Raw genomic sequence first — 49,246 nt, 5'->3', positions numbered from 1 at the left:
GGGTGCGTTGCGGGAGCGGTTCCCGCAGGCGCCGACGGTGGGCCCTGAGCAGCTCGCGGAGCTGCGCACGCTTGACCAGATCACCGAGTTCGTCACCGCCGCGGCACCACCAGCGGTAGGAGCCACCACCACCACCGGCCAGGCCGGCGCGGAGGCAGGTGGTGTCGACCCAAAAGCCGGTAAGCCGGGCCCGGCGCCTCGCCGCGTCGTCCGGCTGGTAACCCTGCCCGCCGTCGACCGGCTGGAAAGCCCCTACGCCGAGGCACCGGTCGCCGTCCTCACCCACTGGGCCGGCCCGGACGCCGCGCCGCTGGCCGCCGACCTGCGCACCCGCGGCTGGACGGTGCGCGAGCTCGACCTCGACCTCGACACCACCGTCCACGGCGACACCAGCCCGGACGACGCGACTGAGCGGGCGCGGGCGGTGGAGCGGGCGCTGACCGGGGCGTTCGAGGGACGGGTCGACCTCAGCCTGACCGTGCTCACCCCGGGCGACGGCTGGGAGCCGACCGTCGCCCGACTCGCCGACACCATCCAGATCGCGCGGCACGCCCACGCTCCGCTGACGGCCACCGCCGCCGACGGCACCCGTGCCGCGTTCGTCACCCTGACCCGACTCGACGGCGGACTCGGCCACCATGGCACCGCCGGGCCCGTCTCCTCGCTGCTCGGTGGCGTCGGCGGCGTGGTCAAGACACTCGACGCCGAAGCGCCGACGGTGTTCTGCCGGGCACTCGACGCGTCCCCGCGGCTGAGCGTCGACACCCTCGCCGCGCTCCTGGACACCGAACTGCACGACGCCGCCCGGGACACCCCCGAGGTCGGCCTGACCGGCGACCCGGTCACCCGGTGGACGATCGTGCCCGGCCTGTTCGACCCCCGCGCCAACATCCGACCCGAGCCGTCCGGCAGCACCGAGCCGTCCGGCGTGATGGGTGCGGGGGCGGGGCTGACGGTGGGGGCGGACGACGTGATCGTCGTCTCCGGCGGTGCGCGGGGGGTGACCGCGCTGTGTGTGCGGGCACTCGCCGCGCGGGTGCCCGCCCGGTTCGTCCTGCTGGGACGGTCACCGCTGGCCGACGAGCCGGGGTGGGCGGCCGGCGTCACCGACGCCGCGCTGAAGCCCGCCGTCATCGCCCAGCTGCGGGCCGAGGGCACCCGACCGACGCCCCGCGACGTGGAACGGATCTACCAGGGGCTGCTCGCGGGCCGGGAGATCCGGGCGACGCTCGCCGCGGTCACCGCCAGCGGGGCGCGGGCCGAGTACGTCGCCGTGGACGTCACCGACCCGGCCGCCGTACGCACCGCCCTGGCCGAGGTGCGCGGGCAGGTCACCGGCATCGTGCACGGCGCCGGGGTGCTCGCCGACGCCCGCCTGGTCGACAAGACCCCGGCCGACGTCGCCCGGGTGTTCGCGCCGAAACTCACCGGGCTGCGGGCGCTGCTCGCCGGACTCGAGGACGCGCCGCTGCGCCACCTGGTGCTGTTCACCTCGGTCGCGGGCCTGTTCGGCAACCCGGGGCAGGCCGACTACGCCGCGGCGAACGAGGCGCTGTGCCGGATCGCCGCCGCGCACCGCCACGCCCATCCCGACACGCACGTCGTCGCGATCGACTGGGGCGCCTGGGACGGCGGCATGGTGACTCCGGGCCTGCGTGACCTGTTCGCCGCGCGCGGGGTGGAACTGCTCGCCCCGGACGCCGGCGCCAGCGCCTTCGTCGAGACCTTCCGCGCCGACCGGGCGGGCGAGGTGTGCGTGCTCGTCGGCCCGGACCGGGCGCTGGCCGAGACCGCCGCCGAGGGCGGCACCACCCTGCGGGCCCGGCGCACCCTCGCCGGGATCGACACCCATCCGGTCATCGCGGCGCACCGGGTCGGCGCGCACCTGGTCCTGCCGGCCACGTTCGGCCTCGGCTGGATGATCAATGTGGCCGAGCGGGCGCACCCCGGACGCCGGGTCGTCGAGGTGCACGGGTTCACCGTGCACAAGGGCATCGTCTTCGACGGTTCGGCCCCGGACACCGCCCAGGTGATCCTCGAACCCGCCGGCTCCGACCCGGGTGGCCGCCTGCTCCTGCGCGCTGCCGTCCGCGGCGACCGCCCCGGCCACCTGCCCGTCCCGCACTACGCCGCCACCCTCCTGCTCGCCGGCCCGAACGACAGCACCACCAGCCCGGACGGCGGCGATGCCGGCGGCGGTGGCTGGCCGGGGTACGCGCTCGGTACCGGTCCACTGGACGGGCTCGCCATCTACACCGAGGGCACCCAGTTCCACGGCCCACGGTTGCAGGGGATGCGCCGGGTGCTCGCCCGCGGCGCGGACCGGCTCGTCCTCGAGTGCACGCTCGCCGACGACCGTGACCTGCGTGCCGCCTACGGCGGTGCGCTGCACAGCCCGGTGCTGGTCGACGTCCTGCTGCAGGGCCCGCCGGTGCTGGGGCACGCGCTGCTGGGCCAGGCCTGCCTGCCGCTGGCCATCGGCCGCGCCGAATACCTGCGGCCGCTGCCGGACGCGGAGCCGTTCGTCCTGGTCCTGGACCAGGCGCGGGTCGATGACGGTGGCGGCACGGCCACCGTCACCGCGACCGCGCACGCCCCCGACGGCACAGTGCTCGTCCGGCTGCGCGACGTCACCGTCGCCGCGACGCCCGGGATGGCCGCGAAGTTCAGCGAGGCCGTCCGTTCCTGGCACGACACTTCGACCGAGAACGAGGACGATCGCCGATGACCGTCATGGACCACCAGCCCGTGGCCGAGGCGGAGGACGACCTCGGCTTCGACGGCGAGCCCTTCGACCCCACCTCCCTCGCCGGTACCGTCACCCCGGCCCTTCCCGACCCGTCGTCCGTCGCCGTCCCTACGCCGACGGTCCCTGCTTCGACCGTCCCTACCGCCGTCCCCGCCGTCCTCGCTGTTGGCTCGGCGGAGGTGGCCGTCCCCGCGGCCACGGATGCTCTGCCGAGGGTCGGCACCTCGGCCGGTGCCGGTGCTGTGACGGTCGCGGACATGATCCGGCTGCTGCGGACGACCACGATGGCGGCGCATGCCAGCGCGCTGCGGGCCCAGAGCGGCCTGCAGCGCCGGGCGCTCGCCCAGCTCGGACTCGTCCCGTCGGCTACACCGGCGGGAACGACTCCGGCGGGAACGGTGGTGACCGGGCTGGCGCCTGCGAGGCCGGCCGCGGCCGCGGTGGTGCTGCCGGCGGGACCGGTGCGGACCAGGGCGACCAGCGAGGGATCGTTCAAGCCGCTGGCCCGCACCGACGTCGCCGCTCTGGACAGCGCGGACCTGGGCCGGCTCACCCGCGCCGAGATCGCCGCCGTGTTCGGCCCGGCCTACGACCAGGAGGGCCTCGACGCCGCGGTCCTGCTCACCGCCGGCGGCCCCCTGCTGCTGGCCGCGGTCGACCGCATCGAAGCGCGTGGTGGGCGGTCCGGGCGCGGGCTGCTGCTGGCCCGTCCGGCGCTGCCCGCCGGGGGCGCCGCGACCGGCGCGGACCTCACCGACGCCGACCTGGTGGCCGCCGCGGCCCAGGCCGTCCGCCTGTTCGCCCTGTACACGGGGCTGCACCTGTGCCTGCCGCACGCGCACTTCGTCGACAACACCACGGCGTCCGGCCGCGGCGCCGACGACGGCGGACCGCGGCTGGTCCGCGGCGGTGGGACGGCCGAGGCCGTGGTGCTCGTCGTCGAGATCGCCGAGATCGACCTGGTGCCGCGGCCGTGGCTGCGCGCCGACGTCGAGCTGCGCCGGCTGGGTGCCGACAGCGGCACCGGGACGGACGGCGAGCTGCTCGCGCGGGTCGACGACCTAGTCATCGGACTGCGTGAAGGCGATGGGCTGGCGGTTGGGCCGGCCCGCGGTGGCCGTCCAACCGCGTGGTTGGGGCGGCGCAACGGGTACGGCGACCGGGCGTTGCTCTCGGAGTTCCACATGGCGCACTTCTGCCGCGGGGACCAGGCGATCGCGCTCGGCCCCGAGTTCGCCGGCTACACCGGACGCAAGGCGACGCGGCTGCCCTCCGGTGGGCTGCTGCTGGTCGACCGGGTCCTGGAACTGCACGGCACCCGCGGGGAGCAGGCGTCGCTGGCCGGCGGCTCCTGGCACATCACCGAGTACGACGCGCACGCCGACAGCTGGTACTTCACCGACACGGCGAACGCGTCCATGCCGAACTGCGTGTACATGGAGACATCGCTGCAGGCCGCGCTCATGGTCGGCTACTACCTGGGCGCCACCCTCGGCGATCCGGACGCCGTCGTCAGCCTGCGCAACCTCGGCGGCTCCGCGACGGTGCTGCGCGAGATCGACCTTCGGGACGTGACGATCCGCCAACACTCGCAGTTGCTCTCGACCACCGACATGCCCGGGTCGTCGCTGCAGAACTTCGCCTACACCCTGTTCGCCGACGGCGAGCCGTTCTACGAGGGCGAGACGCTGTTCGGCTACTTCAGCGACGCGGCGCTGGCGAACCAGACCGGCCTGGACGCCGGAAAGTTCGTCCCGACCTGGCTGGACACGGTCACGCCACGTCCGGCGACCCGCACCCTGGACGTCGCCGCCCGCCGCGCCGACCCGGCCGCCCGTCTGGTCGCCCGCGACCATCTGGCGTTGCTCGACATCGTCGACGTCGTCGACGGCGGTGGCCGTTACGGCGAGGGCTATCTGCACGCGGTGCGCCCCATCGACCCGAATGACTGGTTCTTCGCCCGCCATTTCAACCTCGACCCGGTCATTCCCGGCTCGCTCGGCGTCGAATCGGTCGTCCAGGCGATGCAGGAATGGCTGCTCGATTCGCCGCACGCCGCCGACATCGGCGACACGGCGGCGTTCATCCTGCCGGTCGGCGCGGCCTTCTCCTGGAAGTATCGCGGCCAGTTCCTGCCGACTGACGGCGAGACCCGCCTGGAGGTGCACATCAAGGCCGTGCGCCGTGGTCCGGGACGGGTGCGGGTGACCGCTGACGCCAGTGTGTGGAAGCCAGGTCTGCGCATTTACGAGATGACCGACATCGCCGTCGAGCTGCGTGAGGATGGAGCCGCGCCATGGTGACCATGACGTCCCCCCAACCCGTCCCCGCCCAGACCGTTTCCGCCCTACCGCAAACCGCGCCCGCTGTACCGCAAAGCCCGTCCGCGCTACCGCGGTACGCGTCGAGTCCACCGCGGACCGGTGTGACCGGGCAGGCCTACCGGGATCTGCTCGCCCTCGACGCACCCTGCTACGTGCTGCGCGAGGGCACCCGGGTGCGCACCAGCGGCGACCAGGCCGACGTCGCCCGGGTGGTCGCCGCCGGCGGGCAGGTACTCGCCGCCGCCGGTCCGCGGCCGGCGACGGCGCTCGGGGACGGTGCCTTCCGCGCCGCGCACGGCGTGCGGTACGCGTACATGGCCGGTGCGATGGCCAACGGCATCGCGTCGGCACCGATGGTCGCCGCCCTCGCCCGCGCCGGGTTCCTCGCCTCGTTCGGCGCCGCCGGGGTGCTGCCGGCGCGGATCGACGAGGCGCTCGCGGCCATCGTCCGCGACGCCGCCGGCGCGCCGTTCGCCTGCAACCTCATCCACAGCCCGAGCGAGGCGGCGTTGGAGGCGGCGACCATCGACGCCTGCCTGCGCCACGGGGTCACCACCCTGGAGGCGTCCGCGTTCGTCGAACCGACGGCGCAGCTCGTGCGCTACCGGCTCGCCGGGCTGCGCCGCGGCCGGGACGGGCGGGTCGAGGCCACCCACCGGGTGGTCGGCAAGGTGTCGCGGGCGGAGGTCGCCGAACGGTTCCTGCGTCCGGCCCCCGAGGCGCTGGTGCGCGACCTGCTCGCGGCCGGCGTGGTCACCGCCGACCAGGCCGCGCTCGCCCGCGAGGTGCCCCTGGCCGACGATCTGAGCGCCGAGGCCGACAGCGGCGGGCACACCGACCGCCGGCCGCTGACCGTGCTGCTGCCGGAGCTGCTGGCCCTGGCCGAACGGCTGCGCCGCGAGCAGGGCGCACGCCACGCCGTGCGGGTCGGCGCGGCCGGGGGCCTGGGCACCCCGGCGGCGGTGGCGGCCGCGTTCGCGCTCGGCGCCGCCTATGTCGTCACCGGATCGGTCAACCAGGCCACCGTGGAAGCCGACCAGTCCGCGATCACCAAGCGGCTGCTGGGCGCCACCGGCGTCGCCGACACGGCGATGGCACCGTCCGCGGACATGTTCGAGCTCGGCGTGGAGGTGCAGGTGCTGCGCCGCGGCACGCTGTTCCCCGGCCGCGCCCGCACGCTCTACGAGCTCTACCGCGCCCACGACGGGGTGGACGCGTTGCCCGCCGACGTCCGGGCGAACCTCGAGGCGAAGGTGTTCCGCCGCTCCCTCGACGACGTGTGGGCCGACTGCGTCGAGTTCTTCACCCGGCGTGACCCCGACCAGATCATCCGGGCCCAGGGTGACCCACGGCGGCGGATGGCGTTGATCTTCCGCTGGTACCTGGGTCGTTCGTCCGGCTGGAGCATCGCCGGCGAACCCGACCGCGCCGCCGACTACCAGGTGTGGTGCGGCCCGGCGATGGGCGCGTTCAACAGCTGGGTGGCCGGGACCTACCTCGCCGAGGTGGGCAACCGCCAGGTCGCCGACGTCGCCGCCCACCTGATGACAGGTGCGGCGTTCCACGAACGCGCCGCCGCCCTGCGCGCGGCCGGGGCCCGCCTGCCCGCGTCCGCCACCACCTACATCCCGACCGCGCCGCTACTGGGCCAGGGCTAAGAGGAAAGGCAGTCCGTCATGACGATCGAGGCCACCCTGGGAGCGAGCAGCAGCCGCGATCCTGGTACCGCCAGCACGAAGGGGTCCGCGGGATCGTCCTGGCTGCTGTGCGGCGGCTGCAACACGATGATCTACGGCCGGCGGTTCGACCGGGCCGCGCGGGTCTGCGCCGACTGCGGCTGGCACGCGCCGCTGACCGCCGACGGCCGGCTCGAACAGCTGCTCGACCCCGGTTCGCGCCGCGACATCGACGTCCTGGCGATCGACGGTGACCCGCTCGGCTTCGTCGACTCCCGGCCCTACCCGGACCGGTTGCGCGCCGCCCGGGCCGCCACCGGCCTGCATGACGCCGCCCTCGCCGTCCACGGCACGATCGAGGGCAACCCGGTCGTGGTCGTCGTCATGGACTTCCGTTTCCTCGGCGGCAGCCTCGGTGCCGCCGTCGGCGAGGTGTTCACCCGCGGCGCCGAGGTGGCGCTGCGGGAACGCACGCCGCTGATCACCGTCACCGCCTCCGGTGGCGCCCGGATGCAGGAGGGCGCCATCGCCCTGATGCAGATGGCCAAGACCAGCCAGGCACTCGGCCAACTGGACGAGGCCGGCATCCTCACCGTCTCGATCATCACCGATCCGACGTTCGGCGGGGTCGCCGCGTCCTTCGCCACCCTGGCGGACGTCATCATCGCCGAGCCCGGTGCCCGCCTCGGGTTCGCCGGCCGCCGCGTCATCGAACAGACCATCCGCCAGGTGCTGCCCGCCGACTTCCAGACCGCCGAGTTCCTGCGGACCCACGGTGTCGTCGACATCATCAGCCCGCGCCGCGACCTGCGCCCCACCCTCGGCCGGCTGCTGTCGGTGTCCAGTCGCCGCGACGACGGCATTCCCCGCCAGCCGCTGCGCGCCGGCGGGGCCATCCTCACCAAGATCGCGGACCTGCCCGAGCGTGACTCCTGGGAGTCGGTGCGCACCGCCCGCCGCCTCGGTCGCCCCTCCACCCTCGACTACATCGACATGATCCTCGAGGACTTCACCGAACTGCGCGGCGACCGGATGTCCGCCGACTGCCCCGCCCTGGTCGCGGGCCTTGGCCGCCTCGACGGCGTCCCCGTCGCCGTCATCGGCACCCAGAAGGGTCACACCGCCGACGAGCTGCGCCACCGCAACTTCGGGATGCCCACCCCGTCGGGTTACCGCAAGTCCGCCCGGGTGATGCGACTGGCCGCCAAGCTCGGCCTCCCGGTCATCACCCTGATCGACACCGCCGGCGCCTACCCCGGGATGGAAGCCGAGGAGCAGGCGCAGGCCGTCGCGATCGCGGAGAACCTGCGGCTCATGGCCAGCCTCGCCGTTCCGGTCGTCGCCGTCGTCACCGGTGAGGGCGGCAGCGGCGGTGCGCTGGCACTCGCCTTCGCCGACCGGGTGCTCATGTGCGAGAACGCCGTCTACTCGGTGATCAGCGCCGAGGGCTGCGCGTCCATCCTGTGGAAGGACCCGGCCGCCGCTCCCCGCGCCGCCGCCGCCCTGCGGGTGAACTCCCGTGAACTGCTGCGCCTGGGCATCGTCGACGGTGTCATCCCCGAACCCGACGGCGGCGCCGACGCCGACCCCGCCGCCGCGGCCAGCGCCCTGCGCGCCGCCCTGCGCATCTGCCTCGCCGAACTCACCCCCCTCGACCAGATGACCCTGGTCACCCGCCGCCGCACCCGTTTCCGCCAGTTCGGCGTCCCCACCGCCGGCGCCAACGCCACTGACAGCGACAGCGACACGTCCACCCCGTCGGACGCGGCCGGCAAGCACGCCGCCGCCACCGACGACCAGCCCGGGCACGAGCAGTCCCCGCACGAGCAGACCGTGGAGGCACACCGATGACCATCGACCAGGCGACCCAGCCCGTGCGGGGCGGCGACGCGGACGACGAGAACCGCGTGTCCCACCTGGGCGGCGGCGCACTGCCGGCGGTGGACGCGGTGGTCGGCCTGCTCGGCGCCCACCTGCTCGACCTCGCCGCCCGCGCGCCCTACGCGCCAAGCCTCGTGCGCGCCTGCGCCGGCGACGTGAGCGTCGAGATCGGTTGGGCCCCCACCGCCGCCGGACCCGCTCCCGCCAACCCCGCCGCGGCGCGTACCCGCTGGTCGGCGGCCCCGTCCGCGCTGACCAGCGGTCCCGCGGCCCTCACCTCGACCTTGTCGGGGGCCGCGGACGTCCCGGGCGGTGCCGGCGCGCTCCCCAACGGCAACGGCGCGACCGGCGCGGTCAACGGCACGGCCAGCGCGCAGGGCGTTGCGGTGAACGGTGCCGGTGGCACGCTGAACGGCACGGGTGGCACGGCCGCCGCGACGGTGACGGACGAGCCGGGAACGTTCACCATCGGGTCACCCTCGGTCGGAATGTTCTACCGGTCGCCCGAACCGGGCAAGCCACCGTTCGTCGCCGAGGGTGACATCGTGCGGGCCGGCCAGCAGGTCGGGATCGTCGAGGCGATGAAGCTGATGATCCCGATCGAGGCCGACCGCGGTGGCCGCGTCGTGCGCGTCCTCGTCGAGGACGCCAGCGCCATCGAGCACGACCAGCCCCTGCTCGTCCTCGCCCCCGTAGCCGGTGCCGGCGCCACCGACGGGAACGGCTGATGTTCGACACCGTGCTGATCGCCAACCGTGGCGAGATCGCCCTGCGGGTCGTGCGCACCTGCCAGGAGCTGGGTATCCGCACGGTCGTGGCGCATTCGGCCGCCGACCGGGATTCGGCCGCCGTCCGCGCCGCCGACGAGTCGGTGCAGGTCGGGCCGGGACCGTCCAAGGCGAGCTACCTCAACATCCCCGCCATCATCGAGGCCGCCCGCACCCGCGGCGCGCAGGCCATCCACCCCGGTTACGGCTTCCTCTCCGAGAACGCCGAGTTCGCCGAGGTCTGCGAGGACGAGGGCATCGTCCTGATCGGCCCGCCCGCGTCCGTGATGGCCGACCTCGGCGACAAGGCGATCGCCCGCCGCATCATGCGCGAGGCCGGCCTGCCCCTGCTGCCCGGCAGCCGCGAGCCGCTGGCCGACGCCGACGCCGCACTCGCCCTGGCCGACGAGATCGGCTACCCGATCATCCTCAAAGCTGTGGCCGGCGGCGGTGGGCGTGGCATGAGCGTGGTGCACTCCCGCGAGGACGTCGCCGCCGCCTACACCCAGACCCGCGCCACCGCCCTCGCCGTCTTCGGCGACGGACGCCTCTACCTCGAGCGTTACCTCGCCTCCGCCCGGCACGTCGAGATCCAGGTGCTCTGCGACACCCACGGAGCCGGCATCCATTTGGGTGCACGGGACTGTTCGCTGCAGCGCCGCCACCAGAAGCTCGTCGAGGAGTCCCCGGTACCGAACGTCGACCAGGCCGGCGTCGAGGAACTCGGCCGCTCCGCCGTGCGCGCCGTGCTCGCCGCCGGCTACGTCGGCGCCGGCACCGTCGAGTTCCTCTACGATCCGCTGCGCCGCGGCTACTACTTCATGGAGGTGAACTGCCGCCTACAGGTCGAACATCCCGTCACCGAGATGGTCACCGGCATCGACCTGGTCGCCGAACAGCTGCGTGTCGCCGCCGGCGAGCCGCTTGGCTACACCCAGGCCGACGTGGAGTTCCGCGGCACCGCCATCGAATGCCGCGTCAACGCCGAGGACCCTGCCCGCGACTTCCGCCCCACCCCCGGTCTGGTCACCCGGCTCGGCCTGCCCGGCGGCCCGTTCGTCCGCGTCGACACCCACCTCGAGACCGGCTACCGCATCCCGCCGCTGTACGACTCGCTGCTGGCCAAGGTCATCGTCTGGGCCCCCGACCGTGCCGGCGCCCTCGCCCGGATGCGCCGCGCCCTCGGCGAAACGGTGGTCGACGGCCCCGGCCTCGCCACCACCGCCCCCTTCCTGTCCGACCTGCTGGCCCATCCGTTGGTGCAGGCCGCCGCGCACGACACCTCCCTCATCGGCACCTACCTCGCGGCGGCTCCCGCTCCCTCGGCTGTCCCCGCGAACTCCGCAGCTGTCCTTCCCACCGCGCCCACCGTTCCGATCGGCGCCTGAACTCAGGGTCACGTACGGGCGTCTCCCAACGCAGGCCTCTGGCCGCGTGACATCGCAGGCCGGTCGCCTCGAGTCATCTCGCTGTCACCGCGTCGACCCTTCCCGCCTGGAGCGCGGTCCTCGACGCCCGAATGTCACCGCGCGGCTGGCCCCGCCGGGCTGCCGGCCGATTCGCTTACTGAAAGTAGCATGGCTATCTGGCGCCTATGTCCAGTTCTGGTAGTTTCCGCCGTTACAGGGCAGCATGTAGGCCTGGTAGCCCTTTCCCTCCGGGCTTGACTGATTGCTGTCCAGGCATTTTCCGGTACCCGCGTTACGCAGGGTCTGTCCGAAACGGGTGCCCGACGAGGCCACCCACTGCTGGGAGCTCGTCCCGTCGCAGGCAATCACGTACAGGCCGTCCGGATACGGGGCGCCTTCCGCGTTGTATCCGCCGGCTTTGCTGGTCAGACAGTTGCCGAAATGGACGTTGCGGAGCCGGAGCCCGTCACGGATCCACTGCTGGTAGTCGCCACCGTTGCAACCGAGGGTGTAGACCCTGCTGCCATCGCTGTCGAGGCAGGCGCCGGTCGCGGTGTCGACCCAGGTCTTGCTCGCCGGCGCTGCCGCCGCTGGTGCTGGTACCGCCGCGGGATTACCTGCGTTCGCGGCTGCCGGCTGCGGCCTGGGAGCGACCGATCCGGCCGCGGAGGCCACCCGCCCCGCCGGGGCATCACCGGCGGCGGGCCCGGCCGCCGGATTCGCCGCGGAGGCCACGCGCCCTGCCGGGGCATCACCGGCGGCGGGCCCGGCCGCCGGATCCGGCGTCGGGTAGGTCCCGGTGCCGGTCCCCGTCCCCGTCCCGGTAGGCGGCACGGCTGGCGCCGTGTGGCCGGGTTCGGCGATGGTCGGAGAGGCGGCGGTGGTTGACGGACGGGCCTCGGGTCTCGGGTCGCTGGCCGCCAGCTTTTGCTGGGCGTCCGGGTCCGACCCTCGGCTCGACGGGGCCGTCAAAGCCGTCGTCCCGAGGACGATGAGGACCGCCATGACGGTGACAACGACGGACAACCGCCGCCAGCGGGCGCCGTGCGTGCTGCCGGTGCCGTGCGCGGCCAGCGGGCGGCGAGGGCGGCGCGGCTTCGGCCCAGGCGCCCCTGTCGCCGGGACGGGCGTTGCCGGTGCTGGTGGATGTGCTCGCAGCTGTAGCGGTGCCGCGGTCCTCGGGTTGGCGGCGTCGGCCGGTTCCGGCCCGGGTGCTTGCGCTGCCGGGTGGGGCGTCTCCGTTGCCAGTGCCGCCGCTGTCTGCGGCTGTGGCGCAGCCGCGGCGTCGGCTGGTTCCGGTTCGGGCGCTTCCGGTTCCGGTGTCTCCGGTTCCGGTTCGGGTGTCTCCGTCGCAGGTTCGGGCGCTTCCGGTTCCGGGCCGGCCGCTGCCGCTGCCGCTGCGGGTGCCGCTGGCTGTGGCGGAGTCACGGTGGCTGGATCGGCGGTGTCAGCCGGCCCTGGCCACGATTCGGTCGCGACGGGTGGCGGTGGCGATCGCAGCGGCGGCAGGGCGGGTCGGCCCGCGAGGCCTGGCTGGAGCGCGCACAGGTCCGCCACCCCGGGCCGGTCCGCGGGATTCTTCGCGAGCATGGCCGACAGGACGGCCCACAGCGCGTCGTCGAGGCCGGGGGGACGTCCGGGCAGGAGATCGACGTGGGCGCGCATGACGGCCAGCGGCATCGGCCCGGCGAACGGTGCGACCCCGCTGACCAGCTCGTAGAGCATGATGCCGGCGGCGTAGACGTCCGCGGGCGGACCGGTCTGGGCGCCGTTGACCATCTCCGGGGCCATGTAGGTCGGCGTGCCGAAGACATCCTGACTGGTGGTCAGCTTGGTGGAACCCACCACGCTGGCGATCCCGAAATCGGTCACCTTCGGGTGCGGCGCCGGGCCGCTGGCGTCAAGCAGGACGTTCGCGGGTTTGAGGTCGCGGTGGACGATGCCAAGGGCATGGGCGACGCCAAGACCGGTCAGGATGTCGACGGTCAGGGCAACCGCCTCGGCCGGCGACAGCGTCCCCCGGGAACGCAGATACTGGCGCAGGTCGGGACCCTCGATGAAATCCATCACAATGGCCAGTCGATCGTGTTCGGTGACCAGATCCCAGACGTTCACCACGAACGGCGACCGAATGCGGCGGAGCACAGATCGTTCTCGTACGAACCGGGCGACCATCTTCTGGTCGGTGGCGAGTTCCGGCAGCAGGAGCTTGAAGGCGAGGGCTCGGCCGTGCTGGTCGTGACCTCGCCACACTTCCCCCATCCCACCCCGCCCGACCAGGGATTCCAGGGTGTAGGAACTGCCCAACCTCATCGCCATGCCGGTCCCCGCCGCTTCGATCGTCGTGCCGTGTCGTCACTGACAAACTTGGTTATATCCGACTCATGCGGCAACTGCTGTTCTATGACTACTGATATGAATGGGCTGCGGGGGCGGTCGGCCCCGGCGGTGGAACGTGAACGGCCACCGTAGCCGGGCTGATCGTCGCCGCCCAGCAGTCCGGCGTGATCACCTGGATCGCCGCGGCCGGCACGACTGGTCCGCCCGTCGGCCGAAGGTGGATAACCACCGCCCGAACGAGAGACGGGAGCCTGCACCCCCGCCGGTCCGCGTGCGGCCACCGATCAGGGAGGTGGGGGCCGAGGACGCGATGCCTGTCCGGGCGCCGGGGTCGACGGGCCGCTCCGCAGGCATCTCGGCGCCGCGGAAGTCGTTGATCATCGTGCCGCCGTGGGTGATCATGACGCCGATGCTGTTGTACACCGCCACTCCGGGGAATCCGGCCTCGGCGGTCACCTCGGTGGGAACGGACGTCGGCCCAACGGCGCCGGGCGCGGCTGACCTGGTGAGCTGATCCGCTGCGGTGAACAGGCTGTTCCGCCCGCCGACGAGAATGCCGGCGGAAAGCAGGAAGCTGATCTCGCGCCAGTAGTCCTGGGCGGAACCCTCCCGCCACACCGGTTGGTTGGCCGGAGGGAGTCCCGCCAGCAACAGAATCCGGCGAACATGTTCCGGCCGGTGAAACAGCGAGGCGAAATGTGCTATTTCCTGCTCGCTCAAGCCGCTGTTCATGCTTGCGCCACCTCGGTGGTTCGCGGAGTCTCGCGGAGACGGCATCCGGCGCCGCCTTCCGGGACTACTCTAATCCCGGCTGTCGAGATGCCCATGCATGAAATCCGCAGGGCGCCCCGCGTGGATGCCACCGCTCGATGCATCGTGGAGGAATCCATGGCACACCGCTGGTCGAGACCTCTCCAGGCCCCGGCTCCTGTTGTTCACCCCACTACTGCCGACCCGTCTCCCCGGCCAGGGCCGTCTCAACCGGCGGGGCCGTCAGACCTGCCGGAGTCGGCGCACCGTCGGGGTCAGGCGGGTCCGATCTCTCTGAGCGGCGCCACCGCATGGGCCGGTGCCGACGCGCCGGTGGTCGAGCCGGTGGTCGAGCCGGTCGCCTCCGACATCGGTACCGGACCGGACCACGGGGTGACGCCCCTGGCTGGCCGGGTGCAGATCCTCGTTCACCGTCGGGGTCGAGATGGTGGCCCGACGGTAACCACCTCCGGAACCTGGTGGGGCCGGCATCAGGTCGTGTGGATCGACAGCAGTCATGGCGTCGTCATTGGTGACGGCAACCTACAGCACAACACCACCGAGCTACGGGTTACCGACGCGCAGGTCCGTCTGGGTGACGCAACCTGCGGCCCTGCCACCATGCGGATGTTCACGGCCCTCGCCGCCAAACCGGGTAGTGGCCGCCGGCAGACGGCCCTGCGGCGGGCGCTGCTCGCCGACAACCGGAGCCGGAGCCGCGCCGTGGACAGACCGTCCACTACCCACAGCGAGGCAAAGACGGTGACAGCGACCGACGCCGAGGTCGTCGTCACCAGGTGCCGTGGGGTCCTGCTCGGCAACCACAACCATCAGGTGAACGGCTACGCCTACCGATGGCATAGCCCGGAATTTCATTTTGCAGAACTTGTCGAGACGGAGCCCGCGCTCCTCGATCGGCTTGCGCGGGCCTTGGCCCGCCCGGACGACGACCGACGGATGTCTGCGCTTGTCAAAAGCATTCGTGAGGCGGTTTTGGTCGCCGCTCCCGCGCGCTATCTTGATTCGCCGGACGGTGCCGCCACGGGTTTCGACCTGACGGCGGGTGTCATGGTTGGCGGGGCTGGGAACCGTCAGGAAAACACCTCGAAGACCGACGTGCACCGGCTCGACACCGAGTCCTTCATCGCCTTTGTCTGCACCGAGGCCCTGGAACGCATTGACGCGCGGAAAATCGACATTCTCGCGCAGTCACATGAACGCCGTGTACACGCGTTCCGCGCGCTGAACTTTGACGGCGGCCCAGACATGCCGGACCGATGCGCAAAACTCGGCAACCGCCTGCTTACCGATCTGGCAGAACTGGCAGCTGTGCACCAGGATCGCCTCGCCCGCCTGCGACCAGCCGATCCAACATACGCCGACCGGCGTGCGCGGATTGAAGCCGATCTACGAAGACTCGACACCCGGCGGGCGATGAGAGTCGGAGAAGTTGCTGCTGCCCGCATCGCCGCCGAAGACGCACAGGACGGTCGGGTGATCGCAGATCTGTGCGCCGACATCATCCGCCGTATAGATTCCCTGCCCGGGATGCTCGTCGCCGGCCATCCGGTAGCCCATGACGGCCGGCGGCTCACGATCCTTGCCGCCATCAGTGCCGACCTCGACCAGTGCTTTGCCCTGCACCGGACCCGGGTGGATCGGCTGTCCGGACTCGAGCCGGATGTTCGGCTCGGCTGGTTTGGCTCCACGGCCGCAACCCGCATCCGTGAGCTCACACAGCACCTTGACGCCTTGCACGCCTGCCGGGACCTCGCAGCCGGAGACGCAGTACCGAGTTCGCCCACGCAGACAACTCACCCCGGCAACCCGTTCGACCGCGTCGCCGCAGTTTTCACCGACCTCAGGACCCGGCCGGCTAGCCCCGATACGGGTCCTGCCGATGTAGCTGCGGCATCAGCTGAGCCTGCCAGCGTGGTCACCTTGTCGCCACTGGCGCCGAGGAGAGCGAATCGGATAGATCTTTCCAGGCTGGTTGCTGGCGGTGGCATGTTCGGTGGTGCTGTCCAGGATCCTCTCCCAGGCCCAGGGGATGTACTTCGACCGCCTTCCGCGTCGTCCCCGCTGTCTCCGGAGGATGATCCTTCCGTCGTCAAGCAACCCCATCTACGTTCTCTTAATTCGCCTTACCGGATTCCGGGCCCGTGACTGAAAGAGTATCCTTGGTCTCTCGGAACCCGGTGCAGGTCGATGCGGTTTACCTCGAGGAATTCCTTGGGGGAGCTGCCGTAGTGCTGGCGCAGCAGCACGCCGAGCGCGGAGACGCGGGTCCGCAGCCCCTCGATCTTCGAGGTCCACGCCGATGCCTGTTGCCTCGTCGCCGACGCAGGAGGCCAGCCTTGTCCGAGTATCAAGTATCAAGTTGAACGTGTTGGATGCTGATTATCTCTTGGCCTTCGTGGGGTGTGACGGTGTACCAGATGGTCGCTCCGTCAGACGGCAGGTGAAGTTCATAGGAGCCAGGAAGGGAGCCGTCATCCGGGAAGGGATCTGCAAGGACTGGAACGGGCTCTTCGAGCAGGTGAAAGACGGTCCGTTGAACCCTCCAACGCAGCGGCTGTGGCAGCGCGTCGATCTCCCACCAGGAGGTGCCCGGGAAGCGGATTACCCGATCACTCACTGATGCCCCATGCATCGGCCAGCTCGTCGCGGGTGAAGGTCGGGGCGCCGTCACCTGGACCGGCGTCAGCCTCGATCCGGGCCCGAGCGACGGCACGGGCTACCTGACGCCGCAGGCGTCGCACCTCGGCACGCAGGGACTCCAGCTCCGCACGGGGGATCGTGACCATCTCCGTTGCCTCGATGCTCACGATCGACTCCCTCAGCTCGACGCTACTTCGAACATTCTAGTCGCGACGAGAACAAGTCAAGATCGAAAAAAGGTGAGCTCAGGGTGGCTCGGTGGGGGCGGGTCAGCGCAGGCCGGAGCGGACGAAGCCGTTGATGACCTGGCGTTGCAGGGCGAGGTAGAGGGCGAAGATGGGCAGGCAGGCGAGGCCGGCGGCGGCGGTGAGGGGGCCCCAGGCCTCGGTCTCGGTGGAGTTGAGGAAGCTGTTGATGCCCAGCTGCAGGACGCTGTTGCCGCGCTGCAGGACCATCGCCGGCCAGAAGTACTCGTTCCAGGCGTTGACGAACAGCAGGATCGCCAGCGCCGACAGGGCCGCGCGCAGGTTCGGGACGACGACCGTCCACAGCGTCGACCAGGATGAGCGGCCGTCCATCCGGGCCGCCTCGAGCAGTTCCTTGGGGAAGCTGTCGAAGTGCTGGCGCAGCAGCAGCACGCCGAGCGCGGACACGAGGTTCGGCACGATCACACCGGTCAGGGTGTTGAGCAGGCCGAGCTGGTGCAGCAGCACGTAGTTCGGCAGCATCGTCACCTGGAACGGCACCAGCCAGGTGCCGACGAACGCCAGGTAGAGCAGCCGCTTGAGCGGGAAGTTCCACACCGCGAAGGCGTAGGCGGCGAGGATGGACGTCAGCAGCTGCCCGAGGGCGGTCAGTGCGGCGACCATCGTGGTGTTCAGCAGCAGCCGGGCGAGGTCGAGCTCGTCGAGGGCGTCCCGGTAGCTGCCCACCGACAGCGGCCAGGGCAGCACCGAGGTCTTGTAGACGTCGTCGGGTCGGCGCAGCGACGTCGCGTACATCCAGTAGATCGGGAAGACGCAGGCCAGGCCCAGCAGGGCGAGGGTGAGGTGGCCGACGACGGTCATCACCCGGGAGCGGCCGCCGGGGATGTCGTCGCCGTCGGCAGCCGCGATGGCGGCAACGGGCTCGAGGACCGACTGCTCGGCGGTCGGCCCCTCGATGGCGAGTACCACGGCGGCCCTCCTGTCTCCTGCGGTTGGACGGATGTCAGTTGTCGTGGAAGGTGAGGCGGTCGGACAGCCAGACGAGGAAGGCCGCGACCAGGGTGAAACCGGCGAAGAAGATCACACCGGCGGCGGCGGCGAAGCCCGCGTCGAAACTCTTGAAGCCGTACTGCCAGAGCAGGTAGTAGATGTTGGTGGTGGCGCTGACCGGGCCGCCCTGGGTGAGCGTGTCGATCAGTGGGAACGTCCACGTCCCGGCGAGCAGGACGGTGGTCAGGACCAGGAACACCAGCGTCGGGGACAGCAGCGGCAGGGTGAGCCAGCGGGTCGACTGCCAGCGGGAGGCGCCGTCGACGGACGCGGCCTCGGAGTAGTCGCCGTTGATGGAGGCGAGTCCGGCCGAGACGACCAGCACCGCGAACCCGAGCATCTGCCAGCCGGCGATCCCGGTGATCGACAGCAGCGCGGGCAGCCGTTCGTGCAGCCAGTTCGTCTTCAGGCCGGTGGCCCGGTTGACGATCCCGGAGTCGGGGGTGAGCATCCACTGCCACACCGCGGCGCTGGCGACCGGCGCGACCAGGAACGGGGCGAAGATCAGCGCCTGGTAGAGGGTGCGGGCCCGGCCGCGGACCTCGGCGGTGAGCAGGCCGACGATGATCGGGATGATGATGGTGAACGGCAGCAGCAGGGCGATCATCGAGATGGTGCGCAGCACCGAGCTGCCGACCTCCGGCAGGGTGAACAGCCGGTTGTAGTTGTGCCAGCCCTGCGGGATCGCCGGCTGGTCCGGCGACAGGTTCCACGAGTAGAACGAGTAGTTCGCCGTCTGGATGAGCGGACGGTAGATCCAGACCACCAGCATGCCCAGCGCCGGCGCCAGATACAGGTAGGGGACGATGCCCCGCCCGAGCCGCCGGGCCAGGCTCCCCGCCGAGCGGCGGTCCCGAGGCGTCGGGGGTGCGTCCGCGGCACCGCTGGCAGCGGCAACACCGGTACCGGCAGCGCCGGTAGCAGTGGTGTCGGAGCCACGGGACGGACGGGTGGTGCTCGTCCCGGCGTTGGGGGGCAACGCCGGAACGAGCCGTGTGGGCGGTGCTACCTCGACGAACATCGCGTCACGCCCCCGGTGGGGAGGTCGGGGTGAGCCGGCGGACGTAGGCGAGGTACTCGCCGGCGTCCCGGTCGTAGACGTGCTCCACGTCCAACGGGATGGCGGTGGCGACGAACTGGCCGTCGATGAGGTCGATCCGGCTGAGCCCGCCGACGCGCAGGCCCCGGTGACGGCCGCTGGCCGGCAGGGCGTCGACGGTGTAGGACAGCGCCGGGCAGATCCACACCGGCACGCCGGCGAGGGTGCCCGCGCCCGGGTGGTGGGCGTGGCCGGAGAGCACCATCCGCACGTCGGTGCCCTCGATGACCTTCGCGAGGCGCTCGGCGGCGACCAGGCGCAGCAGGTGCACCGTCGGCATCGGCGAGGGCAGCGGTGGGTGGTGCACCACGAGCAGGGTGCCGCGGGGCGCCGGGGTGGCGAGCTGATCGGCGAGCCAGCCGAGCTGGGTGTCGGTCAGCCAGCCGTCGTGGCGTCCGGGGGTGCTCGAGTCGAGCACGACGACCCGCAGCCCGTCGATCAGACGGACCTGGTCGCACGGATCGTCGGGGGAGGGGGTGGGGTCCTCGTCCAGCAGTTCGGTGCGGAAGGCGGCGCGGTCGTCATGGTTGCCCATGGCGTAGATGACGGCGGCGCCGAGGCGATCGGCCAGTGGGTCGATCACCTCACGTAGCCGCCGGTAGGCCTCGGGGTCACCGTTGTTGGCGAGGTCCCCGGTGAGCAGGAGCCCCGCGACCGGACCGGCCGAGTCCACCAGGGTGGCGGCTGCCGCCTCGAGCAGGCGGTAGGTGTCGACCCGGTCATGGATCAGCTGGCCGCGCGGGACGAGATGGGTGTCGCTCACCTGGATCAGGGTCATCTCGGCCGGTCCGGTCGTCGTCATGTCAGATCACGCCTTCGGCAGCAGCGATGTGCCCTGTCGCAGGGCGGAGCTCAGCGTCGACTTGGGGTCGGCACCCTGGTAGACGGACCGTTCGACGGCGTCCATCATCCCGTCGCGGATCTGCAGGTAGTTGTTGCCGGGGATGGCCACCCACGGCTCCATGCCGCCGAGCTGCGCGATGTTCGGCGCGAACAGCGGGTTCTCCTTGGCCCAGGTCTGCAGGCCGGCCGGGTCGTCGACGAGACCCGGACGCAGCGGCAGGTAGCCGATCTTCTGCGAGATCTCGGTGTAGGCGGCCTCGTTGGTCAGGAACTTGATCAGCTCCCAGCCGGCGCGCTGCTTGGCCGGGTCCTTGGACAGCACGAACAGCGACGCACCGGAGTTCGTCGGGACGGTCGGCTTGGTGCCGAACGCCGGCATCTTCGCCGCCCGCAGGTCCCAGTTGCCGCCCTTCGCGCCCTTCTGCAGGGTCGCCTGGATGGCGCTGGTCTCCAGCAGCATGCCGATCTCACCGCGGGCGAAGCTCTCGTACGCCTGCTTCTGCGCCAGGACGGGCGTCAGCCCCTCCTTGACGTAGCGCTGCGCGTCCTGGACGACCTCGACGGCCGGGGCCTGGTCGTAGGTGAGCTGGGTGCGGTCGGTCGAGAGGACCCGTCCACCGTTGGAACGGACCAGGCTCTGGAAGCACCAGTCCTTGGCAATCTTGGTGAGGCAGTCGAGGTACAGGCCCTTACCGCCGGCCTTCGCGACGATGGCCTTCGCGTCCGCCTCCGCCTCCGCCCAGGTCGTCGGCGGCTTCGCCGGGTCGAGACCGGCCTTCTCGAACAGGGTGGCGTTGTAGTACAGCACCGGGGTGGAGAAGACGAACGGCACGCCGTAGGTCTTGCCGTTGGAGTCACCGAGGGTCCGCGCGGTCGGCGCGTACGGGTACTTCGCACCGTCGAAGTTCTTCTGGACGGCGTCCTTGCCGAACAGGTCGTCCAGCGGCTTCGCGCCCAGGGACCTGATGGTGAAGTCGAGGTCGGAGAAGCCGAGCTGGGCGACGTCCGGCGGGGCGCCGGCGGCGATCTGGCTCTGCAGGCTCGACACCGTGTCGGCGGCCGGGTTCGGGCTCGAACCCTTCGGCTTCTGCGGCGTGACGCTGATGTTCGGGTAGGCCTTCTCGAACTTGCCGATCAGGTCGTTGAAGGTGGTGGTCCAGGCGCCGGCCTGACCGAAGTTGTAGCTCTCGAAGACGATCGAGACCTTCTGGTCCTTGCCGAGTTCGGGGACCTGGCTCGAGGTCGTGTTGGTGTCCGCGTCTCCGCCAGGAGAGCCGCAGCCGGCCAGCACGGACAGGGCGGTCGCGGCCGCCACGGTCACCAGGAACAGTGGCCTGCGGACGGATGGTCGTTTCACGGGTGCTCCTTGACGGAGTGAAGGGCGTGACGGTGAACCGGTGTGACGGTGAACCGGTGTGACGGGTGTGGCGGTGTGACGGGTGTGGCGGGTGTGGCGGGTGTGGCGGGTGGTGTGGGAGAGGGCCCCGGTGGTGCGGCGGAAGGCTTCAGGTGGTGACGGGTACCCGGGCGGACGGGATGGAGCCGGCCTGGTCCTCGTCGGGCTGCCAGGCCAGGCGGCGGCCCGAGTCACGGTCGAACAGGTGGGTGTGCTCGGGGCGGACGTCCAGCGTGATCGCGTCGCCGGCGGTGAACCCGGCCGGCCGGCGGGCCCGCACCCGCACCTCGGCCGTGCCGAGGACGCAGTGCGCGATCTCCTCGCTGCCGAGGTTCTCCACGGTGCGGATCGTGCCGCGCAGCCCCGCGTGGCCCGCGCCCGTGGAGTCCGCCACCACGGCGGTGGCCGTGGTGGCCACGAGGTGCTCGGGGCGGATGCCGAGCTGGATCGCGCGCCCCGCGGCGGTGCCCGCGGTGGTGGTCTCGATGCCCAGCGCGACGTTGACGCCGGGGGCGACCGCGTGGAGCTGGCCGTCGCGCAGGGCGAGTTCGGCGTCGAGCAGGTTCATCGGCGGTGAGCCGAGGAACGCGGCGACGAACGCGGACGCGGGCTGGTCGTACACGTCGGTCGGCGAACCGATCTGCTCGAGACGGCCCTTGTTGAGCACGGCGACCGAGGTCGCCATCGTCATCGCCTCGACCTGGTCGTGGGTGACGTAGATGAACGTCCGGCCGAGCCGGCGGTGCAGCTCGGTGATCTCGGTGCGGGTGGCGGTGCGCAGCTGGGCGTCGAGGTTGGACAGCGGCTCGTCCATCAGGAACGCGCCCGGGTCGCGGACCAGCGCCCGGCCCAGTGCCACCCGCTGGCGCTGACCGCCGGAGAGCTCCCGCGGTCGCCGGTCGAGCAGCGCCGAGAGATCGAGGATCTCGGCGACCTCGGTCACCCGCTGGCGGATCTCGGCCCGGCGCACCCGCCGGGCGCGCAGCGGGAAGCCGATGTTGCGCGCCACCGTCAGATGCGGGTAGAGCGCGTAGCTCTGGAACACCATCGCCAGGTCACGGCCCCGGGCGGGAATGTCGGTGACATCCCGACCGTCGACGAGAATGCGACCCTCGCTCGGTGCGAGCAGGCCCGCGATGGCCCGCAGCAGCGTCGACTTTCCGCAGCCGCTCGGCCCGAGCAGCACCAGGAACTCGCCGTCGGCGATGTCGAGACTGACGCCGTCGACGGCCTTCGTCCCGCCGTAGCGGCGGGTGACGTTCTCAACGGTGATGCGGCTCACTGGTGCCCCCTTGCGTTTCCGGCGAACCCGCGACCGGACCGTCATGTCGTCCCGTGCCGCCCCGATGTCGGAGCCGGGTCAGCTGGTGGATCGTCCGGGGCCGGAATGAACTTCCGGCGTTCGGTTCAGGTGCGAAACGTGCGGTTCGATGTCGACCGGCCGAAGTTCAACAGGTCACGGTGTATGGGCGGTGAACGGATCGCGACGAGAACGTCCCTGACGACCCGTGATTGGAGTTTTCGATGGTGCGAAAGGACCTGAGTGCGGCACCTTCATCCGGCGGCGTGGATGCGCTACACGAGCGGGTCTCACGGGTTGCCGGTGCCGGGATGGCGCCGGTCGCGTATCCAACCGGCCAGCGCCGGGCCGAGGACGGCGGAGTCCTTCACCCAGGCGAAATGGTCACGGTGCGTCACGGCGTCCGCCTCGGTGATGTGCCAGCGGTCGAGGCGGGCCCTGGGCATCCGCCGACACAGGAAGTCGACGTTGGACGCGGGTCCCAGGCGGTCGTCGTCCAGCGAGATGGCCAGCACGGGCAGGTCGAGCTCGGCCAGCAGCCGGTCGTAGTCGCGGCGGGTCCCGTACGGCCGGTAACGGCTGGTCCGCGAGTGCCGCGCCCAGTCGGTCATCACCCGCCCCGGCATCGCCCCGCCGATGAGCATGCCACCCGGCCAGTAGCCGCGGAAGCGGGCGACCAGACCGATGGTCTGGATCGAGTACAGCGCCTCCGCCCAGCGGCGTGGACCGAACGCCTTCCAGTACACGGTGCCCGTCCCGAGCACGCAGATCCCGGCGATCCCCGGATCACCCGGATCACCCGGGCCGTCCGTCCCGCCGCTGGTGTGTTGGCGGGCGTCGGCGGCCGCCGCGGCGGAGTGCAGCAGGGCGATCTGACCACCAAGACTGTGACCGAACAGATGGGGTCGAATCCCGGGAAAACGCGTGCGTACGGCGGCGAGCACCCGCGGCAGGTCATCCTCGATGAGTTCGCGGTAGCCGAACGTCGGCTGGTCGTGCAGCCCGGGCTGGGCCTCGCCCTGCGCCCGCAGGTCCGTGGTCACCACCGACAGGCCGGCGGCGTGCAGCGCCCGGGCGAGCGGCAGGTAGAACTTCGCCTTCAGCGCCATCGCCGGCATGATCAGCACGACCGGCGCGCCCGGATCGTCGGCGGCGAGGACGCGCAGCACGAACGACGTCCCACCGGTGCTCGCGACCGTGATCGCCGGAAGCTCGGCGAAACCGCCACCCCGCCCCTTCGACTCCGAGGTCGACGCTGACTCCGAGGTCGACGCTGACTCCGAGGTCGACGTCGGCGCCGAGATCGCGGCCGAGGCGTCCGCCGGGGTCGACGCCGAGGTCGAGGCGTCCGCCGGGGTCGTCTCCGTCATGAGCGGGCGCCGTCCGCGGGGGCGGCGACCATCTCGGCGACATAGGCGAAGCGGAAGGTGGCGACCGCCGCGCCCGAGGCGTCGTACAGCTGCGCCTTGCCGTCCAGCTCGACACGTTCACCGGGCCTGGCCGCCAGCACCCGGCGCGCGCCGCGTTCCTCGATGGTCGCCACCGCCCGGACGAGCCCGGTGGCCGGCCGGCGAAACGACGACCAGCTGTCCCGGACGACCAGCCAGGCCACATCCGCGATCCGCACCGCCGTCGCGCCGACGAACGCGCAGGCCCCGGCGATGTCGGCGGCGAGGAACTGGGCGCCCGCGTGCACTGTGCCCATCTGGTTGGTGAGCTCCGGACGGTCGGGAATCTCGACCACCGCGTGCTCCGCGTCCACCTCGGTCACCTCGACCCCGACGAACGAGCCGAACGGGACCACCTGGTTCGCCAGCCGGCGGATGTGCTCGAAATCCGGGAGGTCCGCTCCCGGTCGGGCGAAGGCCGCGAACGCGGATGCGCCCGGAGCCAGAACGGTCGGGTTGCTCAACGTGGATCTCCCAACGAAGGATGGACGTGCCCGTTCGTCCCCCGGGGCCCCGGACGGCCTGGCGGTGATGGGCGGCCTGGGGTTATGGGCGGGTGGAGGTGACGCGGCGGAACACCCGGCGCGCCACCGAGACCCGGAGCACCTCCGAGGGCCCCTCGTAGATGCGAAACGCCCGTGCCTCGACCAGGAACCGGGCGACCAGGTGGTCCTCGCAGACGCCGAGCCCCCCGAAGAGCTGGACGGATCGGTCGAGCACCCGCCACACCGCCTCGGAGACGAACGTCTTCGTGATCGCGGCGCCGTGGCGGGCCGCGGAGCTGGTCGCACCCTGCTCGTCGAGGGTGGCCGCGGTGGCGTGCACCAGCGCGCGGGCGGCGGCGAGATCGATCTCGTTGTCGGCGACAAGTCCCTGGGCCAGGCCATGCTCGGCGATCGGGACACCGAACGACTGCCGTCCGGTGATGTAGGCCGCGGAAAGGCCGTGCGCCCGGTTCGCGAGCCCCAGCCAGTTCATGGCGAACGTCAGCCGGGACGGAGCGAGCCTCGCCTGCGCGTGCTCGAGGCCGAGGCCGACCTGCCCGAGCACGGCCGAGTCGGGCACCCGGCAGTCGTCGAAGACGACCTCGCAGTGCCCGCCCGGCGCGCTGGTGAAGTCCAGGGTCGGCATCCGGCGGACCACCCGCATCCCCGGATTGTCCGCGTCCACCAGGAACATCGTGGGTCCGAACAGGGTGCCGCCGCCGGCCTCGGTGCGGGCGACGACGATCGTGAACGCCGCGCCGTCCGCCCCGGTGGTCAGATGCTTCGCACCGCTGATCGACCAGCCGCCGGCGACGCGGGTCGCCGTGGTGCGCAGCATGCTCGGGTCGGAGCCGGTGCCGGGCGCGGGTTCGGTCATCGCGATCGCCGAACGCACCTCGCCGCGTGCCAGCGGCGCCAGATACCGTTCGCGCTGCTCGGGTGTCGCGGCCTCGGCCAGCAGGTGGATGTTGCCGTCGTCCGGTGCCCAGCAGTGCAGGGCGAGCGGCCCGACGAGGCTCTCCCCGGCCGCCGCCAGCACGTGCGCCTGCCCCCGGAAGTCCAGCCCCAACCCGCCGTACTCGACCGGTGACAGCGGTCCGAACACCCCCGCCGCCCGGGCCGCACCCACCAGCTCGAGGCGCAGCTCGTCGGTCACCGGACGGTGCTCGACGATGATCTCCCGTTCCACCGGGATGACGGTCTCCCGCACGAACCGCGCGGTCCGCGCGGCAAGCTCCACCGGGTCTGCCGCGTTGACCGTGCCCACCGCCGCCGCGGCGGTGAGCCCGGGACGGGCGGTCTCGCGGGCCTCGACGACTGTTTCGCTCACGGGATGCTCCCTGCGGTAATTCGCCGTTCCTCGGCGACCACGGCGGCGCCGGCGTCGACACCGGTCAGGAATAGGCTGTGTGCTGGATCAGAGTGGCGAACAGGGGCCGCCCGGGCCAGCGCTATCGACGTTTTCGATGGGGTGATTGTCGTTGTATTGATCGCCGCCTGAACCCGGTGCACCATGAGACGGTTCGCCGGTGACTTCCGCATCTCGCTGGACGGCCCTGCGGGTGGATGAGGCGAGCCTTGCCGCGCAGGACGTGCTGGTCATCGCCCTGACGGACCCGCGTGGGGAAGCGCTGGAACGTTGGGAACCCGGGGCCCACATCGATATCCGACTCCCTGACGGCCAGATCCGCCAGTACTCTCTGTGCGGTGATCCCGACGATCGGCGAACCTGGCGGTTCGCGGTTCTCCGCGAGGAAAACAGCCGGGGTGGATCCCGTTACATCCATGAACGAACAGTGGCCGGCACGGAAATATTTGTCGGCGAACCAAGAAACAATTTCCCGCTGGTTCCGGGTGGCTCCTACCATCTGTTGGCCGGCGGAATCGGCATCACCCCGTTCCTGCCGATGGTGCGCGAGCTGCACCGCCGCGGCGCCGACTGGCGCCTCTACTACGGCGGCCGCACCCGCTCCCGGATGGCCTTCCTGACCGAACTCGCCGAACTCGCCGGGTTGGCCGAGCCCGTCCAGCCCGGCGGCTCCGCGCCGTCCGGGGAGCTGGGCGACATCGCCGACCGGGTGCGCATCCTGCCCGAGGACGAGCACGGTCTGCTGCCCGTAGCCGACATCGTCGCCGGGCTCGACGAGGACTCCCGGCTGTACTGCTGCGGTCCGGAGGGCCTGCTGACCGCGGTGGAGAAGGCGTTCGCCGGCCGGGGCGTCGGCAGCCTGCACCTCGAACGGTTCCGACCGCGCGCCGACGCCCTGACGGACGCCGCGCCGGCCCGCGCCTTCGAGGTGGTGCTCGCGGCCTCGGGTCGCACGGTGCGGGTCCGCGCGGACCAGTCCCTGCTCGACGCGCTCGACCGCGCCGGCCTGGAGGTCCCTTCGTCCTGTCGCGAGGGCACCTGCGCGAGCTGCGAGACACCGGTGCTCGACGGCGAGGTCGAGCACCACGACTCGGTGCTCAGCGACGACGAGCGCGCCGGCAACTCCACGATGATGATCTGTGTCTCGCGCGCCCGCTCGGAGCGGCTGACCCTTGACCTCTGACCCCGCCGCCGGGGCTCCCGGTCCCGCCTCCGCTCCCGCCGCTGCCTCCGCTCCCTCCGCTCCTGCCGCTGCCTCCGCTCCTGCCGACGGTGGCGCTCGTGTCGGCCGCACCGGATCGGTGGGCTCCCGGCACGCCGTCGTCCTGGGCGCGGGCGTCGCCGGCCTGCTCGCCGCCCGCGTCCTGGCCGAGACGTTCGACCAGGTCACCATCCTCGACCGGGACGACCTCCCCGATATCCCGGACCTCCCCGACTTCCCCGATGTCTCGGATGTTTCGGACGTCGCCGATCCCGCGGACCTCCCCGCGACAGGTTCGCGGGCCGCTCGTGGCGCGTTCGTGGGTGTGGGCGTGGACGGTTCGGGGCTGGGGGAGCGGCGCGGAGTGCCGCAGGCCCGGCACCTGCATGCGCTGATGGACCGCGGCCGCCAGATCGTCGAGCAGCTGCATCCCGGCATCGTCGAGGAACTGGTCGCCGCCGGAGCCCAGACCAGCGAGGTGCTCGTCGGCGGTCGCTACTACATGCACGGCCGCCGGCTGCGCACGGCGCCGACCGGCCTGACCAGCGTGCTCGCCAGCCGCCCGCTCCTCGAACGCGAGCTGCGGCGGCGTACGGCGGCACTGCCCCGGGTGCGGATTCGCCCACGCACCACCGTGGTCGGCCTCGTCGTCGACGGCACCCGCGTCGTCGGCGTCCGCATCCGCTCCGACACCACCCCCGCACCCACGGCCTCCGGACGTTCCGTTCCACCCGGCGAGATCCGGCTGTCCAACGGCGGCGGGCCGTCCGGTCGGGGGCAGCTGGCGGGCGCGGGCGAGTCGCTGGCGGCGGAGCTGGTCGTGGACGCCAGCGGGCGGAACTCACGCAGCCTGGACTGGCTGGTCGGCGTCGGACTGCCACCGCCGGCGAGTACCCGGGTCGCGATCGATCTCGGCTACGCGTCCCGGCTCTACGAACGCAGGCCCGAGCATCTGGACGGGCAGCGCAGCGTCATCGTCGCGACCGCGCCGGGACTGGTCGGCGCGGGGGCGGTCGCGGTGGAGGGCGGACGTTGGCTGGTCACCCTCGCGGGGCTGCTCGGCGCCCATCCGCCCGCCGACCATGACGGGTTCGAGCAGTTCGCCGCGGCGCTGCCCGTCCCGGACGTGTACGACCTGATCCGCGAGGCCAAGGCGCTCGGGGACCCGGTGCCCTACCGCTTCCGCGAGTCGGTGCGCCGCCACTACGAACGGCAGCGCCAGCCACCCGAGGGGCTGATCGTCCTCGGTGACGCCCTGTGCAGCTTCAACCCGCTCTACGCCCAGGGCATGACCGTCGCCGCCCAGCAGGCGCTGGTGCTCGGCGCGGCGCTGCGCGGCGGCCCGGCCGGAGCCCCGGCCCGCTTCTACACGGCCGTCACCCCCATCGTGGACGTCGCCTGGGACATGGCTGTCTCGTCCGACCTGCGCTACCCGCAGGTCGCCGGCCACCGCGACCTGCGTGGACGGATCACCGCCAGCTACGCCGCCCGCGCCCAGCGTCGCGCGCACCACGACCCGGCGGTCGCCCGCACCCTCATGCGTGTCGTCAACCTCGTCGATCCCCCCACCGCGCTGCTACGTCCCGCGCTCGCGGCCCGCGTCCTGGCACCCGAACCCCGCGGCAGGTGAGCGCGTCCGGCCGCACGACCTTCCGAGGAGACCCGATGGTCACCGTCCACCCCCCGCACCCCGCCCAGACCGCCGAGGGCCCGGCGGCCACGGACAGGTCGGCGGCCCTGCTCACCGAGTTGTTCGACCCGGCGAACCGGCACGACCCGTACTCGATCTACGTCCGGATGCGCGCCCTCGGCCCGCTGCACGACGGACCGTTCGGCCTGCCCCTGGCCACGGACCACGCCGACTGCTCGGCGATCCTCGCCAACCTGGACTGGGGCCACGACCGCGAGCCCGAACAACTGCACCCCACGATGCCCGTCGGCGCGTTCCCCACCACCTTCCTGTGGATGGAACCGCCCGACCACACCCGGCTGCGTGGCCTGGTGACCAAGGGCTTCACCCCGCGGGTCGTCGCCGGCCTGCGACCACGGATCGAGGCCCTCGTCGACGAGCTGCTCGACACCGCGCTACGCGCCGGCGAGTTCGACCTGATCGAGACGATCGCCTACCCGCTGCCGTTGACGGTCGTGTGCGAGATCCTCGGCGTTCCCGCCGCGGACCACCCCCAGGTGCAGGTCTGGTCGCAGGCCCTGGCCCGCGCCTTCGACCCCGACGTCCTGATGACCCCCGAGGCACTCGCCGCCCGCAACGCCGTGATCCCCGACTTCCTCGGCTACTTCCGCGAGCTCGTCGAGCGGGCCCGCCGCGAACCCGGGGACGACCTGATCAGCCAGCTCGCGATCGTCGAGGAGGCCGGTGACCGGCTCACCGCCGACGAACTGTTCGGCACGTGCGTCACCCTGCTCATCGCCGGCCACGAGACCACCGTCAACCTCGTCGGCAACGGCATGCTGGCCCTGCTGCGCCACCCCGACCAGCTCGCCCTGCTGCGCGCCAACCCCGACCTGGTCGCCCCCGCCGTCGAGGAGATGCTGCGCTACGACTCCCCGATCCACATGAACACCCGCGCCGCCAAGCGTGCGATGACGGTGGCCGGACGCACCTTCGCCCCCGGTGACGGCGCCGTCGCGCTGATCGCCTGCGCCAACCGCGACCCCGCCGCCTACGACGACCCCGAGCGTTTCGACGTCACCCGCTTCGACCGCTCCCGCCCGGTCGCGCCCGGCGCCCGCCCGGTGAGCCGCCACCTGTCGTTCAGCCTCGGCCACCACTACTGCCTCGGCGCCCCGCTGGCCCTCCTGGAGATGGACATCCTCCTGCACGCCGTGCTGCGCCGCGTCGCCACCATGGACCTGCTCACCGACACCCCGCCGTACAAGCCCAACATGCTCATCCGCGGCCTGGCCGCCCTCCCCACCCGTTTCCACGCCGCCTGACCCGCCGCATCGCGCCGAATTCCGTAGCGCCTCGTCCCGTAGCGCCCCGTCCCGTCGCGTCGCGTCGGGTCGCGTTCGACCCGCGCCATCCAGCAAGATCACGATATGCCGAGGGTTGTTCGGGGATTTCGGCCTCCGAGATCCGAACAACCCTCGGCATGCGGCCTCACAACCCTCGGCATGTGGCCGCGGCCCGGCGCGTCGGCCGCCAATGGTCGAGGCGCCGGGCCGCGGATGGGAAAGCGGCCAGGAACCGAGCCGCGACAATCCGATCCGCTCTTGGACGGCAACCCTGGGTATACAGGCGACCCTGGGTATATATCGGTGACGGAAGGCCCGGCGGGCCGGCCGGTCACTGTGGCCAGGCCGGTTTTCGGCTCGGGCCAGGACGGGCCAGGCCAGGACGGGTCGGGCCAGGACGGGCCAGGCCAGGACGGGCCAGGCCAGGACGGGTCGGGCCAGGACGGGTCGGGTCGGCGCCCAGGTCGGACGGGGCTGGTGGGGTCAGGCGGTCGTGGCGGTGAGTTCGACGGGGAGGGACCGCAGGCCGCGGTGGATGACGCTGGGCTGGTAGGTCAGGTCGGCGGGGTCGACGGCCAGGCGCAGGCCGGGGGCGCGTTGTACCAGGGTGCGGATCGCGGTGGAGGCCTCGAGGCGGGCCAGCGGGGCGCCGAGGCAGTAGTGCAGGCCGAGGCTGAAGCCCAGGTGGCGGGGGGCGCGGCCGGCGCGGGCGTAGCGGGCGACGTCGAGGGTGTCGGCGGCGGGGAAGACGTCGGGGTCGCGGTCCGCCGAGCCCATCAGGACGATCACGCCGTCGCCGCGGTGGTAGTCATGGCCGTCGATGGTGGAGTCGGCCAGGGCCACCCGCATGGTGAACTGGGTGGGTGTGTCGTAGCGCAGGATCTCCTCGGCCGCGGGGCCGGCAAGATCGGGCTGGGTTCGTAGCAGGGCCAGCTGCTCGGGGTGCGCCAGCAGGGCGAGGATGCCGTTGCCGACCAGGTTGATGCTGGTCTCCATGCCGGCGACGAGCAGCAGCACGCAGATGCCGATGACTTCGGCGGGCGTGAGCACCTCGCCGGACTCCTCGACGGCGACCAGCCGGCTGAGCAGGTCGTCCTCGGGGTGGGCGCGGCGCTTCGCGGCCAGTTCGGCGAGGTAGGCGACGACGCTGGCGCCGGCGGTGTCCCGCGCGGCGATCTCCTCGGGGGACAGCAGCGGTTCCGGGTCGGTGCCGCGGGCGACGGCGAGCTCCCACGACCGCAGCAGTTCGGCGTCCTGCTCCGGGACGCCGAGCAGCCGACGTCCGACCATGGCCAGGGCCAGCGGCGCGGACAGGTCGCGCACCACGTCGAGCCCACCGGCCGTGACGGCCCGGTCCACCAGGTCGTCCACCAGAGCGGTGATCCTCGGCGCCAGATCGGCGACCATCCGTGCACTGAACGCCTTGTTCACCAGGGCTCGCAGGCGGCGGTGATCGGGCGGGTCCATGCGGATGAACGAGCCGGGCAGGCTCGCCTCCTGATCCCAGAACGGGCTGAGCCGGTCGACGTTGCCGTGCCCCCAGGCCTGGCTGCCCAGCACCGCGGCGCAGTCGGCGAAGCGGGACAGGACGTTGACCTCGGTGTCGCCGAGGCGGACGGTGGTCGGCCCGGGCGTCTCACGCATCCGCTGGTAACCCGGGTAGGGGTTGAGGTGCTGGGCGGCGTCGAACACCGCACGCGCGTCGGGTACCGTGCCGTCGGAAATGATCTCCGTTGAAGTCATGGATACGGCTCCTTCGGACGAGGAAAAGACCAGGCGCGGGCGCCATCGTCCGGGCCGGTGTCAGTCCGGGTCAAGAGACAGCAGATCATTTCGACGCATTGTTTATCATGCGATCAGGAAACGAGATGGACGGCCCCTGCGGTCGCTTCCTGGCGTGCTGGAACCCGTGTTACCGGCGGCTGTCGGGACGGTATTTTTTCGGCGAATTCTCCGCGACCTGGTGGACGACTCGGGTCCGCGTCCGAAACCATCCGGATAGTATGCCGGCGAACCGGACTCGCCGGTATTCCGGGCAGCGGAGGCAGGGCATGTCCAAGGGCGGCTATGACCAAGGGCGACCGTGACCACTGAAGCGACCGTGACCACTGAAGCGACCGTGACCACTGAAGCGACCGTGACCACTGAAGCGACCGTGACCACTGAGCCTGTTGACGTGCGGGCTGTTTTCGATCCGCGGCGCCGGGACGATCCCTATCCGGTGCTCCGGGCGCTACGCGAGGCCGGTCGCGTCCACTGGTTGTCCGAGACCTCCCCACGCATCGTGGTGCTCACCCGCCATGACGACTGCGGTCAGCTGATGACCGACCCGGCGTTCGGTCATCTGAGCATGGCGCAGAGCGCCTTCCGTCCGGTGACGGACGTCGACGAGGGCCTGCGTTCGATGCTGCGCGCGAACCCGCCGACCCACACCCGGCTGCGCCGTCTGGTCAGTCGGGAGTTCACCCCCGGGCGCATCGCCCGCTTCGGTGACTCCGCCCGGCTGCTGGCCGCCGAACTGCTCGATGACGCGGTGCGCCGCCGCGGTGGCGAGGTCGACCTGGTCGAGGCCTTCGCGCGTCCACTGCCGTTGCGGATCATCTGCACGCTGCTCGGCGTCCCGGAACAGGACGATCGGATCTTCGCTGACTGGGCTTCCGCCCTGACCCGCGGCCTGGATCCCGACCAGATGCTCTCGCCCGCCGAACGTGCCGCCCGCACCGAAGGCACCCGTGGGTTCGCCGAGTACTTCACCGCGTTGATCGCCCGTCGCCGTACCGACCCCGCGGACGACCTGCTCAGCGCCCTCGTGGCCGTCTCCGACGGCGGTGACCGGCTCGCCGGCGACGAACTCGTTGATCTGTGCGTGCTGCTGCTCGTCGCCGGCTACGAGACGACCGTCAACCTTGTCTCCGGCGCCGTGCTGGCGCTCGCGAACGACCCCGAGCAGTACGCGTTGCTACGGTCCCGGCGCGACCTCGTCCCCGCCGCGATCGAGGAGACCCTGCGTTACGACCCGCCGATCCAGTGGCTGGCCCGTTCCGTCCTCGCCGACGTCGACATCGCCGGCCACACCCTGCGTCCCGGTGACGGAGCCCTCGGTCTGCTCGCCGCGGCCCAACGTGACCCCGCCGTCTTCCCCGATCCGGACCGCTTCGACGTCACCCGTTACGCGGTCCCCGGGTCGGCGGGTATCGCCCAACCGGCCCGGCACTTCGGCTTCGGCCAGGGCATTCACTACTGTCTCGGCGCGCCACTGGCCCGTCTCGAGGCCGAGATCATGCTGAACGCGCTGCTCGACCACGCCACCCGCGTCGAGGTCACCGCGGCCCCGAGCTACCGCCCCCACCTCGCCGTCCGCGGCGCCAGCACCCTTCCCGTCCGTCTCAGCACCGACTGACCCGGACCTTCCCGCCGGCCGCCGTGGGGACACCGTCCGGCCTGAGCCCACCCTGATCGCAGGGATGGCACAGCCAGGATGGACGTGCCGGGCAGGGCCGCCCGCCGGTTCCGCGGAACAGCGTGATCGCGGGCCGGTTCCGAGGCGCTGACCCGGGGTGGGGCAAAGCCGTCGGATCACAATGGGGCTGACCCGGAGGGTCGTTGGTTATAGTCGGCCGAAAGCCACGGGTGACGCGGGTGGCGCGGGGGGCGCGGGATGCGGCTGAGCGACGTACAGGGCCTTCTCGCGAGCTGTGAACCGGGCGATGACCGGCGAGACCGCGGCGGGTGCGCCTGGTCGAGGCCGGGGTCCTCCCGCGGCGGGTGTTCCTGGTGAGCCGCTCATGATTCTGCCGGAGTACGTGCGGTCGGCGCTGCCGGACTACGACGTGGGGCGTGAACTCGGGCGCGGCGGGTTCGGGCGGGTGTTCGCCGCACGCCACCGTCGGCTGGACCGTGCGGTGGCCGTCAAGGTCCTGTCGCTGGCGGCCGACGATGACGCGGTCGAGGTCGAACCCGCGGACACCCCCTCGGGTACGGGCACCGTCGGCGTTCTGTTCGGCGGGCGGCGGTCCGCGGGGACGGCCGTGCTCGCGGCGGGCAGGGTCGACGCGGAGGCGCACATCGTCGCGAGCCTCGACCATCCGCACATCGTTCGGGTCTTCGACTTCGTGCGGACGCCGGAGACGGCGCTGATCGTCATGGAACTGCTGCCCGGCGGAACACTCGACGAACGGGTCCGGGACGGCCTGTCGGCTCCCGGGGCGTGCGCGGTGGCCGCCGCGATCGCCGTCGCGCTCGACCGTGTGCACCGTGAGGGGCTGCTGCACTGCGACATCAAGCCGTCGAACATCATGTTCACCGCGGACGGCGCGCCCCGACTCACCGATTTCGGGATCGCCCGGCTGCTGGAGACGACCGTCGGGATCGCGCAGACGAGCGTGGTCGGCTCGACCCCGTACCTGGCCCCCGAACAGTTCGAACTGGCCGTGCCGGGCACCGGCGTCGACGTCTACTCCCTCGGTGCCGTCCTCTACGAACTGCTCGCCGGGACGCCTCCGTTCGGTGCCGATCCCCGACCGCACGTGATGGCCGAACGTCATCGCAGCGCGCTGCCCCCACCGCTGCCGGCCCGCTTCGGCGCGCTGGACGCCGTCACCCGCCGGGCACTGGCGAAGGACCCCGCCGACCGTCAGCCCGGCGCCCTGGTCTTCGCCACCGAACTGTGCGACGCCGCCGACCAGACGTTCGGCCCCGACTGGCTGGCGCACACCGGCATCCGCTTCCGTGGTGATGACGACCTGCGCCGCCCCGCTCAGACCCACGGCCCCGCCCAACCCGCCCAACCCGCCCAACCCGCGCCGCCCGCGCCGCCCGCACAGCCTGGGCCGGCTGGGCCGGCCAGCACGTCAGCGCGGATGCTGGGCCAGGTCGGGCCGGCGCGGCGAGGTGGCCCGTCGCCGCGCCTCGGCCCGTCGGCGCGATTCGGCCCTTGGCCGACGGCGCGGTTCGGGCGCTGGTGGACGGCGCCGGTCGGCGTGTCGGTGGCGACCACCGTGGCGGTCGTCGCGATCGTCGTGGCGCTGCTCGCCACCGGCGTCCTGAGCGTCGGGCGTCCGAACACCGCGGCCAGCGGTGAGGGGGCTGGATCCACGTCCACCGCCGCCGCGCCGATCGTCTACCCGGTGAGCGCGCCGCTGCCGCTGCGCGGGCTGATCAGCCTGGCCGCGGACCCGGCCGGCGGCATCCTGCTGACCGACTCCAGCCAGCACACCCTCACCCGGTTCGTCGACGGCAAGGTCACCTCGATCGTGGGACGTCCCGCGAACGTCGCGACCACCTCGACCGATCCCGGCTCCGACGGGACGAGCACCCCCACCGGGACGGGCAGCACCGGCGGACTGGAACGGCCGGAGCGGATCGGACTGCCGGGTGTCGCCCGGGACGAGCCGGCGGCCGACGCGGGGCTGCACCGCCCGGCCGGACTGAGCGCCGGTGGGGGATCGGTGTTCGTCGCGGACGAGTGGAACTGTGTGGTGCGCCGGCTCTACCAGCCGCTCGGCCAGTCCTGGCGGGCCGAGACCATCGCCGGACGTCCCGCCACCGAACCCGCCGGCACCACGATCACCGGAGCCGGAGCCGGCGGGGGCGATCCGAACGCCGGACGGGCACCGGAGCAGATCTGCCCGGCCGGCGGGGCGTCGTCCACGCCGCGGGCGCTCGGCACGAGGGTCGGGACGCCGACCTCGGTCGCGGTGGGTGGGGACGGCGCGGTGTACTTCACCACCGGCTACGCCGGGCAGGTGTGGCGGCTCGACCCGGCCGGCGCGTCCGGCGACTACCGCTCGACCCCGGCAACCCTGATCGCCGGCACCGGCACCGGCACCGGCGGTGGCGGTGCCGGCCAGGATCGGCGCGGTGCCGGGGAACGTCGCTATGACGGTGCCGAGTCGGCGACCGCGGTCGGGCTGGACAACGCCTACGCGGTCGCGGTGGACGGCGTCGGGCGGGTGTTCGTCCTGTCGTACGCCGCCGGCTACGCCCGCATCCACCTGATCGAGAACGCCAGGATCACCACGGTCGTGCAGCGCCGCCTCGACGAGTCCGCCCTCACCACACTCGCCCCGGCCCCCGGTGGACGCGGCGTGCTGTTCACCGACGCGGACGCGCGCACCATCACACTGCTGGACCCGCCGACGGCGGCCTCGTCCGCGGGGACAGGGCCGTCCGCGGGGACAGGGCCGTCCTCGGGAACGGGGGCGACGGCGGGGCCCGGCGCGACGCGGGTGGTGGTGCGCGGGACGTGCGTGGGGGCGACCGAGCGGCTGTTCGGCGTCGCTGTCGACCGGGCGGGCGACCTGTACTACTCCTGCAACGACGCCTCCCAGGCGGGCGTGTACCGGCTCACCGCCGGTGATCTCGCCGCCGGCGTCGCCGGACCCGGCCGCCGCGTCCTGTACTGATCGTCCGATCAGCACCACCCCGTCGGCGTCACCAGGGCGTCAGATCACTCGGGGCATTCCAGGCTGAACTCGGCGAGGACGGCTCGGGGTGTTCCGTCATCGCAGCCGATGTCCGCGGAGCCGAGGCTGGTGACCTTCCAGACGCCGCTGGTCCGGCGCAGAAGCACTCTGGCGCCACCGGCGGTGGGCGATTCGGTGGCGGCGGTGGCCCAGCTGGGATCGAGAGTGGAGATCGCGACCGCCGTCACCGCGGCATCGGGGGCAAGGGCCGGCTCACGTTTCACGGCCGCGACGACCTCGGCGAACGGCGAGGGGACCTCGTCGGCCGACGTCGGCGGCACGGCAGGGATGATCTTGGTGTTCGCCGTGGCAGGAGGCGTCGCGGACGCCGTGGCAGTGGCGATGGGAGACGCCGTGGCACTGGGCGTCGGGGACGCGGTGGTGTCGAGACCGGTGGCGGCCTCGCCATCCGGATCGCCCTGGCAGCCGCCCAGTACCAGCGCGAGGCCGATGGCCGCCGCGACCACTACGGATCTCGCCGTGCCGATGGTGCGAGTGCGTGCCACGTCAACCCCCGGAGTAGTGCGGTCGGCGGAGGCTAGCACCGATGTCCGGCCAGGACGGGACGGGCCGGACATCGGTCACCCGGCCGACAGCCCTGGTCACCGAAGTCGCGGGACACCGAGCCTGCGCGCTTCGCGGCCAGGGAGCCGCGGGATCCAGGGAGTTTCGTGGGTCGGCTGGGCGCGGTCCGCTGACCGCGACGCCGAAGAACGCGAGGATGGGCGGATGGCTGCCGATCCGCGGGTGCTGTACGTCGTGGCGTGCGGGGGATATCCCGCGGCCGAGCTGCCGGTGTTCGTCGAGGCAGCGCGGGCGTCCGGGTGGGAGGTGTGTGTGGTGGCGACACCGGCGGCGCTGGGTTTCCTCGACGTCGAGCGGCTGGCCGCGCTGACCGGCCATCCGGTCCGGTCGCGGTACAAACGCCCGGGCGAGCCGGACGCGCTGCCACCGGCCGACGCGTTCGTCGTCGCGCCGGCCACCTTCAACACCATCAACAAGATCGCGGCTGGTATCTCGGACACCCTGGCACTCGGCCTGCTCAACGAGGCCCTCGGCGGCGGCCGGCCGATCGTCATGGCGCCCTACCCGAACAGCGCGCTGGCCGGTCATCCCGCCTATGCCGCGAGCCTTGAGGCGCTGCGCGGCTGGGGTGTGCGGCTGGTGTTCGGTCGGCCCGGCGACCCGCGTGGGGGAGCGGACCAGCCGGGCCGCGAGAACACCGTGTTCCCCTGGGCGGAGCTGACCGACGCCCTGAACGACCTTCGCTGACACGGACGGGGCCACCCCGGGCCGCTGCCCGGGGTGGCCGGCGAACCCCGTCCGCGCCGACCGGCTCAGCAGGTCACGGCCAGGTGGAACGGCACGACCACACTGGCCTGGCTGCCGGACTTCATCGACACGAAGACGCCGTTGGGCTTACCCGAGCGCTGGGCCACCCGGATGAACGACGCCGCGGGGCTCTCCGTCCCCACTCCGCCGACGGTCGCCGTGTACGCGCAGGCACGGACGTCCCGGTCGAACAGCACCTCGACGTTGTTGCCGCTGGTGAGCCCGGCGCTGGTGCCCGCGCTGCCGCGCACGACCTGACCGGCCGCGTTGACCACGGCGAACCGCGGCGCGTCGACCGGCAGCGCGCTGACCGCCGCGGCAGCCGACGTGCGCGGCGAGGTCTCCCCGACGTTCTCCGGCGCGCTGTCGGCGGCGAAGGCGGTGCCGCCCACCGCGGTGGTGACCGCCAGCGCGGCCGCGGCGACGAGCAGACGGGGACGGGTGATGAGGGAACGGGACATTGTGGTGACCTCCGCTGGCGTAAGGCGACGCCGTTTCGAACAGGCGTGGCCGGTGAATGCGATGCCTCACGGAACCAGGTCGACCGGCGGTCGGGTAATACGCACTTGTGCGTAGCGCCGGACGCGGACGCGGGTGGCGGGCGCATTACAGGTGTCGGATTCCGGTCAGTTCCACGATGGCGCCGACCCACCCTGGAATGCTGGCGCGCACCGGCGCACCATAACCAGGGAGGGTAGCGAAACATGTCGGGCGCAACCACGAAAAAGGACCTGCGGGACGTTCTCGAGCTGGTGCGTGTTCTGCACGCCGACGGCCCCGGCGGCGAGCTACCCACACCGGCACTCGCGCACCTGGCGCGGATGGTCGGCTGCGACTCCGCGTCCTACTGTCGGGTGGATCATGCCAGCCGGCGGGTGCTGTCCGCCGTCATCACACCGGCGTGCGACGAGCTGAGTGGATCGGCCGCATTCGCGGCGGTGCTCGGCCAGCATCCGGCGTTCATCGCCCATCGCAACCGACAGCTGCGGTCGGGCACGTCGGTGGCCCTGACCGACCTGGTGGATGGCGCGGCCCTGCGCGACCTGCCGATCTACGCCGACTTCTACCGGCCGCGCCAGATGTGCGACCAGCTGCTCAGCCTCGTCACGATCGGCCGCCGCCAGGGCAGCGTGCTCGTGTTCAACCGCTCCAGGCATGGCTTCTCCAGCCGGACCCGGGAGCTGCTCGACCTCGCCTCACCGCTGATCTGCCAGGCGATCGCGCAGCGGGCGCGGCTCGCCACCCTGACCACCGCCCTACGCGACGCCCAGCGTCACGGCGCGGCCACCGATCACGCCGCCGACCGGCTCGCGGTGCTCACCCCACGCGAACGTGAGGTGGCGGCCTGCCTGGCCGACGGGCTCGGTGACCGCGACATCGCCCGCGCGCTCGGTATCAGCCCGCGCACCGTCCAGAAACACCTGGAGCAGATGTACCGCAAGCTCGGCCTGACCAGCCGCGCCGCCCTGGTCGCGGCGATGCGCACCCCCACCCCGTCCACCCCGTCCACCCCGTCTACTCCGACCGGCGCACCGTTGGCTCCTGGCGGCGCACCGCCCACCCTGGCCGGCCGGGACACGGACCCCCTCGCCAGTGACGCGGCGTGATCCAGCCTGCGGGGCGATGGGTATCCGCAGGGTGAACACGCCGTCCGAACATCAGATCCGCCTGGACGAGACGCCGACCGTCCGGGTCGGCGCGGTTCAGATCTCGGCCGTTCCCACGGCCCGCAGACCGGCAAGGTCGACGTTGTTCTGCAGGTCGGTGACGGACGCGAAAAAGCCGATCTCGGTGCCATCGGCGGCCGTGACCCGGAGCAGGTAGTCGGCGTACTCCTCCGCCGCTCGGGGGTTGAGTAGCTCGATCCGGCTTCCCGTTTCGGTGATCCATCGCATGAAACCAGTGTGTGGGGTTCTTGAGGGTGAGTCGAGTGCCGTAACGACCTTGCCACGGGGGTCGGAGTACCCGTCCGGGTCCTGCTGAGGACGACAGACGAGAGACAACTATCGGTCTGTTTCGGGGCTCGCCGGTTTGCCGGTTGTGATCGGCTCATCCGGAAACATCCCGTCCAGGCCCACACCGGCCCACGGCCCGAAACCGCCACGCCCGCAGCCCAGATCCGCCGGTCGTGGCCCGGCTTCGCCGCCCCGCGACCGCAGGTTCGCCGTCCACCGTCCGCGCCCCGTGGCCCGTCGCCGGCAAGGATCGACCCCACCGGACCGAAGGGAGTCGCCGCGCTGGATGTGTCCGTCCGGACTATGGGACGGACCGGGCCCGAACGCATGTCCGTCCACCCTCGGGTCAGTGCGGAAGGCGCATCGAGTCTGTTAAGACGGCCCAATCTTTGTGCTCCCGGCTTTGCTCGGCCCAGCTCGTATGGTGCGATTCCCCGTGGGCCGGACGGTTCTCATCCACGGATTTCCGAATATCAGGAGGATCGGTGCGCACTGCGACCGCGCACGCGCTACGGCGCACAGCCGCCGCCGTCATGCGACCGGCGCGCCGCCGCAGGCAGGCCCGACGGACGGCCCGGGCCGTGTCCCGCCGACCGCGGGGAGTGCTGGCCCTGGGGCTCGCGCTGACCATCGCCGGTGCCGGGGTGGTCGAGTCCGCGTCGGCCGCGGTCGCGGCGGTGCCGTCGGCACTGCCCGGCGCAAGCCCCGCGGCGGGCCTGTTCGCCGCGTTCCCGAAGGACCTCGACCTCTCGGCCGCCGGACTGGAATACATTCTCACCTGGGAAGGCTTTCGCGCCACCCCGTACGACGACGCCACCGGAAACTGCACCATCGGCAGCGGCCACCTGATCCACCGTAGTGTGTGCACCGATGCCGACCGGCTTCAGTGGGGAACCATCACCCGCGACCAGGCCAGGTTCATCGCCTATGTCGACATCGAATCACGCATTGTCCCGGCGATCCGCACCGGAATTCCCAGCACGCCGCTGTTCCAGCACCAGTTCGATACCCTAGTCGACTGGCTCTACAACGTCGGCCCCGCCTACATCACCGGCCAGAGCAGCGTCCGCATCGCCCTGCTGGCGCTCCCCCCGCGCTACGGCGACGTGCCGTTCGCCCTGCTGGCGTACGTCTATTCGGGCAAGTCGAAGATGTGCGGCCTCTACCGCCGCCGCATCGGCGACGCCACCCTGTGGAACACCGCCAGCTACGCGAGCAACCACGCCGCCTGCCCGCAGGACTACCTCTGACCGGCCGCTACCGCGTGAGATCACCCGCCTCCCACGCCGGCGGCCACCGCATCGACCACCTGGCCCCGCCCGACGTGACCCGCACCGCGCCGGGCGGGCCTGGACCCGCCCGGCCGAACGTTGTCGGCATGTACCCGCACCGTGGCTCGCGGTGCCCACGGCCGGTATCCGGACCGAGCTGACCGCCCACCCGCTACCCTGTAGAGGCCGGAGCCACATCCACCGCGTGGAGTGCCGGCACGGGGGCGGTAGCTCAGCCGGTTAGAGCAGCGGACTCATAATCCGTCGGTCGTGGGTTCGAGCCCCACCCGCCCCACTAAACCGCCAGGTAGACGGCCACATTGGAGCGATCTTTCCCGTCCGCTTCGGAGATCATCCCGTACTTACCCCGTACTTTGACGGGCTCCTCGGATGTCGGTCGAGTCTCCAGGCAAAAGATGATCATTTTGCTCCCTGTCCTGCTTTCGGGGTGCTCGCCCGTGCAGGCAACGCCAGTCTGGCCGGCGTCACGCTCCTCGACGGCGTGGCCTTTGGGACCTCACCCGGCTTGGCCGTCCGAGATGAAGCTCGCCTGGAACCAGCGGGAGCAATGGGTCTGGTCCGACCGGCTCGCCCACCCGGGGACCATCAGCGAAGCGACGTTCCTATCCGTGCCGTGGCGGATCAAGAGGCGTGGTCCGGCGCCCGAACGCGTCAGGAATCCCGACATCAGCTATCCCTGTGCGCGGTGCAGCTTGCTGTTCCACGAACAGTGCGGTCGCCGGACGCGGGGTAACTGGAACCCTGGCCATGCTCGTTACCGCTGCTGGTACCCGCAGGAGTAGGCCCTACCGCATCGACCACCTCTGACCGGCTATGTCTGCGAGGACACCGTGGACCCCGCGCTCGACGACTGGCTCGCTTCCGCCTTCGCCTCTGACTGGATCGAGTCCAGGCTTGCCGCGAGCAGGTTCAGTCCGGAGACCTTCCCGTCGCGGACCCGTTGCCCCCTGTGTCAGGCGGTCGTCGTCTGCGACCGGAAGCTCGCCCGCCGCCGCGCAGTGAAGGAAGGCGGGGGCGACCTGGGTTATCGTCACGGGCTGGATTGCCGAGGTCCAGGCCGAGCGGGCGGTCGTCGTCGCGGCCCTCGAACGCCAAGGTCACCGCACCCCAGCTCAGCCGCGGGGCCTTGCCCGCCCCCAGATCAAGGAGCTGGTCGATGAACCTGGCGGGCTGCTGAAGGTTCTGCGTGAGGCCGTTCCGGTGGGCAAGGTCGAGATCTACTGTGAGCTCGGCCTGAAGCTGAACTACGATCATGAAATCGAGACGATCATGGCCGAGGCTGCGCCGAGATCATCGGTATGCATAGTGTCTGTGTCCGAGGGGGGACTCGAACCATTACCCCACCACCGGTCACCCTCTCCGATGACCTCGTCCTCGCAGGTCAGCAGAGGTGCGACCGATGAGCACGTTGACCGGCGAGCACACAACGGATTCTATCGAAAGCCGAACAATGCCGGGTGCGTCTCGGCGGGTGGCAGAGCCGGGGGCGGCGGCTCGCGGGGTGTCCGTGATCATGGGCGGGGTTGTCGGCCTGAGTTTCCTGTTCGCGTTCGGGAACATGTGGCTGCTGGCGCTGCGGCTCGGGGTACCCGCATACGTCGCCCCGCTGGTCGCGCCGTCGGTCGACCTGTCCGTGGTCGGCCTGCTCCTCGGGATCCGATACCTGTCCGCGCACGGCGCCCGACCTGAGCAGCTGCGTCCGGCTCAACGGCTGCTGGTGTTCGCCAGCCTGGTCACGTTGGCGTTGAACGTCTCCGAACCGATCATCAGCGGCGAGTACGGCAAAGCGGCGTTCGACAGCGTCGGCTGCTGGCTCCTCATCGGCTGGGCCCACGTCGGCCCCGGCCTACTCCAAGCCATGCACGAACTCGGACGGGCTGGCGTGCTTGCAACGGCCGAACGGCCCGGAACGGAGACAGACGGATCTTTCCTCCGAGAACACGATGACCTGGTCGGTCAGAAGGCCGTCCCAGAGCAGGCAACGGTGACGCAGCCGGCTGAGGAAGTGAACCTGACGATGCGCGGCGGCGAAGATTCCACGGGCGCTCTGCCAGCTTTGCCTGCCCAGCGGCAGGTTCGCGATCTCGAGGCCGTCGTGGATGGATCGCTACTGCAGCGGGCTCGACGAGAGGACGCCCTCTACTGGGAAGAACATCACCGTCCGATCTCCGCCGAGATCCTTCGGCAACGACTGAAAGTCGGCTCGAAACGAGCACGGAGCCTCGTAGCACAGCTACGCGCCGACGCACATCGGACACTGGAAGAACACTCGGCCGCAGCCGGCCATGCAGCAGGCGAGCTTTGGCCCGCCTGATTCGGACAGCGTGGACCCGGACCAGCCCGAAGCGGTCGACCAGATGCGAGAGATGAAGCCGCACGGATCAGCTCCGTTGGCCGTAGCCGGCTGACCGCCGCCGTCACCGCCGGTCGCCCGCCGGGCCCTGACACGGTCCGCGCTGCTGTAGGGCGAACCCGCGCAGTACGCGCGACGGTCGCCCAGGTCGCCGGCGGCCTGCTCGCGGCCGTTCACCGCCACGACCACACCCTCGACGTCCAGGCAACCCACACCGGTCCCACGGTGCGCATCACCGCCACCACCAACGACATGCCCGCCGCCACGTCGGTCACGGGCGACACCGTGCGGCCAATGGCCGTGCTCACCGCGCTGGCGTCACGGATCCACGTTCGCCGCACCGGCACCCGTCGCGTCTACTCCTGCGACGTCCCGGCCGCACAAACAACATGGCGGTGATCCCGTCGCGGGAAAAGGAACCGGTTCCCGTCACCGTGCCACCCGGCAGCTTCCTCGCCATGCTGTCCTCGGCGAACGGAAGGCTCGAAGGTGCGCGCGCCCGCCGGGCGCGATCATCTTGCGTTGAGGTAGTCCTCAAGTCGACCCGCAAAATTGATCACTTCCTCGGCGATCAAGGCGGAGCGGTTCCGCGGTTCGACGTCCAGATACCGCTCGGTGACCGCGATCCCGGCGTACACCCGCCCAGCCACGTCGACCGCGAGCTGCCGGTTACGCACCATGTCCTCATACGACGCCATGAGTAGCAGCATCGCCGAGGTCGACCGCCGCTGAACTTGGATCGCGCCACCTGCTCCGGCTCCGGCCGCCCTTGCGACCGGCCGGATTCGGCCAAGGCGTCGCCCGTGACCGGTACGTCGTGAGGACTGCGCCGGGTCTCGGCGGCATCTACCCGTCGCGCGGCGCTGGGCGGCGGCGCCGCAGCGAGATCCATGACGACAATGCCGGCCTGCTCGGTGGACAGGGCAGACCCCGACGTGGCGGTTTGCCAACCGACCCCGGCCGCGCCGGCAACTGGGCCGGCGGCCTCGAGCCAGTCGCCGACCAGGTGGCCCCCTTGTCTCGCGGTCCAACGCCAGGGTCGGGCCCGCGCTCCCACCCGACGATGGGCTGGACGAGTCGATCGACCTCCAGCTCGGCGAGGTCGAGGACTGAGCCACTACCCAGTTCTGCTCGCCGACCCGCTCGCCGCGACGATCCGCGGCCTCGAAGCCAGCTGACCGGGCCGCCTCCGGCGGCCGGGCGCTTGGTGCGATTCGGTTCAACCTGCAGGTCGCGTTCGCGCGGAGGCACAGCTCGGGGACTCCAGCCTGACCGACGCTGGCCCAAGCGCGTGCGGTCTCCTCCGCCAGTCTGTCGGTGGCGGCTGATATTCCGGTAGGTCACCAGAGACGCTTCCGGCGGTGGGAATCGCCCGCCGTCCAGCGCCAACCGACAGCAGGCGAGGAGGAACGGCAGATGGGGCGGAGAGGCATGTTCACTGACGCGCAGGCATTGAAGATCATCGATGACGTCGAAGCCGGTAAGTGCACGCAGGCGGAGGCCGCAGCCCGGTACGGGGCCTCGCCGATGACGATCAGTAACCTGGTGAACGGCCGGACCTATGCGCACCTGCGGGGCGGAGAGGCGAAAGCCAAGCCCGAAGTGCGGCGCCGGTACGGACGTCCGGAGCTTCCGGAACGCCGCCGCGCGAGCGTCGCAGCGTTCTGGAACCGGGTTACCATCGCGGGTCCGAATGACTGCTGGTCATTCCACAGCGCCCGGCCTGGACAGTATGGATCTGTGTCGCTCGCTCTCGCGGGTACCAGCTCGGCGCATGTGGTCGCCTACGTGCTCGCGAACGGCCTTGCACGCCGTCCAGCACGGGGGCGTGTCATCCGGCACCTGTGCAACAACCGCACGTGCTGCAACCCCGCCCACCTCCTGGAGGGGAGTGACGCGGAGAACAAGGCCGACCGGTACCGCGCCCAGCGCGCCGGACAGACCGGCCCCATCGAGGTCACAGATCCCGTCAGCCCCCCCGAGCAGGGTTGGATCATCGAACTGGGAGGCGTCGCGGCACTGGACCGGCTGGCCCGCGTCGCGGAGTTCTGGTCACAGGTTGATCGAACCGCCGGACCGGACTCCTGCTGGCCCTGGACTGGCCGAACGACCCACGTGTTCGGCTATGGCCAAATGCGCTGGGACGGGCAGACCACGGTCACCGCCCACCGGATCGCCTACCTCCTGCGCCATGATCGCCACCTTTCGGAGTTGCCAAGTGATCGTCAGGTGCTCCACCGATGCCCCGGAGGGGAGAACCCTCGGTGTTGCAACCCACGCCACCTCGATGTTGGAGACGCCCGCGACAATCGGGCGGACGCGGTGGCATACGGCCGCGTCCCCCGCGGCGAGGACCACCACTATGGGGCACGAACAACTGACTCAGCCATCCGTGCGCTGCGAACCGACTACTGGCGGAAGCCCGTCGACGAGCGCCCGACACTCACGAGCCTTGCGGTGACCCACGGCGTGAGCATCGGCACCATTTCCGGTTGGCTCGAAGGTAGGCACCGGCTCGACGCAGGCGGCCCCACCCGTCCACTACCGACAGCGAGGCGGCGCCTGAATGCGGACCTTGCTCGCGAGATTCGTCACCGACACCACGACGACAACGAGATCGTGACAAGTCTCGCCGCCGCCTACGACGTTGATCGCGAGACCGTCGCAGATGTACTCAACGGCAGATCGTTCGCCAACGCAGGCGGCCCGCGAGGTGTGGTTTCACAGACCTGCGGCATGTCCGAGCGCACCGTCCTCGACATCAGAATCTCCGTTGCCGACGGCGAACCGGTTCGTGCCGTCGCGGCCAGGCTCGGCGTGAGCGAGGACGCGGTCCGTCAGACCGCGCGTGGAGGAATCCATCAGTCCGTCGGCGGCCCCCGCACCCGTCGACAACTCACCGCGGCTGACGCGCGCGACATCCGGGAACGCCATGAGCGAGGCGAATCACGCCATGGCCTCGCGAAGAGATACGGCAAGTCGAAGGCCAGCATCGACGATGTCCTCGCTGGTCGAACTCATGCTACCGCCGACGAACCACGAACCGCGTGACGCAACCACCAGACAATCCGGCGGCATAGCGCCCTGCGGCGTCGAAAGATTCAGCGACCTCGCGGACGAGTTGGACCCGTCTTCGGAGGAGCATTCGCACCGGTTCGCCTATATCCGTGTAGCCGGGGCACGCTCTATCTATCCTCGGTGCTGAAATGGAGCCCGGCGAGGCGATCGGGGAGATCTGCCAATGTGGAAAAATCGCATTCGCTCGTCACGAAAGCAGCTGGTACCGGTTTACGTGTTACGAATAGAGATTTCACGACGTAGGAGTTTCCGTCGACAGCGGGAGGTAGCTGGAGCGCCTGCGCTATCTGGTCCGTGTGAGGGGATAGTTCGGCGCGCTTCCTGGCCAGCTGGGTGGCATAGGGAGGTTTCTTCTGCCCTCTGAAGAAATGGTCGAGGTGTCTGCGGATCTCGGGTACTGCGAAGGTGTCGGTGGGATCCTTGACTTCGAGTAGCCATAGGGTTCGCTGGCCGATTCGTCCGGCGACAGCGTCGATCTCGGTCGTGAGTTTCGGGAGGTTGAGCCGCTGGGCCTTGTTCTCTTTGACGTTCTCGACGACCGTCCATCCGTGACAACGTAGCACGTGTGCGACCTGCTTCTCCAGAGCTTTGTTCCGCCGATCTCGGAGGCGTTCGAGAGCGGTGTCGACGGCGACGGGCGGCGGAGGCTGGCTCCAGGGTAGTTGCCCCTGGGAAAGATAGTTCTTGTAGACCTTCAGACTAGTCAGACAGAAGTGAGACGCCACGACGAGGGTCCCGTCGGAGAGTTCCGGCAGTGGCTGAACGAGTAGTCTGCGTTTACGTGTTCGAGCGTGCCAAGGCTTCCAGTCCGCGTTGCGCAGGTCGGTTCTGGTACTGGTAAGCATCGCGACGGCTGCGGCGGCTCGTCTGGTCCCATCGGGCTCCTCGCCAATTTTCGTGGTCTCCAGGACGTAGTCGACGACCTGCTGGGTGCTCGCGGCCGGAAGTCGCTCGTCGTCGGGGTTTTGGGGCCAGGTGGCGAGGGTTAGCAACGTGGTCAGTACGTCTGTCCCGGACGTGCCGTACGAGCGGCGCATGGCGGCGTCGACCTCGGCGTCTAACAGTAGATGGTCAGGGTCCGGTTCCGTGGCTGTCCGTCGGGCCGTGAGGTCGAATGCTGCCCTCGCGTTAGCGAACGCTGTGACGTCGAGGTCGTAAACCCGGCCGGCAGCCGCGCCGGGTGATTCTTCGTCCACTTTCGTGGTGACTTCGAAGGAATCGCCCACGTGGACTGCCGTCGGCCTCACTTGGTGATGCACGTTCTCACTTCGCATCGTGGCGGCCAAGTACGACGAGGCTGCGGCGAGAATCTCTCCCCAGGCGAGTTTGTCGCAAGCCCCGATTCCTGTCGGGCCGGTGCGAAGTGCCGCTTCGACGACAGTCTCGACGCTCCGCCGCAGCCGCAGGTATTTGTCGACTGTCTCCCGGTAGCGGGCGACGGGGTCCCACTCGAGGTTCATCAGGTCGGCCGACTGGCCAATGTCGCTGAGGATTCTGCCACGGTGAGCGACGATCCGTTCCAGCTGCTCCATTCCGATAAGAACTAGCTCGTCCCCGTCGTGCGCCGCCATCCGGTGGTTCATTATTTCGAGTGCCGCAGGTGCTAGGACCGTTCCTTCGAGATCCTTCGCGTCGTCGCCGCGGTAGACGCCGGGGCGGATTCCTGACCTTCGAACAGTCCGTGCGACTGATCGTTCGGTCTCCGACACCAGCGCCTCGTTGAGTTCCACCGGCGCAGGAAGATCGTTCCGGGAGGTTGGGACGTTTGCGACCTGAACGGCGAGCGTGGGTCGCGCCTCCATCCAAGCCGCTGCCACGCGTGCGGCAGCTTCAGCGGAGGATCCGGCTTTCTGTAGCGTGATGTGGACCGCGTTCGCCATGTGGGCTCGGGACTGCTCGGGGTCGGCGGCGGTCTGCTCCGCCATTGCTCTGCACGCCACACCGATCGCTGCTCGTACCGTCCGCTGTCCGTCGACGCTCAGAACTGTTTCGACGTGGTCCACAGCGATCGGGCTGTCCTGTGGCTCCTCGTCGGGTCGCGACGAGAGCTCGACCACGTAGCCTGCGACGTCGCTGCCTGCGTGGCAGTATGCCCAGACATCGCTGATCTGGTGGAACCCGAAAGCGAAAGCCCCCGCCAATATGTCCAGGAAGTGCCGGTCCTTTTCTGGCCACGCAGGGTCCAGTTCGACGATCCCGACAGGAATCGGGCCGACTGCCAGCTTCCATCCCACCAAGTCAGGAACGGCGTGGCTGCGTTCGGGCGACGAGTCGTCCTCCGCGCCGGGGGACATCGAACTATGCGTCGCGGCCGGCTGCGTAACGGTGGTAAGCCGCCACTGGTAGACCGATGGTGTGTCGAGGGACGACCGTTCGACAGCATCGACGTCCCGCAGCGCCGGGAACCCGAGCGTGAACATCGCTTCTTCGAGGGAAGAGTCCGCTGTGGCTCGTTCCCACTCGGCAGTTCCGTGGTGCGGTGCGATCGTTATGAGGTCCGGCGCTCGTCCGCCGGCGAACAACGTCTGGCCGTTTCCGCGCCACCACTCCCAGACATCGATCGTTTCCGAAGCGAAGACGTTAGGGCGGTCCTGTCGAGCCATGTCTCGGCAGAACATGTACAGGTCGCTTTCGGAGCTTGCTGTCGATGCCGCCCACCGCAGGTCGTCCAACGACATGCCCGTGAAGCCAGGACCGTGGGGCGCGGCGACGTAACTCGCGGAACCCACGACGAGAAGCGGGACGACCTCGGTCCGCGGATCTAGCCTCGATCTTTCGCCTGCTGGGCGTGTGAGGTCCCGTGAGGACCGCCCGCTGTTTTCGATGTTGAGTTTTGCTGTCG

35 protein-coding genes and 1 tRNA gene are annotated in these 49,246 nt (G+C 71.0%); 19 read left to right on the top strand and 17 right to left on the bottom strand.

Features of this window, described 5'->3' with window-relative positions; genetic code table 11:
* The 6 genes from MXD59_RS13700 to MXD59_RS13675 form a co-directional block, all read left to right on the top strand.
* Positions 1 to 2,728: SDR family NAD(P)-dependent oxidoreductase (locus MXD59_RS13700; protein WP_248825122.1), on the top strand; the 2,728-nt coding region annotated here is incomplete at its 5' end.
* Entirely contained in the window at positions 2,725 to 5,052 is a 2,328-nt protein-coding gene (locus tag MXD59_RS13695) for a hotdog family protein (protein ID WP_248825120.1), read from the top strand. The genes MXD59_RS13700 and MXD59_RS13695, both read left to right, overlap by 4 nt.
* Positions 5,046 to 6,731, top strand: a complete 1,686-nt coding sequence (locus MXD59_RS13690) for a PfaD family polyunsaturated fatty acid/polyketide biosynthesis protein (RefSeq protein ID WP_248825118.1) — start codon at positions 5,046 to 5,048, stop codon at positions 6,729 to 6,731. Before MXD59_RS13695 ends, MXD59_RS13690 begins: the two co-directional genes overlap by 7 nt.
* Before the next feature lie 18 nt (positions 6,732 to 6,749).
* A complete protein-coding gene (gene accA, locus MXD59_RS13685) occupies positions 6,750 to 8,600 on the top strand; it encodes an acetyl-CoA carboxylase carboxyl transferase subunit alpha (protein ID WP_248825116.1) in 1,851 nt (616 codons plus the stop codon).
* The gene (locus tag MXD59_RS13680) at positions 8,597 to 9,358 is read left to right on the top strand and encodes an acetyl-CoA carboxylase biotin carboxyl carrier protein (RefSeq protein WP_248825114.1); all 762 of its coding nucleotides are present in this window, start codon (positions 8,597 to 8,599) and stop codon (positions 9,356 to 9,358) included. The genes accA and MXD59_RS13680 overlap by 4 nt, the downstream gene beginning before the upstream one ends.
* Positions 9,358 to 10,785: an acetyl-CoA carboxylase biotin carboxylase subunit gene (locus MXD59_RS13675; protein ID WP_248825112.1), complete on the top strand. Its 1,428-nt coding sequence runs from the start codon at positions 9,358 to 9,360 to the stop codon at positions 10,783 to 10,785. Before MXD59_RS13680 ends, MXD59_RS13675 begins: the two co-directional genes overlap by 1 nt.
* A gap of 204 nt (positions 10,786 to 10,989) precedes the next feature.
* Here MXD59_RS13675 and MXD59_RS13670 read toward each other — a convergent pair whose 3' ends face one another.
* Together MXD59_RS13670 and MXD59_RS13665 are read right to left on the bottom strand one after the other, a co-directional pair.
* The gene (locus tag MXD59_RS13670; protein ID WP_248825110.1) at positions 10,990 to 13,125 is read right to left on the bottom strand and encodes a serine/threonine-protein kinase; all 2,136 of its coding nucleotides are present in this window, start codon (positions 13,123 to 13,125) and stop codon (positions 10,990 to 10,992) included.
* A gap of 189 nt (positions 13,126 to 13,314) precedes the next feature.
* The gene (locus MXD59_RS13665; RefSeq protein ID WP_248825108.1) at positions 13,315 to 13,878 is read right to left on the bottom strand and encodes an effector-associated domain EAD1-containing protein; all 564 of its coding nucleotides are present in this window, start codon (positions 13,876 to 13,878) and stop codon (positions 13,315 to 13,317) included.
* A gap of 351 nt (positions 13,879 to 14,229) precedes the next feature.
* Here MXD59_RS13665 and MXD59_RS13660 point away from each other — a divergent pair, with 351 nt between their 5' ends.
* On the top strand, positions 14,230 to 16,062 hold the full coding sequence (locus MXD59_RS13660) for a hypothetical protein (protein ID WP_248825106.1): 1,833 nt from the start codon (positions 14,230 to 14,232) through the stop codon (positions 16,060 to 16,062).
* Between the two features lie 464 nt (positions 16,063 to 16,526).
* Here the strand turns inward: MXD59_RS13660 and MXD59_RS13655 are convergent, their stop codons facing one another.
* The 9 genes from MXD59_RS13655 to MXD59_RS13615 form a co-directional block, all read right to left on the bottom strand.
* Positions 16,527 to 16,724, bottom strand: coding sequence for a hypothetical protein (locus MXD59_RS13655; protein ID WP_248825104.1), 198 nt, complete (start codon positions 16,722 to 16,724; stop codon positions 16,527 to 16,529).
* Between the two features lie 102 nt (positions 16,725 to 16,826).
* Positions 16,827 to 17,624, bottom strand: a complete 798-nt coding sequence (locus tag MXD59_RS13650) for a carbohydrate ABC transporter permease (protein WP_248814549.1) — start codon at positions 17,622 to 17,624, stop codon at positions 16,827 to 16,829.
* Positions 17,625 to 17,766: 142 nt separating this feature from the next.
* Positions 17,767 to 18,834 (bottom strand): carbohydrate ABC transporter permease, encoded by a 1,068-nt coding sequence (locus MXD59_RS13645; protein ID WP_248825102.1) that lies wholly within the window; start codon positions 18,832 to 18,834, stop codon positions 17,767 to 17,769.
* Between the two features lie 4 nt (positions 18,835 to 18,838).
* Positions 18,839 to 19,714, bottom strand: coding sequence for a metallophosphoesterase (locus MXD59_RS13640; RefSeq protein WP_248825100.1), 876 nt, complete (start codon positions 19,712 to 19,714; stop codon positions 18,839 to 18,841).
* A gap of 6 nt (positions 19,715 to 19,720) precedes the next feature.
* Complete coding sequence (locus MXD59_RS13635) at positions 19,721 to 21,112, bottom strand: ABC transporter substrate-binding protein (protein WP_248825098.1); 1,392 nt, start codon at positions 21,110 to 21,112, stop codon at positions 19,721 to 19,723.
* Positions 21,113 to 21,260: 148 nt separating this feature from the next.
* On the bottom strand, positions 21,261 to 22,433 hold the full coding sequence (locus MXD59_RS13630) for an ABC transporter ATP-binding protein (protein ID WP_248825096.1): 1,173 nt from the start codon (positions 22,431 to 22,433) through the stop codon (positions 21,261 to 21,263).
* Positions 22,434 to 22,741: 308 nt separating this feature from the next.
* Positions 22,742 to 23,821, bottom strand: coding sequence for an alpha/beta hydrolase family protein (locus MXD59_RS13625; protein WP_248825094.1), 1,080 nt, complete (start codon positions 23,819 to 23,821; stop codon positions 22,742 to 22,744).
* Positions 23,818 to 24,363 (bottom strand): PaaI family thioesterase, encoded by a 546-nt coding sequence (locus MXD59_RS13620; RefSeq protein WP_248825092.1) that lies wholly within the window; start codon positions 24,361 to 24,363, stop codon positions 23,818 to 23,820. The genes MXD59_RS13625 and MXD59_RS13620 overlap by 4 nt, the downstream gene beginning before the upstream one ends.
* 82 nt (positions 24,364 to 24,445) lie before the next feature.
* Positions 24,446 to 25,714, bottom strand: a complete 1,269-nt coding sequence (locus tag MXD59_RS13615; RefSeq protein WP_372512067.1) for an acyl-CoA dehydrogenase family protein — start codon at positions 25,712 to 25,714, stop codon at positions 24,446 to 24,448.
* 199 nt (positions 25,715 to 25,913) lie between these two features.
* Here MXD59_RS13615 and MXD59_RS13610 point away from each other — a divergent pair, with 199 nt between their 5' ends.
* The 3 genes from MXD59_RS13610 (at position 25,914) to MXD59_RS13600 (ending at position 29,909) form a co-directional block, all read left to right on the top strand.
* A complete protein-coding gene (locus MXD59_RS13610; protein WP_248825091.1) occupies positions 25,914 to 26,936 on the top strand; it encodes a PDR/VanB family oxidoreductase in 1,023 nt (340 codons plus the stop codon).
* A gap of 118 nt (positions 26,937 to 27,054) precedes the next feature.
* On the top strand, positions 27,055 to 28,584 hold the full coding sequence (locus MXD59_RS13605) for an FAD-dependent oxidoreductase (protein WP_248825222.1): 1,530 nt from the start codon (positions 27,055 to 27,057) through the stop codon (positions 28,582 to 28,584).
* A 35-nt stretch (positions 28,585 to 28,619) separates the two neighbouring features.
* Positions 28,620 to 29,909 (top strand): cytochrome P450, encoded by a 1,290-nt coding sequence (locus MXD59_RS13600; protein WP_248825089.1) that lies wholly within the window; start codon positions 28,620 to 28,622, stop codon positions 29,907 to 29,909.
* Between the two features lie 504 nt (positions 29,910 to 30,413).
* Here the strand turns inward: MXD59_RS13600 and MXD59_RS13595 are convergent.
* Positions 30,414 to 31,673 (bottom strand): cytochrome P450, encoded by a 1,260-nt coding sequence (locus MXD59_RS13595; protein ID WP_248825087.1) that lies wholly within the window; start codon positions 31,671 to 31,673, stop codon positions 30,414 to 30,416.
* 412 nt (positions 31,674 to 32,085) lie between these two features.
* Between MXD59_RS13595 and MXD59_RS13590 the strand changes: the two genes are divergently transcribed.
* Both MXD59_RS13590 and MXD59_RS13585 read left to right on the top strand, forming a co-directional pair.
* Positions 32,086 to 33,330, top strand: a complete 1,245-nt coding sequence (locus tag MXD59_RS13590; protein ID WP_248825085.1) for a cytochrome P450 — start codon at positions 32,086 to 32,088, stop codon at positions 33,328 to 33,330.
* Positions 33,331 to 33,715: 385 nt separating this feature from the next.
* On the top strand, positions 33,716 to 36,334 hold the full coding sequence (locus MXD59_RS13585; RefSeq protein ID WP_248825083.1) for a serine/threonine-protein kinase: 2,619 nt from the start codon (positions 33,716 to 33,718) through the stop codon (positions 36,332 to 36,334).
* Positions 36,335 to 36,378: 44 nt separating this feature from the next.
* Here the strand turns inward: MXD59_RS13585 and MXD59_RS13580 are convergent, their stop codons facing one another.
* Positions 36,379 to 36,900 carry a hypothetical protein gene (locus tag MXD59_RS13580; RefSeq protein WP_248825081.1) on the bottom strand — a complete coding sequence of 174 codons (522 nt, stop codon included), beginning with the start codon at positions 36,898 to 36,900 and terminating at the stop codon, positions 36,379 to 36,381.
* Between the two features lie 223 nt (positions 36,901 to 37,123).
* Here MXD59_RS13580 and MXD59_RS13575 point away from each other — a divergent pair, with 223 nt between their 5' ends.
* Complete coding sequence (locus MXD59_RS13575; protein ID WP_248825080.1) at positions 37,124 to 37,666, top strand: flavoprotein; 543 nt, start codon at positions 37,124 to 37,126, stop codon at positions 37,664 to 37,666.
* 65 nt (positions 37,667 to 37,731) lie between these two features.
* Here the strand turns inward: MXD59_RS13575 and MXD59_RS13570 are convergent, their stop codons facing one another.
* On the bottom strand, positions 37,732 to 38,187 hold the full coding sequence (locus MXD59_RS13570) for a chaplin family protein (protein WP_248825078.1): 456 nt from the start codon (positions 38,185 to 38,187) through the stop codon (positions 37,732 to 37,734).
* Positions 38,188 to 38,430: 243 nt separating this feature from the next.
* Here MXD59_RS13570 and MXD59_RS13565 point away from each other — a divergent pair, with 243 nt between their 5' ends.
* Positions 38,431 to 39,333 (top strand): helix-turn-helix transcriptional regulator, encoded by a 903-nt coding sequence (locus tag MXD59_RS13565; RefSeq protein WP_248825076.1) that lies wholly within the window; start codon positions 38,431 to 38,433, stop codon positions 39,331 to 39,333.
* A 96-nt stretch (positions 39,334 to 39,429) separates the two neighbouring features.
* Here the strand turns inward: MXD59_RS13565 and MXD59_RS13560 are convergent, their stop codons facing one another.
* Complete coding sequence (locus MXD59_RS13560) at positions 39,430 to 39,621, bottom strand: hypothetical protein (protein ID WP_163550569.1); 192 nt, start codon at positions 39,619 to 39,621, stop codon at positions 39,430 to 39,432.
* A 662-nt stretch (positions 39,622 to 40,283) separates the two neighbouring features.
* Here MXD59_RS13560 and MXD59_RS13555 point away from each other — a divergent pair.
* From MXD59_RS13555 to MXD59_RS13540, 4 genes are all read left to right on the top strand, one after another.
* Positions 40,284 to 40,931 (top strand): lysozyme, encoded by a 648-nt coding sequence (locus MXD59_RS13555; protein ID WP_248825074.1) that lies wholly within the window; start codon positions 40,284 to 40,286, stop codon positions 40,929 to 40,931.
* A gap of 242 nt (positions 40,932 to 41,173) precedes the next feature.
* Positions 41,174 to 41,247 (top strand) — tRNA-Ile (locus tag MXD59_RS13550).
* Positions 41,248 to 42,372: 1,125 nt separating this feature from the next.
* Positions 42,373 to 43,287 carry a hypothetical protein gene (locus MXD59_RS13545; protein WP_248825072.1) on the top strand — a complete coding sequence of 305 codons (915 nt, stop codon included), beginning with the start codon at positions 42,373 to 42,375 and terminating at the stop codon, positions 43,285 to 43,287.
* 264 nt (positions 43,288 to 43,551) lie between these two features.
* Entirely contained in the window at positions 43,552 to 43,725 is a 174-nt protein-coding gene (locus MXD59_RS13540) for a hypothetical protein (protein ID WP_248825070.1), read from the top strand.
* Positions 43,726 to 43,838: 113 nt separating this feature from the next.
* Here the strand turns inward: MXD59_RS13540 and MXD59_RS13535 are convergent, their stop codons facing one another.
* Positions 43,839 to 44,024, bottom strand: coding sequence for a hypothetical protein (locus tag MXD59_RS13535; protein WP_248825068.1), 186 nt, complete (start codon positions 44,022 to 44,024; stop codon positions 43,839 to 43,841).
* A 733-nt stretch (positions 44,025 to 44,757) separates the two neighbouring features.
* On the opposite strand from MXD59_RS13535, the gene MXD59_RS13530 reads away from it, so the two are divergent.
* On the top strand, positions 44,758 to 46,377 hold the full coding sequence (locus MXD59_RS13530) for an HNH endonuclease (RefSeq protein ID WP_248825065.1): 1,620 nt from the start codon (positions 44,758 to 44,760) through the stop codon (positions 46,375 to 46,377).
* 134 nt (positions 46,378 to 46,511) lie between these two features.
* Here MXD59_RS13530 and MXD59_RS13525 read toward each other — a convergent pair whose 3' ends face one another.
* Positions 46,512 to 49,076, bottom strand: a complete 2,565-nt coding sequence (locus MXD59_RS13525) for a hypothetical protein (RefSeq protein ID WP_248825063.1) — start codon at positions 49,074 to 49,076, stop codon at positions 46,512 to 46,514.
* Between the last annotated feature and the right edge of the window lie 170 nt (positions 49,077 to 49,246).

The sequence above is a fragment of the Frankia umida genome, from assembly GCF_023242945.1.
Classification (GTDB): Bacteria; Actinomycetota; Actinomycetes; order Frankiales; family Frankiaceae; genus Frankia; species Frankia umida.
This window is presented reverse-complemented; position numbering and strand designations above follow the sequence as displayed.

What these genes read in the sequence shown, in the direction of transcription:
- MXD59_RS13695 (WP_248825120.1), top strand. Translation starts at nt 2,725, where the DNA reads ATGACCGTCATGGACCACCAGCCCGTGGCCGAGGCGGAGGACGACCTC.
- MXD59_RS13690 (WP_248825118.1), top strand. Translation starts at nt 5,046, where the DNA reads ATGGTGACCATGACGTCCCCCCAACCCGTCCCCGCCCAGACCGTTTCC.
- accA (WP_248825116.1), top strand. Translation starts at nt 6,750, where the DNA reads ATGACGATCGAGGCCACCCTGGGAGCGAGCAGCAGCCGCGATCCTGGT.
- MXD59_RS13680 (WP_248825114.1), top strand. Translation starts at nt 8,597, where the DNA reads ATGACCATCGACCAGGCGACCCAGCCCGTGCGGGGCGGCGACGCGGAC.
- MXD59_RS13675 (WP_248825112.1), top strand. Translation starts at nt 9,358, where the DNA reads ATGTTCGACACCGTGCTGATCGCCAACCGTGGCGAGATCGCCCTGCGG.
- MXD59_RS13670 (WP_248825110.1), bottom strand. Translation starts at nt 13,125, where the DNA reads ATGGCGATGAGGTTGGGCAGTTCCTACACCCTGGAATCCCTGGTCGGG.
- MXD59_RS13665 (WP_248825108.1), bottom strand. Translation starts at nt 13,878, where the DNA reads ATGAACAGCGGCTTGAGCGAGCAGGAAATAGCACATTTCGCCTCGCTG.
- MXD59_RS13650 (WP_248814549.1), bottom strand. Translation starts at nt 17,624, where the DNA reads ATGACCGTCGTCGGCCACCTCACCCTCGCCCTGCTGGGCCTGGCCTGC.
- MXD59_RS13645 (WP_248825102.1), bottom strand. Translation starts at nt 18,834, where the DNA reads ATGTTCGTCGAGGTAGCACCGCCCACACGGCTCGTTCCGGCGTTGCCC.
- MXD59_RS13640 (WP_248825100.1), bottom strand. Translation starts at nt 19,714, where the DNA reads ATGACGACGACCGGACCGGCCGAGATGACCCTGATCCAGGTGAGCGAC.
- MXD59_RS13625 (WP_248825094.1), bottom strand. Translation starts at nt 23,821, where the DNA reads ATGACGGAGACGACCCCGGCGGACGCCTCGACCTCGGCGTCGACCCCG.
- MXD59_RS13600 (WP_248825089.1), top strand. Translation starts at nt 28,620, where the DNA reads ATGGTCACCGTCCACCCCCCGCACCCCGCCCAGACCGCCGAGGGCCCG.
- MXD59_RS13595 (WP_248825087.1), bottom strand. Translation starts at nt 31,673, where the DNA reads ATGACTTCAACGGAGATCATTTCCGACGGCACGGTACCCGACGCGCGT.
- MXD59_RS13585 (WP_248825083.1), top strand. Translation starts at nt 33,716, where the DNA reads ATGATTCTGCCGGAGTACGTGCGGTCGGCGCTGCCGGACTACGACGTG.
- MXD59_RS13575 (WP_248825080.1), top strand. Translation starts at nt 37,124, where the DNA reads ATGGCTGCCGATCCGCGGGTGCTGTACGTCGTGGCGTGCGGGGGATAT.
- MXD59_RS13570 (WP_248825078.1), bottom strand. Translation starts at nt 38,187, where the DNA reads ATGTCCCGTTCCCTCATCACCCGTCCCCGTCTGCTCGTCGCCGCGGCC.
- MXD59_RS13565 (WP_248825076.1), top strand. Translation starts at nt 38,431, where the DNA reads ATGTCGGGCGCAACCACGAAAAAGGACCTGCGGGACGTTCTCGAGCTG.
- MXD59_RS13560 (WP_163550569.1), bottom strand. Translation starts at nt 39,621, where the DNA reads ATGCGATGGATCACCGAAACGGGAAGCCGGATCGAGCTACTCAACCCC.
- MXD59_RS13545 (WP_248825072.1), top strand. Translation starts at nt 42,373, where the DNA reads ATGAGCACGTTGACCGGCGAGCACACAACGGATTCTATCGAAAGCCGA.
- MXD59_RS13535 (WP_248825068.1), bottom strand. Translation starts at nt 44,024, where the DNA reads ATGGCGTCGTATGAGGACATGGTGCGTAACCGGCAGCTCGCGGTCGAC.
- MXD59_RS13530 (WP_248825065.1), top strand. Translation starts at nt 44,758, where the DNA reads ATGTTCACTGACGCGCAGGCATTGAAGATCATCGATGACGTCGAAGCC.